This is a genomic window from Azospirillum sp. (assembly GCF_035628975.1).
Lineage (GTDB): Bacteria > Pseudomonadota > Alphaproteobacteria > Azospirillales > Azospirillaceae > Azospirillum.
The window spans coordinates 1-55,464 of the sequence record NZ_DASPIS010000064.1 but is presented as its reverse complement, the minus strand read 5'-3'; the positions used below and the strand labels follow the sequence as shown (position 1 = coordinate 55,464).

Here is a 55,464-nt window from a genome sequence, read left to right as displayed (position 1 = left end):
TTACAGCCAGCCGCGGCGGCGGAAGTACCAGAGCGGGACCACGGCCGACAGCACCATCAGCAGGATGGCCATGGGATAGCCGAAACTCCACTCCAGTTCCGGCATATGCTTGAAATTCATGCCGTAGGCGGACGCGATCAGCGTCGGCGGCATCAGCGCCACCGAGACGACCGAGAAAATCTTGATGATGGCGTTCTGCTCGATGTTGATCAGGCCGAGCGTGGCGTCGAGCAGGAAATTCGCCTCGTGCGCCAGGAAGCCGGCATGCTCCGTCAGCGACCGCAAGTCGCGCGTCATCGTCTTCAGCGCGGTCTTCTGTTCCTTGTTCAGCCGGCCGCCGCTGACCGAGGTCATGAACACCACCAGCCTGTCGAGGCCGGCCAGGCTGTCGCGCACCTTGTGGGTCAGGTCGCCGGCACGGCCAATGCCGCGCAGCACGTCCTGCAGCTCGTCCGGCTTCTTGGCCGCCTTGCCGAAACCGCCGCCGTCCAGCGAATCGTCGAAGACACGGGCGGACAACTCGTCGATGCGGCCGCCGACCAGCTCCAGCACGTCGGCCACCCGGTCGATCACCGCGTCGAGCAGGCCGAACAGCGCGCTCTCCCCCGTCGCCAGCAGTTCCGGCTGGCGGACGCAGCGGGCGGCGAAGGTGATGACCGGCAGCGGTTCTGTGTAGCGCAAGGTAATCAGGTGGCGCGGGGTCAGCACGAAGGTCAGCTCGCCCTGCTCCGGATGGGGCGAGGTCGCGCGCGAGATGATGGGAGAGGTCATGTAGATCCCCTCCCCCTCCACATAAAGCTGGCTGGAGGCCTCGATCTCCTTCATCTCCTCGCGCGTCGGGAGATCGAAGCCGGTCAGCGCGCCGACATGGGCACGCTCCGCTTCCGTCGGGCGCAGAAGGTCGATCCAGACTGCGCCGACCGGCAGATCCTCGCCGAGTTCGAGCGGCTGGCGCACCACCCGCCCGTCTTCGGCACGGGCATGGACGGTGATCAAAGGGCCGCCTCTTCCGGCACCGGCGCGCCGGCGGCGCGGCAGGCGGCGGCCAGCGTGTTCAGCATCAGGCAAGCGATGGTCATCGGGCCGACGCCGCCCGGCACCGGCGTAATGGCGCCCGCCACCTTTACCGCCTCGTCGAAGGCGACGTCGCCGACCAGCCGGGTCTTGCCGGGCTCTGCCGCCGCGACGCGGTTGATGCCGACGTCGATCACGGTGGCGCCGGGCTTGATCCAATCGCCGCGCACCATCTCCGGCCGGCCGACCGCCGCCACCAGGATATCGGCGCGGCGGCATTCCTCGGGCAGATCCGCCGTGCGGGAATGGGCCATGGTCACCGTGCAGTCGGCCTGCAGCAGCAGCTGCGCCATCGGCTTGCCGACGATGTTGGAGCGGCCCAGCACCAGGGCGCGCTTGCCCTTCAGGTCGCGGCCCAGCGTGTCGCGGATCAGCAGCAGGCTGCCCAGCGGCGTGCAGGGCACGATGGCGCCCGGCTGGCCGGTGGCGAGCAGGCCCGCGTTGACGACATGGAAGCCGTCGGCGTCCTTTTCCGGCACGATGCGGGCCAGCACCTTCTGGCTGTCGATGTGCTTGGGCAGCGGCAGCTGGACCAGAATGCCGTGCACGGCCGGATCGGCGTTCAGGCGGTCGATCAGGGCCAGCAGGTCGGATTCGGCCATGTCGGCCGGTTCGTGATGGTCGAAGCTGTTCATGCCCAGTTCGACCAGGGCCCGCTCCTTGGAGCGGACATAGACCTGGCTGGCCGGATCCTCGCCCACCAGCACGACGGCCAGACCGGGGGTGACGCCATGGCTGGCCTTCAGCGCCGCCACACCGTCCGCCACCCGCGCGCGCAGGCCGGCCGCAAAGGCCTTGCCGTCGATGATCTTCGCGTCCGCCATGCTACTCTCCACCCTCGGTGCCCACATCGTCGATCAGGGCCGACAGCCGCGGCAGCAATGCCGCCGGGTCGCCGGCCACATGCAGTATCTTGTTCCGGTCGGTGGCGCCGGCCACCACCGTCAGGCTGGTCTTGGGCAGTTTCCATGCCTTCGACAACAGTTTTATGACAGCCTCGTTGGCTTTGCCGTTTTCCGGCACCGCCGTGACCGCCAGCTTGAGAACCTTCCCGCCTCCGGCAGTCTCGGCCGTGCCGGTCACCGCGTTGCGCGACGCCTTGGGCGTCACCCGGAGTGCCACCCGCAGGCCGTCGGCCACCGCCTCGAGCGGAGAGGACGCCGCCACGGTCAGAAGCGCGGCCAGTACTGGGCCATCAGGTTCTGGATGAAGGAGATCGCCAGCAGAACCACGATCGGCGACAGATCCAGCCCGCCCATGTTGGGCAGGACGCGGCGGATCGGGCGCAGCACCGGTTCGGTGATGCGATACAGGAAGTCGCCGATCACATAGACCGCGCGGTTGCGCGTGTTCACCACATTGAAGGCCACCAGCCAGCTGAGGATCGCCGACAGGATGAGGACCCAGAAGAACAGGTCCAGAATGGTGTTGATGAGCATATACAGCGCGATCATGCCGGCCCAGCTCCATAGCAGTTCTTTGGGATGGCCGCACGCAACGCGTTGCGAAGCGGGCGCCAGCCTTTTCCGGGCACCCTAAGCATAAGCGGAGAGACCTGTCCAGTACGGCGGCCCGCCGATAGGCCGGGTGGCCTGCGGCGCATAGACCGGTACGCCGCCGACGCAGGGGGCGGGGCGGGCCTTTGCGCCGGCGCTTCATTTTTTCTGAATCAAGCGCTTGACAGCACCCCCCGTCATGGACAATATCCGCGCCACGCCGGGGCAACGAAGACGCCACGGTGTGAGTGTGGGGCCGTAGCTCAGCTGGGAGAGCGACGCGTTCGCAATGCGTAGGTCGGGAGTTCGATCCTCCTCGGCTCCACCATTTTCCTCTTCTCTGGAAGGGTGAGACAAGTTGACTGGTTGTCAGCGGGCGTTGCCGGGAACGGCATCTGGCCCGCTTTTTTGTTTTTCCGATTGCGTCCGCCCCGACAATGTTCCCGACGGCAAGCCGACTTCCCCGCGCTTCCCACAAGCTTCCCCACCGGGGCTTCGGCCCATGCCTTAGTGCGTGTGAACGTGATGGGCATCAGGGTAATGGGGGTGCCGGTGCCGCAAACGTCCGTGGCGGTGCCGGTGGCTGTGCGGCTCGGTCACCGGGCCGTCGTGACCATGCTGGTGGTGCTCGTCATGGACATGCGGGTGATCGTGTTCGATCTCCTCATGGACATGCTCATGGTCGTGGTCCTCGGTCAGGTGCAGCCAGACGCCTATTCCCATCAGGACCGCCGCAACGACCAACCCGACCGTCAGCGGCTCCCCGAACATCGCCAGGGAGGCGATGCCTCCAACGAAGGGGGCCGTGGAGAAATACGCTCCCGTCCGGGCGGCGCCGATGTACCGCAGGGCGAACACGAACAGGACGAGGCTGACGCCGTAGCCCAGCAGCCCGACCAGCATGGCCGCGACCATCGTCGGCACGGCGGGCATGCCGTCGCCCAGCGCCAGGGCGATCCCGACATTGACGCCCCCGGCGACCAGCCCCTTGATGGCGGCGATGTCCATGGGGTCGGCCAGCGAGACCTTTCGGGTCAGGTTGTTGTCCACCGCCCACATCAGACAGGCGGCGGCAACCGCGGCCGCTCCCCATCCGCCGGTCCAACCGTTTTCGATATCCACCGGTCCGCCCCAGGACAGCACGACCGCCCCCGCGACGATGGCGATCATGCCGGCGACGAGCCGCCGGTCGAAGCCTTCCTGGAAGACGAACCACGCCAGGAGAGCGGTGAACACCCCTTCCAGATTGAGCAGAAGCGAGGCGCTCGATGCCGGCGTGGCCGCCAGGCCGGACATCAGCAGCACCGGTGCGGCGATCCCCCCGGCCAAGACGGCGCCCAGCAGCCAGAACCACTCGGTGCCGCGGATGCTCCGTTCGCTCCACTCCGCCGAGACCACCAGCCCACGGACCAGCCGGACCAGCCCCAAACCGGTTCCGGAGCCAAGATACAGCAGGCCCGCCAGCATCCAGGGCGACAGGTCATGGACCAGCAGCTTCGCCAGCGGCGTGCTGACGCCGAAGAGCACGGCAGCCAGAATCGCGGTCGTCGAACCCGTTCGAACCATGGGAGCTGCACCCGTCCGGTGGCTGGAAAAACCCGCCACCCGACAATGACGGATCTCAGCCGTTCTCCGCCAGCACCGTCCCGGCCAGATAGAGCGAGCCGCAGATCAGGACGCGCGCCGGTCCCGGACGATTTGCCACGAGATCGGCCAGGGCGGACTCCACGCCATCGGAGGCCGCATGGTCGCGGATGCCGCAGAGTTTGGCGGTCTCGCAGGACTCCTCCGCGGTGAAGCTGGCTTCCTCGCCGGGAATCGCCACCGCGCGCAGGGAATGGGTGAAGGGAGCCAGCGGGCCCAGGAACTCGAACGGGTCCTTGCTGGACAGCATGCCGTAGATGACGAACAACGGCAGGGCAGGAGAGCCCTCCGATTGACCGTTGCCCGGCTGGCCGCGCGACCAGTCGACCGCCTGCCGGGCCAGCACCTCACCCGCCGAATCGTTGTGGCCGCCGTCCAGCCAAAGTTCCCAGCCCGGCGGCAGGCTTTCGGCCAGCGGGCCGCGGGTCAGGCGCTGCAGCCGGGCCGGCCACTCGACGGTGGCGAGCCCCTTGCGCACCGCCTCGTCGTCCACGGCCAGCGGCAGGTGGTCCAGACAGGCGATGGCGACACCGGCATTGGTGATCTGGTGGACACCGGCCAGCCCCGGCATCGGCAGGTCGAGCTGCCGTTTGGCGCTTTCGAAGCGGAAGCCATCCGGTCGCTCCTGCACCGACCAGCTCTGGATGGGGGCGGCGATGGCGTGGGCGCGCAGCTTCAGCGCCCTGAGCGCGTCGGCCTCCGGCTGCGGGGCCAGCACGACCGGAACGCCCGGCTTGAAGATGCCGGCCTTCTCGCTGCCGATCTCCAGCAGCGAGTCGCCCAGGAACTGGCGGTGGTCGTAGGAGATGCGGGTGATCGCCGTCACCGCCGGCTTCGCCACCACATTGGTGGCGTCCAGCCGCCCGCCCAGCCCGGTCTCCAGCAGGACCACGTCGGCCGGGACACGGGAGAAGGCGAGAAAGGCGGCGACCGTCGTCACCTCGAAGAAGGTGATCGGGTTGCCGGCATTGGCGATCTCGCACTCCTCCAGCAGGGCGGCCAGATGGTCGTCGTCGATCAGCCGCCCACCCTGATCCCCGCCCAGCCGGATGCGCTCGTGAAAGCGCACGAGGTGCGGCGAGGTGTAGACATGGACGCGGTAACCGGCCGCCTCCAGCATCGCGCGCAGGAAGGCGATCGTCGATCCCTTGCCGTTGGTGCCGGCGACATGGACCACCGGCGGCAGCTTCCGCTCCGGATGGTCCAGCGCCGCCAGCAGACGGTGCACCCTATCCAGCGACAGGTCGATGACCTTGGGATGAAGCCCCTTCAACCGGTCCAACACCGGGTCGGAACGGGTCGCGGCCGGCCGGGAGGGCGGATTGGCCAGCGGAAGGGAGGCGTCGGTCATGATCGTCTCTGGTCGGGGGCTGAGGGTTGGCGGTCAGTCGTCGCCGGCCTGGACCGGAGCCGCCGGCTGGGCAGCGGTCTGTTGAGAGGACGCCTGCTGCGTCGCGACCGGCTGGGCCGCAGTCGCCTGTGTGGCTGGCTGCGTGGCCGGCTGCGTCGCCGACTGGGGCATCTGGGCCGGCTCGCCGTCGGCCGCCTGGACGGCGGTCAGGTCGAGGTCCTCCACCACCGCGTCGATGCGCGGCGTCATCAGCAGTCCGATGGTGCGGACCAGCGTCGGGCGCAGGTCGCGGCGGTGGACGACCATGTCGACCATGCCGTGTTCCAGCAGGTATTCGGAGCGCTGGAAACCTTCCGGCAGGGTCTCGCGGATCGTGCTCTCGATCACTCGGGCGCCGGCGAAGCCGATCTGCGCGCCCTTCTCGGCGATGTGGATGTCGCCCAGCATGGCGAAGCTGGCGGTGACGCCGCCGGTGGTCGGGTCGGTCAGCACGACGATGTAGGGCAGGCCGGCTTCCTTGACCATCTCCACCGCGATGGTGGTGCGCGGCATCTGCATCAGCGACAGGATGCCTTCCTGCATGCGGGCGCCGCCCGAGGCCGGAACGACGATCAGCGGCGCGTTCTTCGCCACCGCCAGACGGGCGGCGGTCAGCAGCCCTTCGCCGACGGCGATACCCATCGACCCGCCCATGAAGCCGAAGTCGAAGGCGGCGACCACGGCGGCATGGCCGCCGATCCGCCCCTCGCCCACCACGATGGCGTCGGTGCGGCCGGTCTTCGTCTGGGCTTCCTTCAGGCGGTCGGTGTAGCGCTTCTGGTCGCGGAACTTCAGGGGATCGGCGACCGACTTCGGCAGCTCGACACCCTCATAGGCGCCGTCGTCGAACATCGACTCCAGCCGTTTGATGGGGTCCAGCCGCATGTGGAAGCCGCAATGCTGGCAGACGTGCAGGTTCTCTTCCAGATCACGGTGGAACAGCATCGACTCGCAGCTCGGGCACTTGTGCCAGAGGTTGTCGGGCACTTCCTTGCGGGCGTAGAGCGCGCGGATCTTGGGACGGACGTAGTTGGTAAGCCAGTTCATGGAACGCCTTTCAACGACATGGCGGTACGCCGAAGCCCGGCGCCGGCTGGACATCGGGTCCGTGCCGCACCGGGCTCTTCAGCCGTTCGTCGCCATGAGCGATCGTGTTGCAGGTGTCGTAAAGCTGTTTGCCGTCGTTGTAAACCGTCCGTCCCTCAGCCCCGCGCCGCGCGCACCCCGGCGGCCAGTTCGCGGACGAAGGCCAGCACGTCCTCGACCGTGCCCGGCTTGACACCGCCGGATGCGTCCAGACCATCGGCCAGACGGGTGACGATGGCAGAGCCGACCACGGCGGCGTCGGCGACGCGGGCGACCTCGGCGGCCTGGTCGGGCGTCTTGATGCCGAAGCCGACGGCGACCGGCAGGTCGGTGTGGCGCTTCAGCCGGGCGACCGCCGCGTCGATGGCGGTGTTCGACGCGCTGGCGGTGCCGGTGATGCCGGCGATCGACACGTAATAGACGAAGCCCGACGTGTTGCGCATCACGGCCGGCATGCGTGCCTCGTCGGTGGTCGGCGTCGTCAGGCGGACGAAGCTGATGCCGGCCTGCAGCGCCGGGATGCACAGCTCCTCGTCCTCTTCCGGCGGCAGGTCGACGACGATCAGGCCGTCCACCCCGGCAGCGCGCGCGTCGGCCAGGAAGGGCTCCACCCCATAGGCGTGGATCGGGTTGAAATAACCCATCAGGATGATCGGCGTGTCGGCATCCTGCTTGCGGAAGCCGCGGACCATCTCCAGCGTCTTGCGCACCGTCATCCCGGACTTCAGCGCGCGCAGCGAAGAGGCCTGGATCGCCGGGCCGTCGGCCATCGGATCGGTGAAGGGCATGCCCAGTTCGATCAGGTCGGCGCCGGCGGCCGGCAGGCCGTTCAGCACCGACTGCGACACGGCGGGATCGGGGTCGCCGGCGGTGATGAAGGTGACCAGACCGGCGCGTCCTTCCGCCTTCAGCGCGGCAAAACGGCGGGCGATGCGGCCATCGGCCCCAACATCGGCACTCTTCATGTCGGCACTCACAGTTCCACTCCCAGATGCTTGGCGACGGAGAAGATGTCCTTGTCGCCGCGGCCCGACAGGCACAGCACCATCAGGTGGTCCTTGGGCAGTTTCGGTGCGCGCTTGATGACCTCGGCAAGGCCGTGAGCGGATTCCAGCGCCGGGATGATGCCCTCGGTGCGGGCGCAGAGCTGGAAGGCGTCCAGCGCCTCCTGGTCGGTGGCATAGGCGTATTCGACGCGGCCGACGTCATGCAGCCAGCTGTGCTCCGGCCCGATGCCGGGATAGTCGAGGCCGGCGGAGATCGAGTGGCCTTCCAGGATCTGGCCGTCCTCGTCCTGCAGCAGGTAGGTGCGGTTGCCGTGCAGAACGCCGGGACGGCCGCCGTTGATCGAGGCGGCATGGTCGAGCGGCCCCTTCTCGATGCCGCGGCCGGCGGCTTCGACCCCGATCATCTGCACCGACGAGTCGTCCAGGAAGGGGTGGAACAGGCCGATGGCGTTCGACCCGCCGCCGACGCAGGCGACCAGGCTGTCGGGCAGCCGGCCTTCCAGCTCCTGCATCTGGGTGCGCACCTCGTCGCCGATCACCGACTGGAAATCGCGGACCATGGCGGGATAGGGGTGCGGGCCGGCGGCGGTGCCGATGATGTAGAAGGTGTCGGAGACGTTGGTGACCCAGTCGCGCAGCGCCTCGTTCATCGCGTCCTTCAGCGTGCCGCTGCCCGACGTCACGGGACGGACCTCGGCGCCCAGCAGCTTCATGCGGAAGACGTTGGGCTGCTGGCGGGCGATGTCGGTCTCGCCCATGTAGATGACGCAGGGCATGTTGTAGAGCGCGCAGACCGTCGCGGTCGCCACGCCGTGCTGGCCGGCGCCCGTCTCGGCGATGATGCGGGTCTTGCCCATGCGCCGGGCCAGCAGGATCTGGCCGATGCAGTTGTTGATCTTGTGCGCGCCGGTGTGGTTCAGCTCCTCGCGCTTGAAGTAGATCTTGGCCCCTCCCAGCTGCTCGGTCAGGCGCTCGGCGTAATAGAGCGGGTTGGGGCGGCCGACATACTGCTTCAGCTGCTGGCGCATCTCGCCTTCGAAGGCGGGATCGGCCCGCGCCTCGCGATAGGCCTTCTCGACCTCCAGGATCAGGGGCATCAGCGTCTCGGCGACGAAACGGCCGCCAAAGATTCCGAAATGCCCGCGCTCGTCGGGACCGGAGCGGTAGGTGTTCAGTTTGGTCATCGTCTGCGGCACTGCCTGAAGTCGAAGGAAAGCCGGGATAGGGCTCGGTCTTGCGGGCGGCATCGGGTCCGGACGCCGGCCAAGCGCGCCACCATACCGGTGGACCGCGCCGATTTGAAGCGTCGGGCCGCGGAAATCCGTGATTTCCACCCGTCCGCAAACATGGAGCGGGGCTTTGCATGGACAAGGCCGCGCCCTTACACTGGCACCTCCTTTATTGCGGAGCATGCTTCCGATGACGCAGCGGACGCCGCCGTCGCTTCTCCCCACGGATCTCCATCCGGTTCCCCGCCGGATTCTGGTGGTGGAGGACAGTCCGCTGAACCAGATGCTGGTCACCGCCATCCTTGCCCAGGCCGGCCACCGCGCCGACACCGCGAACAATGGGCTGGAAGCGGTGATGGCGGCGCAGGCCGGCGGCTATGACCTGATCCTGATGGACTTGTCGATGCCGGAGATGGATGGGCTGACCGCCACGCGGCTGCTGCGCGACCTGCCGGGGCCGGCCGGCCGGGTGCCGGTGGTCGCCATGACCGCCGACACCGAGGAGGCCGACCGCGTCCGCTGCCAGGACGCCGGCATGAACGACCATATCGCCAAGCCGGTGGACCGGGCGTTGCTGCTGGAGACGGTGGAGAAATGGCTGCGCCTGTCCCTGTGCTCCGAGCCGCCCGCCGACGGATCGGCCGGTTTCGGTCCCTGCGCAGCGGCAGCTCACGAAGCGGCGGGCGAAGTGCTGGACCGCGAGGTGCTGGCCCAGCTGGCCCAGGATCTGGATGCGGAGTTGCTGGCCGACGTGCTGCGGCAGTTCGTGGAGGAAACGCGGGAGCGGGTGGCGCGCATTGCGGAGGAGACCGACTGCGCCATCCTGACGCGCGAGGCGCACACGCTGAAAAGCACCGCCGGAACTTTCGGCGCCCGCACCCTGTGCAGCGCCGCCCGCGCGTTGGAGATGGCCTGCCGGGCCTCGCTTGGGGCGGAAGGAGCTCAAAGGCGGGGAGACGGGGCGGCGGACACGGTGGAGGGGCTGCGCGGCGAGATTCCCCGGCTGGCCGGGGATGCCATCGCGGCCTACCGCGCCGCCGGGTATCCGGTCTGACTCAGCGGGGACCCGTCACTCGACGACGCTGATGTTCACCGCGGAATCCTTGCCGTTGTTGCCGCGCTCTACCTCGAATTGAACGCGCTGGCCTTCCGACAGGGCATGCAGGCCGGAGCGCTGGACCGCGGTGATGTGCACGAACACGTCCTTCGAACCGGCCTCCGGCGCGATGAAGCCGTACCCCTTGGTGGTGTTGAACCATTTTACGGTGCCGTTGGTCATGAGCCTCCCCCTAGTCACTGCGAGACAAGTCTTTAGCAAAACGGATTGGTCCGGAATCGCCGGCATCGGCCGCGCCATGAGGTCTGCCGGGCAAGCGGAACCAAGACATTGTGCGGGGAGGCTAGCCGCATGCTGTGGTTGCGGGCAATTCCGTCTCACGGCATAGGACAAAGGATGACGAAATCCCGAGTGGAATTACGACCAAGGCGACGGGACTTTGTCGAAGGGTATTAGCCCATTTCTTGACGGCTTCCCGACTTCTTCAGGAAATCCCTGCCGAAATAAAGGGTTAGAGCTTCCCTTCGGCCTGCCAGGCCAGACGTTTGCGGTAGATCGTGGACGCGCTGATCTGCAGCAAGGCGGCGGCGCGCGGGATGTTGCCGTCGCAGGCGGCTATGGCATCCTCGATGGCGTCCTTCTCCACCTCCCATAGGGGCTTGATGGAGTCGGGGGAAGGGGGGACATGCGGGCGCGGCGCCGGGGCGGCACCGCCCGCCGCCAGGGCGGGTGCTGCGGCGGGAACCACGGGCTGCGGCGTGCCCAGCGGCGGCGGCAGCATCTCCGGCGTCACCGTGTCGCCGTCATGCAGGACCGCGACGATGCGCACGACATTCTGCAGCTGCCGGACATTGCCCGGCCAGTGGTAATGGCGCAGCGCCTGTTGCGCTTCGGGGGAGAAGCTGGTGAATCCCTTCTTCTCCTCCTTCGCGAATTCCGCCAGATAATGGCGGGCGATCCCCAGCACGTCGTCCTCGCGCTCGCGCAGCGGCGGCAGGTGGATGGGGATGACGTGCAGGCGGTAGTACAGATCCTCGCGGAACCGTCCCTCCTCCACCTCGCGCAGGGGGTCGCGGTTGGTGGCGCAGACGATGCGCAGGTCGACCTTCTCCAGCTTCGACCCGCCGACCGGGGTGAAGGTGCCGGTCTGGATGAAGCGCAGCAGCTTGGTCTGCAGGTCGGGCGCCAGTTCGCAGATCTCGTCCAGGAACAGGGTGCCGCCGTCGGCGCGCGACGCCGCGCCCTCGCGGTCGGACACCGCGCCGGTGAAGCTGCCCTTCACATGGCCGAAGATCTCGCTTTCCATGAGATCCTTCGGGATGGCGCCGCAGTTGATGGCGATGAAGGGCCTTGCCGCCCGCTGGCTCTGGCGGTGGATCGCCTCGGCGCAGACTTCCTTGCCGGTGCCCGACTCGCCGGTGATGAAGACGGTGGCGCGCGAGGAGGCGGCGCTGTCGACGATGCGGTAGACCGCCTGCATCGCCAGCGACGAACCGATGAAGCCGTGATAGCGGGCGCGGTTCAGGTCCTTCTCGAAGGTGTCGACCAGCTGGGCCAGCCGCAGACGCTCCATCGCGTTGCGGACCGTCACCACCAGCCGATCGGCGGAGAAGGGCTTCACCAGGAAATCATAGGCGCCGTAGCGCATCGCCTCCACCGCCGCCTTCACCGAGCCGTGGGCGGTGATGACGATGACCGCGCAGGGCAGGGCCTGGGCATCAATGCGTTTCAGCACCTCCATCCCGTTCATGTCCGGCAGCTGCAGGTCCAGCAGCACCACCTTGGGCGCGCCGTCGTTCAGCTGCGCCAGCGCGTCGGCCCCCGTCTCCACCGAGATGACGGTGTGGGATTCCTTCTTCAGGTATTCCGCATAGACACGGGCCAGCGACGGCGTGTCTTCGATCAGCAGGACGGGGATGGAACCGGGCGGCATGCTGTGGGCGACACGCAGAGGTAGGGGGGGGGCTGGTCCTATTGTCTAACAGATATTTCTGAAAATCCCACCCCCACGCGCATGCACGGGCCGGCGGGCGCATCGATATCCACACAGGGATATCCCTGCCGGACCGGATATGTCGCGGTGCCGCCGCTTGCCGGGGGAGGCGCGATGAACTATCAGCAGCGGGCATCGAGGTCTCGGAAGAGGGGGTTCGCCATGGCCGATCACGCCATTCTGGCCGGCAAGCGCGTGCTGCTGGTCATCGCCGGCGGCATTGCCGCCTACAAGAGCCTGGACCTGATCCGTCGCCTGCGCGAACGGGGCGTGACGGTGCGCGCGGTGCTGACCGAGGCCGGCGCCCGCTTCGTCACGCCGTTGTCGGTACAGGCGCTGACCGAGGACACCGTCTACCGGGACCTGTGGTCGCTGACCGACGAATCGGAGATGGGCCACATCCGCCTGTCGCGCGAGGCCGACCTGCTGGTGGTGGCGCCGGCCACCGCCAACCTGCTGGCACGCATGGCGGCCGGCATGGCCGACGATCTGGCCGCCACCGTCCTGCTGGCCACCGACAAGCCGGTGCTGGTCGCCCCCGCCATGAATGTGCGCATGTGGCAGCATGCCGCGACCCAGGCCAACATGGCGCTGCTGGAGAGCCGCGGCGTCCGGCGCGTCGGCCCGAACGAGGGCGTGATGGCCTGCAACGAATACGGCCCGGGCCGCATGGCCGAGCCGATGGAGATCATCGACGCCATCGCCACGATTTTCGCGGAGGACTCGCATCGCACTCTCGCCGGCCTCCCATTGACCGGCCGCCGCGCCATCGTGACCAGCGGCCCGACGCACGAGCCGATCGATCCGGTGCGCTACATCGCCAACCGCTCGTCGGGCAAGCAGGGGCACGCCATCGCCGCGGCCCTGGCGAAGCTGGGGGCGACGGTGACTCTGGTCAGCGGCCCGACCCGCCTGCCCGACCCCGCCGGCTGCAGCGTCGTCCATATCGAGACGGCGCGCGAGATGCTGGCGGCCTGCGAGGCGGCGCTGCCGGCCGACATCGCGGTCTGCGCCGCGGCGGTCGCCGACTGGCGCGTCGATGGCCCATCCGACCGCAAGCTGAAGAAGGACGGCGGCGGCCCGCCGGCGCTGGCCCTGGCCGAGAACCCCGACATCCTCGCCACCCTGTCCAGGCCCGGGGAGCGCCGCCCGGCGCTGGTGGTCGGCTTCGCGGCGGAGACCGGCGACGTGCTGGCCTACGCCACCGCCAAGCGCGCCCGCAAGGGCTGCGACTGGATCGTCGCCAACGACGTCTCCCCCGGCACCGGCACCTTCGGCGGCAGCGACAACACCGTCCACCTGATCCGCGCCGACGGCACCGAATCCTGGCCCACCATGCCCAAGGACGCCGTCGCCGCCCAGCTGGCAGAGGCGGTGGCGGGGTATTTCGCCGGGAAGTAGCGTCTACCCGGTGCCTCCACCCGACAGTCAAACTCAGGAAATCGCCATGTCCCCCACCGTCGCCTTCCTCCGCCTGCCCGGCAACGACGACCTGCCGCTGCCCTCCTACGCCACCGAGGGCGCCGCCGGCTTCGACCTGCGCGCCGCGGTGCGGGCGGATGAGCCCGCCGTGCTGGCTCCTGGCAAGCGGATGCTGGTGCAGACCGGCTTCGCTGTCGGACTGCCGGCGGGATGGGAGATGCAGATCCGGCCGCGTTCCGGTCTGGCGGTGAAGAACGGCGTGACGGTGCTGAACACGCCGGGCACCGTCGACTGCGACTATCGCGGGCCGGTCGGCGTCTGCCTGATCAATCTGGGGGAAGAGCCCTTCACCATCGCCCGCGGCGACCGCATCGCCCAGGCGGTGATCGCCCCGGCCCTCCAGGCGGCGCTGATCGAAGTCACGTCGCTGGACGAGACCGCGCGCGGCACCGGCGGCTTCGGGTCCACCGGCGTCGCCTGAGAACTCCATCCCCCTTCGTTTCTGTGGCATGATCGCCGCGCCGGAAGGGGTATGACGCAGCGGGCGAAGCACCCCCTCCGGCACTGGCGGCGGGCGAGGGGGTGGTCATGCGGAGTCCCCGGCGGAGCGTGGCGTTCCGCATCCTGGCAGGATTGACGGTCATCGGCGGGCTGGCCGCGGCGACCAGCGTCGTCGCCGTCTCGCTGTTTTCCCGCTTCCACCAGGGCTACGAGCAGATCGCCACGGCCAAGGTGCCGGGGCTGGTCGCCGCCGCACAGTTGGTGCAGCAGAGCGGCGCCGTGGCCGCCATCGCCCCCGCCCTGGTCGCCGCCCAGGACCAGACCGCGCGCGAGGCGGTGATGGCGCGGATGGGCGACCAGATCGTCCGGCTGGAACAGCTGATGGCCCGGCTGATCGCACACGGCGGGCAAGGGAGCGGCGGCCAAGGCAGCGGTTCCCAGGCGAATGGCAGCCAGGGAAATGGCGGCCAAGGAAACGGTGGTCAGGCCGATCTGGGCGAACTCGACCGCCGCAAGAACGAGCTGGTCGGCACGCTGCTGACCCTGAACGCCCAGGTCCGGCAGCAACTGGCCCTGACTGCGGAGACCAACGCCCGCGCCCAGGCACTGGCCGCCCTGACCGGCCGGCTCGGCGCCGCCGAGTCGCGGGAGGAGGAGGCGCCCTGGCCGATGGAGACGCGCTCCGGCCTTCCGGATGCCGAGGCGGCGGAGCGCAGCCGCGACGCGCTGGAACGCTGGCGCCGGGACCTGACCGCGGCGGCCACCACGCTGCTGGCCGCCCTCCGCGCCGACCGCGACGGCCAGCTGGACGGATTCCAGGCCGAGACCCGCATGGCGCTGGACAATGCCGCCGCGGCGCTGGCCCTGCTGCCGCCGGACCGCGCCGCCCGGCTGCAGCCGCTGCAGCGCGAGGTGGAGGAAGCGGCCTTCGGGCGATCTCCCCTGTTCACCCTGCGCGCGGCGGAGCTGTCGTTGCAGCGGGCGGTCAAGCGGTCGGCTGCACGCAATCAGGCGGTGTCGGACCAGCTGGTCGGCATCGTGTCCGACTATTTCCTGGCGGTGGAGCAGGACGTCGCCCGCCGCTCATCCGAATTCGAGCGGGTGATCCGCGACGGCGAGCGGGCGGTCATCGCCATGGCGCTGCTGTCCATCCTGGGCGCCGCCGCGATTTTCGCCTACATCCACCGCAACGTGGTGGCGCGGCTGCGCCGGCTGCGCAGCGCCATGCAGGCGGTGGAGACGGTCGAGCCGGCGGCGATGCCCGACCTCGACCTGCCCCCCGCCACCCCGTCCGGCAGCCGGGACGAGATCGGCGAGATGGCCCGCGCGCTGGCTTATTTCGTCACCACCATCCGCGCCCGCGAAAGCGCGCTGGCCGACGGCGAGCGGCGGCTGCGCACCATCCTGGAGCAGAGCCCGGTCGGCGTCTCCATCGGCCGCACCGACGGCACCGTCGCTTTCGCCAACGCCCGCGCCGCCGAACTGGCTGGCCGGCCGCTGGACGCGTTCGTCGGCAGCCGCCACGCGCTGGCCCTGCCGGGCGCCAGCATCAGCCGGGGCGGAGCGGGGCAGGGGCAGGAGGTGGAGGCGGAAGCCGGCGGCGTGGTGGTCCGCGACGCGGAGGTCGCGGTCGACCGGCCGGACGGCAGCCGGGTCTGGGCCCTGCAGACGCTCCAGCACACCAGCTTCGAGGGCGAGCCGGCGGTGCTGGCCTGGAGCTACGACATCACCGCGCGCAAGCAGGCGGAGGAGGCGCTGCGCGCCGCCAAGGAACAGGCGGAGATCGCCGCCCGGTCGAAGGCGGAGTTCCTCGCCACCATGAGCCACGAGATCCGCACCCCGATGAACGGCGTGCTCGGCATGCTGGAGCTGATGGCGCTGACCCCGCTGGACGAGGAGCAGCGCACGCTGGTCTCCACCATGCGGGAGAGCGGGGCCGCACTGCTGCGGATCATCGACGACATCTTGGACCTGTCGAAGATCGAGGCCGGGAAGCTGGACCTGGAGGAACTCGACCTGCGCCCGGCCGAACTGGTGGAGGGGGTGGCCGACCTTCTGGCGCCCCAGGCCCATCAGAAGGGGCTGGCCCTGATCTGCGACATCGACCGGTCGGTGCCGGCGCGGCTGCGCGGCGATTCGGGCCGGCTGCGCCAGATCCTGTTCAACCTGACCGGCAATGCCATCAAATTCACCGACCGCGGCCGCGTGGTGCTGCGCGTCCATGCCGCCGGGTCCACGCGTCAGGATCATGTCAGCCTGCATGTGGCGGTGGAGGACACCGGCATCGGCATCGGGCCGGAGGGGCAGGCCCGCCTGTTCCAGCCCTTCAGTCAGGCCGACAGTTCCACCACCCGGCGCTTCGGCGGCACCGGGCTGGGGCTGGCGATCTGCACCCGCTTGATCGAACGGATGGGCGGACGGATCGGTCTTGAGTCGGTCCCCGGCCGAGGGTCGACCTTCTGGTTCATGGTGGACCTGCCGCAGGGGGAGGATCCCGTCTTGCCCGCCCCGGCGCCGTTGGCCGGACTGGCCGTGCTGGTCGCCGACGAGGATGACGTGCAGCGCGACGTGCTGGCCCGCTACCTGGAGCAGGGTGGGGCGACGGTGACCGCCGCCGCCACGGTGGCCGATGCGGCGTCCCGACTGGGGCGCGGCGGGGTGGGGCTGCTGGTCACCAGCGGGGCGATGGCCGGACGGCTGGAACCGCTTGCCGGCGCCTGCGGACCCGGACTGCCGCGGCTGCTGCTGGACGACGGACGGGGGAACGGGCCCGCGGTCGCTTCGCCCCACGGCGGGCCGGGCGGGCTGGCGCAGCCGGTCCACCGCGCCGCCCTGATCCGCGCCGCCGCCCTCCTGACCGGCCGCGCCGCACCCGACGCGGACCGGGCCGGCGCCGTCGATACCGAAATGGAGCGGTCCGCCCCGCCGTCCGCAATCCCGGCCGGCACGGGAGAGCGGGACAGTCAGCCGGCCCACGGCCCGGTCCTGGTGGCGGAGGACCATCCGACCAACCAACAGGTCGTTCTGCGCCAGTTGCGCCGCCTGGGCTGCGCGGTGGATCTGGCGGCCGATGGAGAACAGGCGCTGGCGGCATGGCGCACCGGCCGCCACCGGCTGGTCATCACGGACTGCCACATGCCGGTGATGGACGGCTACGAGCTTGCCCGCCGCATTCGGGCGGAGGAGGACGGGACCGGCCGGCGCACCGCCATCGTCGCCATGACCGCCAATGCGCTGTCCGGCGAGATGGAGCGCTGTCTGGCCGCCGGCATGGACGATTACCTCGCCAAGCCGGTGACGCTCGCCCAGCTGTCGCAGGTGCTGGCCCGGCGGCTCGACGCCCTTCCCCGCCCGCCGGAGGCGAAGGTGCCGCCGGGACCGCAATCCTCCCGCCCGCCCGACGACTCGGCCCTGCCGGTGCTCGACCTCGACCACCTGCGCGAGACCTTCGGCGGAGGCCGGGAGGACGGCATCGATGGCGGCACGCTGGACATGATGGACTTCTTCATCGAAACGACGCGGCCCACCCTGGACCGGGTGCGGCAGGCGCTCGACGCCGGGGAAATGGAGGAGGCGCGGGCGGCCGCCCATTCCGCCGCCGGGGCGGCACGCACCGCAGGTGCGCGGGTGCTGGCCGCCGCCTGCACCGCGCTGGAGCGCGCCATCGTGAACGCGCAGTTGGAAGAGGTGGAGCGCCACGCCCACGCGATGGCTGCAGCCTTCCCGGAGGCCGAAAAAGCGATTCACGAGCTCCGTCACACGAAAGAGACGGTGCCCCAGCCGGAAGAGAGCATGGCGTGACCGGACGTGTTGGGGCGAAATCTACCTGGACGGGAAGGGCAACCCGAAAAGGCGCACGGTGGACGCGAGTTGCTTGTCGGTGGGGTATGGCTGAACTACTCTGGATATCTTGATTCATTTCGACTGATTCAGCCGGGCCGTCGACAAGCCCGGCGATCCGGGGGTGGAAAGCGTGGTCGGTTTCGCTGGCTTCTTTTGGAACAAGGAAACCCGGCGCGAGGCCGAACATGCAGCCGCAGACCGCGACCGCTGGCGGGCGATGCTCGCCGCCTCTCCCTATCCCTGGTGCGCCTGGACCGAATCGGGCGGGTGCGCCTTGTCGGACGAGGCGGCGGCCCTGCTGGGCATCTCCAAGGCCGACGCGCTGGCGGATGCGGTGTCGTCGCCCGACTTCGCTGCCGCCCTTGCCCGCCTGCGCCGCGACGGCGAGCCTTTCCGGTGCGAAGGGCTGGCGCCCGACGGCCGGCGGCTGGTGCTGACCGGCCGGCGCGGCTGTGCCGGCGACAGCTGCTGCGACGTGGTGTGGATCGAGGACGTTACCGTCGCCCGCGACGCCGCGCAGGTCGCCACCCGCCGTCACGAGAAGGAAACCGGGGACGCCCGCTCCCGCCTTGCCGAGCTGCAGGCGATGGCAGACGCCCTGCCGATCCCGGTGTGGATGCGCGACCGCTCCTTACGGCTGTCCTGGTGCAACCGCGCCTATGCCCGCGCCGTCGACAGCGATCCGGACAACGTGGTGACGGAAGGACGGGAACTGACCGCCACCGGCCCGGCCCTGGCCGAACGGGCGCGCAGCGGCGGCTTCGCCCAGTCCGACCGCGCACCCGTGGTGATCGGCACCGAACGCCGTTTGCTGGAGGTGACGGAAGCGCCGCTGCCGCTGACCGACGGCGGCGGCACGCTGGTGGTCGGCTATGCCCTGGACCTGACCCCGCTGGAGGAACTGCGCGGCGAACTGGACCGCCACCTGACCGCCCATGCGGAGGTGCTGGAACGGCTCGGCACCGCCATCGCCATCTTCGGCCCCGACACCCGCCTGACCTTCTTCAACCAGGCCTATGCCCGGCTGTGGGACCTGGACGAGGCATGGCTGCGCACCGAACCCACCAACGCCGAGTTGCTGGAGGAGCTGCGCGCCCGCCGCCGCCTGCCGGAATATGCCGACTACCAGACCTTCAAGCGCGAGCGCCTGACCCGCTACACCCATCTGGTGGAACCGCTGGAGGAGATGCTGCACCTGCCCGACGGCACCACGCTGCGCCATCTGGCCGCGCCGCATCCGCAGGGCGGGCTGATCACCATCCTGGAGGACGTGACCAACACGCTGGCGCTGGAATCCTCCTACAACACGCTGATGGCCGTGCAGCAGGAGACGCTGGACAATCTGGCGGAGGGCATCGCGGTGTTCGGCGGCGACGGCCGGCTGAAGCTGTCCAACCCGGCCTTTGCCCGCATCTGGGATCTGGCGGATGGCGACCTGCACGGCGAACCGCACATCGCCGACGTCTTCGAACGCATGCGCCCGCTGCTGGAGATTGCGCCGCCGGACAAGGCCGGCGAGGCCGCCGCATCCGGCTGGGAAGCCCTGAAGGAGGAACTGATCGGCGCCACGCTGGAACGCAGCGTCCGCTCCGGCCGGGTGGAGCGCAGCGACGGGTCGGTGGTGGAGTTCTCCACCCTGCCGCTGCCCGACGGGGCGGTGCTGAACAGCTATCTGGACGTCACCGACGGTGCCCGGCTGGAGACGGCGCTGCGCGCCTCCAACGCCGCGCTGGAGGCCGCCGACCAGCTGAAGAGCGAGTTCATCGCCAACGTCTCCCACCATCTGCGCACGCCGCTGAACGGCATCATCGGCTTCGCCGAGGTGCTGGCGAACCAGTATTTCGGCGAACTCAACGCCCGGCAGATGGAGTATGTGCGCAGCATGCTGACGGCCGGGGAACGGCTGCTGGAACTGATCGACGACGTGGTCGACCTGACCAGCCTGGGGGCCGGCGTGACCACGCTGGAACGCGAGGCGGTCAGCCTGCCCGACCTGCTCGACTCGGTGGCCAGCCTCACCCGCGAATGGGCGAGGCGCGAAGGGCTGCGCATGGAGGTCGTGGCGCCGGAGGCGCTGGGCGAGATCGAGGGCGACGGCAAGCGGCTGAAGCAGGCGCTGTTCACCCTGGTGGTCGGCGCCATCCGCAACCCGCCGGCCGACCGCCGCATCCGGCTGGCCGGCGAACGGCTGAACGGCAGCATCACCCTGTCGGTCAGCGGCGCCGCTCCGCCGGACGCCGATCCGCAGGGTGCGGCCGCACTCGGCGTCTCGCTGGCGCGCAACGTGATGGAGCTGCATGGCGGCCGGCTGGAGCTGGACGAATCCGGCGGCACCGGCGTCTACCGTAGCGCCCATGTCCGCTGCATCATGCCGGTGCGCGCGCCCGCCAACGGCGTCAAGGCCGGGTGACCGGGACCCAAGACGCATCCCCGGCGTTATCCTTGTCCATCCGATCCCGTGCAGTGCGGAGCCGCCGACGATGCCCAAGCCCCTGACCCTGTCCATCCCCCATTCGCTCGGCCGGGCGGAGGCCAAGCGCCGGCTGGTCGACGGCATGGGCGAGGCGCGGGCCCGTCTCAGCGCCGTGGCGGCCAGCGTCGACGACAGCTGGACCGACGACCGCCTGAACTTCCGCGTCGTGGCCCTGGCCCAGACCATCGCCGGCCACATCGACGTGCTGGACGACAGCGTCGAGATGGAGGTTCAGCTGCCCTGGGCGCTGGCCCTGCTGGCCGACAAGATCAAGAACAAGGTGTCCCGCCAGGGCACGCTGATGCTGGAGAAGAAGTAAGGATCGGGGGAGGTGCGGGCTCCGATTGCCCCCACCCCGACCCTCCCCCGCTTCGCAGGAGAGGGAGTAAGTGCTTGATCTGGAAGGCGGCGGCAGTCCCTCCCCTGCGAAGCGGGGGAGGTTAGGAGGGGGCAATCGAAGCCCGCACCCCAACCCCATCCTTACCTCTACTACCCCTCAGACGGCTCCTCCACCCTGCGGCGGGCGAGCGGGTGGTGGTCGTGCATGACCTTCTTCAGCCGCTCCGTCACCACATGGGTGTAGATCTGCGTCGTCGCGATGTCGGCATGGCCCAGCATCTTCTGGACTGACCGCAAATCGGCGCCATGATCCAGCAGATGGGTGGCGAAGGCATGGCGCAGGACGTGCGGGCTGACCTTCTCCGGGTCGATGCCGGAATCAATGGCCAGCTGTTTCAGCAGCTGGGCAAAGCGCTGGCGCGTCAGGTGCCCTTCGGCGGAGCTGCGTGACGGGAACAGGAAGGGGCTGTGCCCGGCCTCGGCACCGGCGGCCGGCGGAATGAAATGGCCGCGCAAGGGGATGTAGGCGGCCAGCGCCGCCAGTGCCGGGTCGGACAACGGCACCATCCGCTCCTTGCCCCCCTTGCCGCGCACCAGCAGGCCGCGGCCGTCGCGCATGATGGCGGTCATCGGCAGGCCGACCAGTTCCGACACGCGCAGGCCGGTGGCATAGAGCACCTCCAGCAAAGCCACCAGCCGCAACCCTTCCGGCTCGCCGCGCGCCTCGGCGGTGGACAGCATGGCGCCGACCTCCGCCTCCGTCAGGATCTTGGGCAGCGGGCGGCCCTGCTTGGGGCTGTCGAGCGGCGAGGCGGGATCGTCGACCCGCCGGCCTTCCGACAGCAGGAACCGGTAGAACTGCCGCATCGCCGACAGCCGCCGCGCCACCGTGCGCGGGGCGCCGTCCTTGCTCTGCACCGCCAGATAGGCCCGCAGATCCTCGGTGCCGGCCGCTTCCAGCGCCACGCTGCGCTGGGCGAGCCAGCGTCCCAGATCGGCGAGGTCGCGCTCATAAGCCAGCCGCGTGTTCACCGCCGCCCCGCGCTCCGCCGTCAGCATGTCGAGGAAGGCGTCCAGATGCGGGGAGGTGGCGAGCGGGCGCGGCTTGCACGGCCGGCCGCGACGCTTGGCGGGACTCTTGGTGGCGGTCATCGTCGTGGCAGGCTTTCGGTGCATGAGGTCATTGCGCCCCCCGTTCGTAAAGGGCGGAATCGGGAGCGGCGGGTCCGGCGATGGCCGCCATCGCTTCGCGGGCGAGGGCGCGGGCGTCCGGCTCCAGTCCGACAGCCTTCAGGTTGGCCGCCACCCGCGCGGTGACCACCGGCGGCAGGCCGGCCGGCCCGGCTTCTCCCAGCAGGAGCAGGGCGGCGACCACCGTCTCGCCGACCCGCCCGCCGGCGGCGGCATCGCCCAGCCGCTGCCACAGCGCCGGATCGACCCCGGCATCGCTGCCGCTGGGCGGTCCGGCGCCGTCGGTGGCCTGCATCCAGGCCTCGTCCGGTACCATCACGCCCGTCGCCTGCAGAAGGGCCAGCTGCCCGGCGATGCGGCTGCGGGCCTGCGTATCGGCACCGCGCAAAGCCTCCTCCAGCCAGGCGGTCAGCGCGCGCGGATCCTCGGCGCCGCGCCCTGTCGCCACGACCGCCAGCGGCCACAGCCAGGCGGTGTCGGCGCTCCGCCCGCTGCGCAGGGCCAGATCATGCCAGCGCCGCGCCTGATCGAGGCGCCCTTGCGCGTAATAGAGCCGTGCCGCCGCCGGGGCCAGGGTCGCGGCGTCCCCGCCGGGCGACACGGTGTCGAGCAGCCCGGCCGCGGCGCCGCCGACCGGCCCGGCGCGCAGGCGCGGGTCGACCAGCTCCACGGCCAGGGACGCCAGAGCGACGCGGCGCTGCCCGTCCATCGCCGCCGCCATCGCCTGATGGACCAGGGCGCGGGTGCGGGCGCCACGGTCGCGCCGGGCGATGTCCCTCACCCGCAGCAGCTCATCGCCTGACGGCGGCACCTGGACATAGAGGTCGAGCAGTTGGCGGGCGTCGAGGAACAGGGAGGCCGCCGCCCGTTCCCCGGCAGCGGTGCGGGTGGCGGGATCGGTGGACGGGTTGGTGGCGATGGCGGCCAGAGCCGGCGGATTGTCCAGCGGAAGCCGGTCGGGCGGAATCCCGATCCGCGCCGTCCGCATGGCGGCCAGCGTCAGCGCCGGCCCGTCGGGATCGCCCTGCAGGATCAGCGAGCGGGCAGGGGGCGGCGCGGCGCCGGCCAGGGCGTCGGCCACCATCAGGAACGGGTCGGACCGCCGGCCGCCGCCGCTGCGCAGGCTCGCCAGCGCCTCGTCCGTGCCGGCGCGGTTGCCGACACGGGCGTGGCAGAACAGCGCCAGCCTGGTCCAGTAGGCGGAGGCGAAGCTCTTGCCGCGGGCAAGCGCGCGGGTGCAGTCCAGGCCGCCGCGCACCAGTTCCGCATCGGTCAGCGCCTTCGCCGCCGCCTCGTCCGCCGCCAGCGCCGCGGGCAGCAGCGCCGCGAGATCGGCCGCTCCGGCGGGATCGCCGATCCGCGCCAGCTTCTCGATGCGGAGCGCGCCGAAGCGGCGGGGCGGCGGCACCTCCCCTTCGGCCACGGCCGGCGACCCGGCGCTCAGCAGCAGCCGGCGTTCCAGCGCCTTGACGGCGGGGGAGGGGGTGTCGACCGGAAGGGCGGCGATCAGCGGCAGAAGCTCCACCCGGCCGATGCCGCGCCAGGGGTCGGCACCCAGCCCCTGCAGCCCGCTCAGCGTGCCCGCCCCGTCCGGATCGGGCGCACCCAGCGCCTCGCGCGCGACCGGCGCCGGCCGCGCCACCACGGGGGACACGGGCGGCGGCGGGACGACCGCGGGCGGGTAGGCCGGAACGACGGCGGGCGCAGCCGCAGGTGTTGCGGCAGGGGGCGGAGAGGGAGACTGGGAGGAAGCAGGCGCCTGCATCCCGGCGTCAGGCGTCAGCCGGATCGGCGGACCGACGACCTGCGCCGCGGCGGACGCCATCCAGCCGCTTGCCGTCCAGCCGGCCGCCAGCAATCCGGCCAGCAGCAGGGTGGCCGAAAACGGGGAGCCCGAATGCGGAACGGCCCCGGCCGATGGTCGGGGTTCAGCGCGGGAAGCGCTCATCCGGCAGAACCTTCTCCACCGTCTTCGATGGAGCCGGCAGGTCCCACGAGGCGAGGAAAACCATGCCACCGGCGATCACCAGCAACAGCAGGACGATGAGGATCGAGAGAAACCGGCTCATGGCACCAAGGACGCGTTGTGTCGGAAAACAGCGGATCGGAGCGGAGCTACCATGCCCGGCAGTCGCAGGGCTTGGGACAAGCAATGGCTTTTCTGCTAAAGCATCCGCACCCCGGCCGCGGCGGACCCGGCGACCGGGAGCACCGCCGACGGAGACACCGTTCGGCGGCGGCGCAGTGTAGCCACAGGTTGGACCGCCGCGCAACCCGCCCACCTGGCTTTTCAGGCCGGCTTTCCGGACGGGCTTTCCGGGCCAGCTTTCCGGGAGGGCGCCTGGGAGCGCGCTTGTGCCGGCCAGCTTTCGGCGGGTATGAGTGTTGTCTGTTTCAGCGGTATGACGGCTGTCCCGCTGGATCGGGCGGACAGCGGAGTTGCGGGTACGGGTGGCGGATCAGATGGATGTGACGGGATTGCACAAGGCGATGACGGCCCTGCTTCCGGAGACGGGGGGCGGAGCGGCGGAGGACAAGGCACCGCTGCTGCCGCGCACCGTGGTGCTGGTCGGGCTGATGGGCGCCGGCAAGAGCGCCATCGGGCGCAGGCTGGCGACACGGCTCCACCTGCCCTTCCGCGACGCCGACACCGAGATCGAGGCCGCAGCCGGCTGCACCATCGCCGAGATCTTCGCCCGCGACGGCGAACCGGTCTTCCGCTCCGTCGAGCGCCGCATCATCACCCGCCTGCTGAAGGACGAGCCGGTGCACATCCTGGCGACCGGCGGCGGCGCCTTCATGGACCCGGACACACGCGCCGCCATCCGGCAGTACGGCCTTTCGGTCTGGCTGCGCGCCGAACTGGACGTCCTGGTCGCCCGCACCGCGCGGCGCACCCACCGCCCCATCCTGAACCAGGGCGACCCGCGCGCCATCCTGGGCCGGCTGATGGAACAGCGCTATCCCGTCTATGCCGAGGCCGACCTGACCGTGGTCAGCGACGAACGCCCGCCCGACGTGACGGTCGAACTGGTGATCGACGCGCTGGAGGCCCATTTCGGCGTCCAGCTCCCCCACCGCCAGCCGCGCGGCGGCCGGACCGCCAAGGCCGACGCCCCCAAGGCCGATGCCCCCTGACGCCGGTCCAAACCCTTTCCTGAAACTCCAGCTTCGCGGACTGCCCCGATGACCTCCGTCTCCGCCACCACCCCGGCCGCACTCGACACCGTCCGCCTGGAGCTGGGCGCCCGCAGCTACGATATCCTGGTCGGCGACGGCGTGCTGGCCGATGCGGGCGAGCGCATCGCCGCCGTCACCCGCGGCCGGGCGCCCATCGTGGTGACCGACGCCAACGTGGCGCCGCTGCATCTGGACACGCTGAACGCCGCGATGCTGGCGCCCGGGATCGCGCCGCAGCCGGCCATCGTCCTGCCGGCCGGCGAGAAGACCAAGGACTTCGGCCATTTCCAGCAGCTGATGGACGACATCCTGGGCCGCGGGATCGAGCGGTCGACCGTCCTGCTGGCGCTGGGCGGCGGGGTGATCGGCGACATCACCGGCTTCGCCGCCGCGTCGGCCCTGCGCGGCATCGACTTCATCCAGGTGCCGACGACGCTGCTGTCCCAGGTCGACAGCTCGGTCGGCGGCAAGACCGGCATCAACAGCCGCCACGGCAAGAACCTGATCGGCGCCTTCCATCAGCCGCGGCTGGTCATCGCCGACACCGCCACGCTCGACACCCTGCCGCGGCGCGAGGTGCTGGCCGGCTATGCCGAGGTTGTGAAGTACGGCCTGATCCGCCAGCCCGACTTCTTCGCCTGGCTGGAGCGGAACGGCCGGCGGGTCGTCGACGGCGACAGCGACGCCCGGCGCCATGCCGTGACGGTCAGCTGCCGCGCCAAGGCCGACATCGTCGGCGTGGACGAGCGCGAGAGCGGCGACCGGGCATTGCTGAACCTGGGTCACACCTTCGGCCATGCGCTGGAGGCGGCGACCGGCTTCGGCCAGACCCTGCTGCATGGCGAGGCGGTTGCGATCGGCATGGTGCTCGCCTTCGACCTGTCGGTCCGGCTGGGGCTGTGCCCGGCGGAGGATGCGCGCCGCGCCCGCGCCCATCTGGCCGAAGTCGGGCTGCCGGTGCGCCCGGCCGACATCCCCGGCGTCGCCTGGGACGTGGACGGGCTGGTGCGGTCGATGGCCAAGGACAAGAAGGTGCAGGACGGACGCATCACCTTCATCCTGGCCGACCGCATCGGCAACGCCTTCACCCGCCGCGACGTCGATGCCGCCGCCGTCCGCTCCGTTCTGGAAGAGGCGGTGACCCCGGCCTGATCCCGGCGCCTCTTATTGGTGAATTTACGGATAGTCAGTCTTCCGCACAATAGCGGCGCTCGCCGTTGCCCGCCCATACTCCCGGCCAAGGCCGCGGCCGTCCCGTCGCGGCGGACAAGGGAGGATGGGCGATGAAGGCGATTCTTGGCATGTCGGCATTGGGTGCGGTGATGCTGGCGGCGACCGCGCCGGCCATGGCGCTGGAAGTGCGCGAGCAGGCGACGATCAAGGCGCCGATCGAGCAGGTGTGGAAACAGATCGCGCCCTTCTGCGCCATCGCCGACTGGCATCCGGCCGTGGAGGGCTGCACCCTGCGCAAGACCGGCGGCACGCAGGAGCGCGACCTCGCCCTGAAGGGCGGCGGCGCCATCCAGGAACGGCTGATGGCCGTCTCCGCCGCCAAGCACCGCCTGCGCTATACGCTGCTGAGCGGACCGCTGCCGGTGAAGAACTACAGTTCCACCATCCGGCTCAGCGCGGTGGACGCCCGCACCACCCGCATCACCTGGTCCTCCAGCTTCGAGGCCAGCGGCGCCCCCGATGCGGAGGCGCGCAAGACCATCGCCGGAATCTACACCAGTGGCTTCGAAGGCCTGCGCAAGCGGTTTGATTCCGCGCAGTAAAACCGGCGGAAGCGAAAACCAATCCGGAAACATGTATAGTTTTTAACAATCAGTTCTATTGACTATCAGAGCATCAAGCTGACAGGATCGGCATTACCGCGTTGCGAAATCGCGGTCGAGTGCATCGTTCGTCCACAAAACCTGCAATCACGAGGGAGATGGGACACATGCCGACACGCCGACTGATGCCGGACGTCATCAAGAACCAGGAGCTGTCCTGCCTGCCGTCGGGCGCCACCGTCCGCGATGCCGCCACCCTGATGGCAGCGAAGCGCATCGCTGCGGTGCTGGTCACCGAAGGGCGGACGCTGAAAGGCATCGTCACCGAACGCGACATGACCGTACGCGTGGTGGCCGCCGGCCTCGACCCCGACACCACGCCGCTGTCGGCCGTGATGACCGAGGATCCCGACACGCTGGAACCCTCGGCCACGGCACTCTCCGCGCTCGACCTGATGGAACAGCGCCGTTACCGCCACCTGCCCATCGCAGTCGATGGCGAGGTGGTCGGCATGGTGTCGATCCGCGACCTGTTCGCCGTCGTCCGCGCCCAACTGGAGGACGAGCTGCGCAGCCGCGAAGCCTACATGTTCGGCTCCGGCTATTCGGCGGAGGCCAGGCTCGGCTGAACGCAACGGTGACCGCAAGACTGACCTATAGGTAACGCTGCGTTGCGGCGGGGTCGGGTTGACCGGGCGCCCGGCCCCGCCGATAGTCGAGGGTGAGCCATCCTACCTGCTGAACTGGAAAGCCCGATGTCCGCGCCCTCGCTGTCCGCCCCCGCCGCGCGCGAGCCGATCCACACCCGCCGCGTCACCTGCCAGGGCTTCCGGCGCGCCGACGGGCTGTGGGACATCGAAGGGCACCTCACCGACGTCAAGAGCTATGGGTTCCATACCGAGGAGCGCGGGCATCTGGACCCGGGAACGCCGATTCACCAGATGTGGATGCGCCTGACCGTCGACGACAAGCTGACCGTCCAGGCGGTGGAGGCGGTCACCCAGGACAGCCCCTACAATGCCTGCGGCAGCATCACGCCGCAGTTCCAGAAGTTGGTCGGCCTGCGCATCGGTCCGGGCTGGACCCGTGCGGTCAAGGACCAGCTGGGCGGGCCGAAGGGCTGCACCCATCTGGTGGAGTTGCTGGGGCCGCTGGCGACCACCGCCTTCCAGACCGTTTACCCGATCCTGGCCCGCGAGGCGGCCGAACGGGCGAAGGCGGCCGGCAAGCCGACCCACGACGACGGCAAACGGCCGGTCCTGCTGAACATGTGCCACATCTTCGACAGCAACGGCGAAGTGGTGCGCAAGCATTGGCCCGCCCACTATACCGGGGATCAAAGCGAAGACTCGGCCCGCGAGGAAGCGGCGGAATAGGCATCGCCGCCACCGCAAACAATTGAGGGGCAGGCGGGCTGCCGCCGGTGGACCGGCCGCCGCGCCCCCTTATGCCTCCAGGTGGGTGGCCGGCAACGCGGATTGGCCGCCGGGGGTGGGAAAGTTGCCGCCCGCCGCGACCGCGGACTGGCCGCCGTCGGCGTCATCGACAACCGGCAGCTCGAAGGGCGTGCCAATGAACGGATCGCTGCCGCCGTGGCCGGCGCGCACGTGACCATCCTCCGTGCAAGCCCGCCGGTAGTAGGATGCGATGAAGACACGCACCGCGGAGGTCAGGGTGACGTCCGCCTCCTCCGGATTGATGCCGCGGCGGCGAGCTTGCTCCTCGATCCGTTCCTTGATCTGCGTGCAGAGACGATTGACGGTCAGTCCTTCCCGACGGCCGATATCCTCCAGAGCATCCCACATCGACGGTTCCAGCCGCATGCTCGTGCGATGACCGCCGATCATGATGTTCTGGCTTCTCAACGGTTCCACCCCCGCCTGTGGGGGGTTCACCCGCTTTTTCTTCGGCCCACGCTTCGCCATCCGCAGCCCCTTCCACGAAGCCGCCGGCGGACATGCGAAGTTTGTGTCCACCACGGCGCGATAAATGGTTGCATATATCGCACTTTACTAAACGCAGCGGGAATTGCAACCACGCACGCGCCTTCCATTCTTACAACATTTCCTAAAATCGACTCGTAGTTGCATTCATATGTATGCTATTTCAGCCCCTCAACCACGCGTTACTTGCGAGGCGGGAAACGTGTGTTGACGCGGAGGGAGGGGGGGCGACCCGGCGGTCAGGCTCCGGCTTCGCCGGGCGCGTGGGTGGTCAGGCCCAGCGCGTGCACCCGCTCGCGCAGTTCGTCGGCCAGCAGGGCATAGACCATGCGCTGGCGCTCCACCCGCGACTTGCCGGCGAAGGCGGCGGAGACGACGGTTACGTGGAAATGGGTCTCGCCCGCGGCGTCCGCACCGGCATGGCCGGCGTGCCGGGCGGAGTCGTCGACCACCTCCAGACGATCAGGCGCCAGTCCGGCGGTCAGCTTTTCGCGGATGCGGGTGGCGTATTCCATGGCGGGGTCCCGGTTTCTCTCGCATGAGCGGTGGAAGGGCGGCGACCGGAGGAGCGGCTCCCCCCGGCGATCCGCACCGGAAAGGAGAGGGCGCGATTCATCGTCTGTCAAGCGCCGCGACCCGCGCGTTGCGGATGACGGAAGCCCGATTCGGCATGCTTGCCAGAGGCATCGGCTCTTCCCATACTTGCCCGATGACCAGGAACCGCGCCCGCTCCAGTTACGACAGCTACGCCGCCCCGCGTGCGGCCACCCGTGTGTGCGACCACCCCGAGTGCGTCGCCGCGGGCGAATACCGTGCGCCGAAAAGCCGCAGCAGTCTCAACGAGTACTGGTGGTTCTGCCTGGACCATGTCCGGGAGTACAACCGCGCCTGGGACTATTACGCCGGCATGTCCACCGACCAGATCGAGGCGGAGGTGCGGCGCGACACCACCTGGCAGCGGCCGAGCTGGCCGCTCGGCAAATGGGCCACGCAGGAACGCTTCATCCGCGAGCGCGTGGTCAACGGCTTCAGCTTCGAATTCGGCCAGGACGCCGGCAAGACGAAGAACGAGGAAAAGGCGCACCGGCGGAGCCACGCCCGGACCGAAGAGGAAAAGGCGCTTGCCGTCCTGGAACTGACCCCGCCCGTGGACTTCACGCGCATCAAGGCACGCTATCGGGAGCTTGCGAAAAAGCACCATCCCGATGCCAACGGCGGCGACAAGGCTGCGGAAGAACGCCTGAAAGAAATCAATCAGGCCTACAATACGCTGAAAGCCTGTTATGCTGCCTGAACCTCCGTTGGCGGGCCGGGTCATCCCCGCGGCCGCTGGACAACCGACACTCGCTGGAACGTAAGAAACCACCCATGGCTTCCCAAGGAGCGACCCAGGCCAGCTCGGCCCTGTTCGACCACAAGCCCGACACTACCGTCTCGGTGCGCGAGGTCTTCGGAATCGACAGCGACATGCAGGTGCCGGCCTTCAGCCAGCGCTCGGAGCATGTGCCCGACCTCGACAGCGCCTACCGGTTCGACCGGGACACGACGCTGGCCATCCTCGCCGGCTTCGCCTACAACCGCCGCGTCATGGTCCAGGGCTATCACGGCACCGGCAAGTCGACCCACATCGAACAGGTGGCGTCGCGGCTGAACTGGCCCTGCATCCGCGTCAACCTGGACAGCCACATCAGCCGCATCGACCTGATGGGCAAGGACGCCATCGTCCTGCGCGACGGCGTGCAGGTCACCGAATATCGCGAGGGCATCCTGCCCTGGGCCCTGCAGCATGCCTGCGCCCTGGTGTTCGACGAATACGACGCCGGCCGTCCCGACGTGATGTTCGTGATCCAGCGCGTGCTGGAGGTGGAAGGCAAGCTGACGCTGCTCGACCAGAACCGCGTCATCCGCCCGCACCCGGCCTTCCGCCTGTTCGCCACCGCGAACACCGTCGGCCTGGGCGACACCACCGGCCTGTACCATGGCACGCAGCAGATCAACCAGGGCCAGATGGACCGCTGGAACATCGTGGCGACCCTGAACTACCTGCCGGTCGACGCCGAGATGAAGATCGTCCAGGCCAAGGTCGCGTCCTACGACGACGCCAAGGGCCGCGACACGGTGGCGTCGATGGTGCGTCTGGCCGACCTGACCCGCGCCGGCTTCATCAACGGCGACATCTCCACCGTCATGAGCCCGCGCACGGTCATCACCTGGGCCGAGAACGCGCGCATCTTCAACGACGTCGCCTTCGCCTTCCGCATCACCTTCCTCAACAAGTGCGACGAGGTGGAGCGGCCGACGGTGGCCGAATACTACCAGCGCTGCTTCGGCGTCGAGCTGCCGGAGACGGGAGTCCAGGCGAACCTCGTGTGAGGGGTCTGCCGGTAGACCGGGCGGAGGAGAGCGATGGGATACGCATGGATGGAACCGGACGGGAAACTCACGCTTCCGCAAAGCGTGCGTGACCGGCTTCGGCTCGGTTCTGGCCTATCCTTGCGCGTCGAGGTGAGCACCGACGACCATGGCCTCGCCCTTTCACCGGCTGATCCGCCTCTCGAACCCTACATGTGGGAAGCTCTTGAGGATATCGGCCGTCGGGAAGGCCTAACCGTCAACGGCATCTGCACGCAGATCAAGGAACGGATCGAGGAGCAGGCGCGCCGCAAGGGCATCAACCCGGAGGAGGTGGACGTCACCCTGACCTCCGCGGTGCGCGTCTTCATCGCATCCTATTACCGCCGAGCCTGCGAGGGAGGGGCGGGAACCGTCGCCGATCCGTTTGCCGGCACGCCGCTCGCCTTGCCCGAGGTTGCGGCAACCGCGACCTCTCCCGGCCCTGAATACCGGATCGAGGATCTGTTTGGCATCGTTGGCCGATCCAAGCGGGCGGTGTCGATTGAGGAGATGGACAAGGCCATCCAGGATGCCGCCGCCGAGAGATTCCGGCAGACATGATCGGACTGGACACGAACACGTTGGTCCGCCTGATTGTCGACGATGACCAGGAACAGGCCGCCCGCGCCCGCAGCGCCGTCAGCCGCGTGGTGGCGGACGGCAAGCGGCTGTTCGTGAACAGGATCGTCCTGGCGGAGGTCGTCTGGGTGATGGAGCGGGCCTACAAGCTCCCACGGGCGGAGATCTGCTCGGTTCTCGACCGCCTTCTGAACACCGTGGACCTGATCGTCGAAGACCGTGAGGTGGCGCTTGAAGCCCTGGAACGTTACCGTGCGGGCCCGGCCGGTTTCGCCGACGGGCTGATCGCCGTGGGCAATCGGGTTTCCGGCTGCGCCTGCACACTCACGTTCGACCGGAAGGCCGTGCGCCTGCCAGAATTCCAACATCCGGCTTGATGATATGACCACCCAGAACGACTCCCCCGTCGAGGCCTTCAAGCGGTCCACCACCGCCACGGTGCGCGCCATGTCCCGGCGGGCGGAGGTGCAGGTGGGCTTTTCGTCCGATCCGCCGGGGCTGTCGGGACAGCGGGTGCGGGTGCCGCTGCCGGCGCGCGACCTGAACCCGGTCGAGGTCGCCAAGCTGCGCGGGGCGGCCGATGCCGTGGCGCTGCGGCTGCGCTATCACGACGCCACGGTGCACGCCCACCGCATGCCGCTGGGCGATGCCGCGCGTCAGGCCTACGATGCACTGGAGCAGGCGCGCTGCGAGGCGCTGGGCAGCCGCGACATGGCCGGCGTCGCCCACAATCTCGAAGCGGCGCTGGACGACCGCTACACCCGCCAGGGTCTCGACCGCGTCGAGGATCGCGGGCAGGTGCCGCTGGCCGAGGCGCTGCGGCTGATGGCGCGCGAGGCGATGACCGGAGCGCCGCCGCCGCCCGCCGCCGCCCATGCGGTCGATCTCTGGCGCCCCTGGATCGAGGAGCGGCTGGGCCGCGACATGAAGGGGCTGGCGAGTTATGCCGGCGACCAGGAAGCCTACGCCAAGGCCGTGCGCCGGCTGCTCGCCGACCTCGACATGGAAGTCGGTCAGGAAGCCGACCAGGAAGAGGAGGAGGACCAGCAGACCCAGTCCTCCGAGGATGAGAATTCGCCCGAAAGCGGCCAGACCCGCGGCCAGGACGAGGACCAGTCCGAGTCCGAATCGATGGCCTCGTCCGAGATGCAGGACTCCTCGGAGGCCGGCGACAGCGCCGAGGAAGGCGCCGGCGAGGAAGGCGACATGGAGATGGGCGAGGGCGAGGGGGCGGAGGAGCCCGCCGGCCCCGGCCAGCCCTGGCGCAACGACCACAACCGCCGCAACGAGCCCGACCCCAACGCCTACAAGGCCTTCACCACCCAGTATGACGAGGTGGTCGACGCCGCCGACCTCTGCGATCCGGCGGAGCTGGAGCGGCTGCGCCATCTGCTGGACCAGCAGCTGCAGCATCTGCAGGGCGTGATCTCCAAGCTGGCGAACCGGCTGCAGCGCCGGCTGATGGCCAAGCAGCAGCGCTCGTGGAACTTCGACCTGGAGGAGGGCATCCTCGACGCCGCCCGGCTGGCCCGCGTCGTCGCCAACCCGGTGCTGCCGCTCTCCTTCAAGGCGGAGAAGGAGATGGACTTCCGCGACACGGTGGTGTCGCTGCTGATCGACAATTCCGGCTCGATGCGCGGGCGGCCGATCTCCATCGCCGCGATGAGCGCCGACATCCTCGCCCGCACGCTGGAGCGCTGCGCGGTGAAGGTGGAGGTGCTGGGCTTCACCACCCGCGCCTGGAAAGGCGGGCAGGCGCGCGAGGCCTGGGTCGCCGCCGGCAAGCCGCCGCATCCCGGCCGCCTGAACGACCTGCGCCATATCGTCTACAAGGCCGCAGACATGCCGTGGCGCCGCGCCCGCAAGAATCTGGGCCTGATGCTGCGCGAAGGCATCCTGAAGGAGAACATCGACGGCGAGGCGCTGCAGTGGGCGCACAACCGCCTGCTGGGCCGGCCGGAGCAGCGCCGCATCCTGATGGTGATCTCCGACGGTGCGCCGGTGGACGACTCCACCCTGTCGGTGAATGCCGGCAACTATCTGGAACGCCATCTGCGCCAAACCATCGAGCAGATCGAGACCCGCTCGCCGGTGGAACTGGTGGCGATCGGCATCGGCCACGACGTGACCCGCTACTACCGCCGCGCCGTCACCATCGTCGATGCGGAGCAGCTGGGCGGCACGATGATGAACAAGCTGGCCGAACTGTTCGACGAGGACGACCGCCGCGGCGGCCGGCGCGGCTGGCGTTGACGTAAGGATGGAGGGGAGGGCGTTTCCGGAGTTATCAATTACTTAGCTGGAAACACCAGCCCTGTTCAGGGCGTATCCTTACCTGCGAATGCCGGCTTGCTGCCCTCTTTGTCCTCAGGGGACAACGAGGGCGCCGCTGGTACGCCTGCCGCCGCCTTCGCGGCGTCCTTCCTTTCATCCTCCGGCACAAGGCGCCAGAGTTCGGTCATGCCGGTGCGGCCACGCAGGGAGCGGCCACCCTGGCGAACCAGCGGAACGGCGTCCTTGCCCTTGGCGGCGGTGACGCCGCTGGTCAGCACGATCACCTCGGCATCGCCCTGGAGGCCGCCCGACAGTTCCTCGATGCGGGCCGCGACGTTCACCGTGTCGCCGACGATGGTGTAGTTGATCCGGCTGTCGGAACCGATGTTGCCCACCACCACCGGGCCGCTGTGCAGGCCGACCCGGACATGGATCGGCGCCTGCCCGGCGGCGACGCGGCGGCGGTTGTCGGCGCGGATCGCGTGGTGGATGGCCAGCGAGGCGCGCAGCGCGCGGACGGCATGGTCCTCCTGCGCCTCCGGCGCGCCCCAGAAGGCCATCAGGGAATCGCCGATGAACTTGTCCACCGTGCCGCCTTCCGCCTCGATGCAGGCGGCGAGCAGGGTGAAATGCTCGTTCAGCAGGGCGGCGGTGTCGGCGGCGGCCATATGCTCGGCCATGCGCGAGAAGCCGCGGATGTCGGTGAACATCACCGTCACCTCGCGCTGCACGGAATCGAGCCCGCCCTCCGTCTCGCGCTGGCGCATCAGGCGCAGGACCAGCGCCTTCGGCACATAGGTCTCGAACCAACGCAACCCGGCGATCATGGCGTTGAAGGCGGCGGCGGCGCGCGCCATCTCGCGCAGGCGGGAATCCGGCAGATCGGGGATGGCGCGGAATTCGAAGGCGCGGACACGGTCGGCGGCCTCCGCCAGCCGCGCCACCTGCCGGCTGATCCGCCGCCCCACCAGCAGCGCCACCCCGACCGACACCAGCAGGATGGCGAGCCCCACGGCGCCGGTGATGTAGAGCCGGCGGATCTCGACGCCCATCTCGCCGTCGCGATAGCCGATGCCGATGATCCAGTCCTGTTGGCCGTATCCCGCCATGCTGCGGGTCAGGAACATGTAGTCGCTGCCCAGCACGCGCACGCCGCGCGCCTCCACCCGCTTCTTCAGCGACTGGACCGGGACGCCGCTGGTCCACAGCGCCGCCAGCGCCGGGTCATCCACCTGATCGATCCGCGGCAGCGGCGGTCCGTCGAGCTTGCCGGAAAAATCGAAGCTGCGGCCAACCAGCGCCGGATGGGCCAGCACATGGCCGTGGTCGTACAGCACGAAGGCGTTCAGCCCCTGCTCCACATACAGCACCGACAGGAAGCGCGACAGGTCGCCCAGCGAGACGCCGACCGCGACCTGCCCCAGATAGCGGCCGTCGCGCCGCACCGGCTGGTACAGGGTGAGGAAGCTGTTCTGCGCCTCCTTCAGCCAGCGCGGATCGGCCCAAGTGGCGGCACTGCGGTTGGGGCCGTCGAGGATTTCCGGCGGAATGTCGCTCTCGCCCTGCATGTCGAAGGGCTCGGCCACCAGCCCGCCGTTCAACCGACCGACGCGCACCCCGGTCAGGTCCGGCCGGATGAAGGCCAGTCCCGTCACGTCCGGCGCGCCGGCTAGCGCACCGCGCAGCGTGTCGGTCATCGCCGTGCCGTCGTTCGCCTGCAGGTCGCCGCGTTCGACCAGCCCGGCGACGAAGCGTGCCATCTCCCGCGCGGGGTCGAGCTGGTGGCGCACCCGCACCTCCACCCCCGCCAGCGCCAGATCGGCCTTGTCGTTCAGCAGGGCGAAGGTGTTGGTGCTGGCGCTGACCAGCCCCAGGACCAGCACGCTGGCGACTGCCGCCAGCATCAGCGACCCGAACCCGGCGACCAGCACCGCGGCGATCGGCAGCCGCAGCCGTCGCCGTCCGGCCGGTTCCGGGGCCAGCTTCGCCCGCGCCCTGCTGCCCGCCTGCCCGGCCGGCTTCACAGCCGGCGCCGGAGCGGGCAGAGGCAACTGTACGCGTGCTGAGGGGCTGTCGGGCATGCGCCGCAGCCTACCCGCCCGTACGTTCCGGAGCAACCCGCCGGGCTGTATCCTTACGCGGATTTCATGCGGCCAAGCTGATGTTTGCGGGCACCCTTGTCCGCTTCTATTCGCCCTTACTCGCCGACGATCACCTTCACCCGCTGTCCCGGCTGCAACGGCGTGCCGGGGGGCAGGTCGTTGATGATCCGGAACAATTCCTCGGCATAGGGCTCCTGCGGCATGCGGCGGACGAAGCCGGCAACGCTGTCGCCGGGCTGCACCGTCGCCACCTGGACGCGGCGCGGACGGTAGCGGGCGGCCTCCTGCGCGGTCAACTGATGGAAGCTGTTGGCCGTCGCCTGGAAATCGGCATCGAAACGAGTCAGCGATCCTGAGGGCGCCAGGAAGGTGAAGCGGTACATCCGCCCGTCCGGCATGCGGATCGCAACCAGCCGGATGTCCGCGCTCTCGCCCTCCGCCTCGCCGCGGGTGGTGGCGGTGGCGGCCGGCATGCCGCCGATGGTGATGCGCTGGAGGTTGGACAGGTTGGCCCCTTTTCCCCACACCCCGGTCAGGAAGGACGCCGGATCGGAGACGCCGGCCGCCGATCCGCCGTCGAAGGCCATGGCGGCGCCGTTCTGTCCCTTGGCGATCACCTGTTCCGCGCCGTTCAGCAGGGAATAGCCCTTCGGCACGGTGAAGGCGATGCCGAGCTGCGGGTGGGCGAAGTTGCGGTCGCGGACATAGCCGTTCTCCGGGCTGTCGCCATAGATCATGCCGTCGACCGCCGCCAGGTAAGGATCGCGCGGACGGGCGCCGCCCTGCGGGATGGCGCGGGCAAGCTCGGCGGCGCGGCGAACGCGCTCCTCGGTCGCCGGGTGGCTGGCGAAGAAGTCGAAGCCGCCCTCGCCCTTGTTGCCGGCGCGCAGGCCGCCATACTGGCTGTCGCGGCGCAGGGTCTCCAGGAAAGTCGCCATGGCGAACGGATCGTAGCCGGCGAGCCGCAGCGTCTCGACGCCGAGCTGGTCGGCCTCCAGCTCCTGCTCGCGCGAATAGCTGGCGACCACGGCGGTGCCGCCCAGCCCGGCCAGCTGTGCCAGCGTGTCGTTGCCGAACACCAGCCCGACCCCGGCGGCGAGGATGCCGGCGATGGTCTGCCGGGTCTGGCGCTGCGCCGAATGGCGGGCGGTGACGTGGCCGATCTCGTGCGCCAGTACGCCGGCCACCTCCGCCTCGTCCTTCGCCAGCGCCAGCAGGCCGCGGGTGACGTAGACATAGCCGCCGGGCACGGCGAAGGCGTTGACCACGTCGCTGTCCAGAACGGTGAAGGTCCAGGGTTCGCGAGCCCGCGCCGTGGTGGAGGCCAGCTTGCGGCCCAACTGCTCGACATAACCCTGCAGCCGCGCGTCCTTCACCGCCCCGCCGAACTGGGCCAGAATCTTGGGATGCTCCTGCGCGCCCAGCGCCGACTCGTCGCCACCGGACAGGACATTGTCCAGCAGCCCGGCCGTTGCCGGGGCGGGAGCAATCAGGGCGGGCGCCGTCACGGCCAGACAGAGGGCTGCCAGCAGGGCACGGAACGGCTTGCGGATGGGGTCGTGGATCGGCATACCGGTCAAAACCCCGCCCGGCGGCGGTTGTTCCGCAAAGACGGCGATCTCCATGCGACTTGTCCTGCTCCCGCTTGTGGGCCTGCCGGTTCTGCTGCTGACTTGGCTGTTGCTGGCCGGTTCCGCGTCGGCGGAGCCGTTGCGCGTCACCGCCGTGCTGGACGGGGACACGCTGGAACTGGAGGACGGCCGCCGCGTCCGGCTGGCGGGGATCGAAGCCGCCAAGCCGCCGCGCCACGCCAACCCGACCGACGGCCGCGTCTGGCCGCTGGCGGAGGCGGCGACCAGGGCGCTGTCCGAGCTGGCGCTCGGCCGCCGCGTCGCCCTGCATGGCCCGGCGCCGGTCGACCGCCATGGCCGGCTGCTCGCCCATCTGGTGCGGGAGGACGGCTTGTGGCTGCAATCGGCCCTGGTCGTCCGCGGGCTGGCCCGCGTCCACACCCGGCCCGACGCCCGCGCCTATGCCGCCGAACTGCTGGCCGGCGAGGATGCCGCGCGCACTGCCGGGCGGGGCCTGTGGCGCAGCCGGGTCTATGCGGTGCGCGACGCCGCCGATCCCGACGACCTCGCCCGCGACCGCGACGGCTTCCAACTGGTGGAAGGGGTGGTGCTGGCCATCTCCAAGAGCGGCGGCGAGGCCTGGCTGGATTTCGGCACCGACTGGCGGAGCGACGTCACCGTCCACATCGGCCGCGCCGCGATGCGCGAGGTCACCCGCGCCGGCATCGACCCGCTGTCCTTCGAAGGGCGGCGTGTGCGCGTGCGCGGCTGGATCACCCTGCGCAACGGCCCGATGATCGAGATCACCCACCCCGAGCAGATCGAGAAGCTGGAGCGGGAGGTGGTGAGCGCCCCTCCGGTGTCGCCGACGCCGGAGGGGGAGGAGGATGATTGGGAGGAGGAGTGAGGTGCTGTTGCCCCCTCCCTAACCCTCCCCCTCTTCGAGGGAGAGGGGACTGCCGCTGCTCCGCAAACTACTCCCTCTACCGCGATCGGACCGGCCTTTGGCCGGCCGAGGGCGGGGGAGGGAAGGGGCCCGTGCGCCAGCATGGGAAGGGAGGGGGCAGGGCGCCCCCACCCCTCACACCGTTGCGTTGAAGTCGTCCAGCAGCGTGGCGATCCGCCCGCTGTCGCTCTGGTCCATGATGACGCGGGCGCGGCGGCTCGCCTCCATCAGGTCGAGCGAACGGATGCGCTTCTTCACCGCCGGGACCGCCAGCGGCGCCATCGACAGCTCGCGCACGCCGAGCCCGAGCAGAAGCGCGGTGTAGCGCGGATCGCCGGCGATCTCGCCGCAGACCGACACCGTGATGCGGGCACGCAAGGCCGCCTCGATGGTGAACTGGATCAGCCGCAGAACCGCCGGATGCAGCGGGTCGTACAGCGTGGCGACCTGTTCGTCGGCCCGGTCGATCGCCAGCGTGTACTGGGTCAGGTCGTTGGTGCCGATGGCGAAGAAGTCGGCGGCATAGGCCAGCGCGTCGGCCGACAACGCCGCCCCCGGCACCTCCACCATCACCCCCACCGGCGGCAGCGGGTCGGCGATGGCGATGCCGCGGCGCCGCAGGCGGCGGGCGACCTGCCCCATCATCTCCCGTACCTTCTGCACCTCCGCCACCGATGCGATCATCGGCAGCAGGATGCGCAGCGGCCCGTGCGCCCCGGCACGCAGCATGGCGGCGAGCTGGGTTTCCAGCAGCTTCGGTTCGCGCAGGCCCAGCCGGATGGCGCGCAGGCCGAGCGCCGGGTTGGCCGGCTCGCCATAGCGGCCCGCCATCCAGCCGGCCAGCTTCTCGCCGCCCAGATCCATGGTGCGGGCGGTGACGGTGCGGCCGCCCATCCCCTCGATCATGGTGCGCAGCACGCCGTACTGCTCATCCTCGTCGGGCAGATGGTCGCGGTTCATGAACATGAACTCGGTCCGCAGCAGGCCGATGCCCTGGGCGCCGTGCTCCAGCGCCTGATCCAGGTCGCGGGGCAGTTCCAGGTTCGCCATCAGCGTGACCGCGGTGCCGTCGCGGGTGACGGCCGGCAGCTTGCGCAAGCTCTTCAGTCCCTGGCGCTCGCGTTCGCGCGCGGCGCGGCGCTCGCCATAGTCCGCCAGCACCTCGGCCGGCGGATCGATCAGCACGCGGCCCTGCAGGCCGTCGACGATCACCGTCACGCCGTTGCGCACACCCGCCAGCAGGCCGGGCGCGCCGAGCACCGCCGGCAGGCCGAGCGAGCGGGCGAGGATCGCCGTGTGCCCTTCCGCCCCGCCCAGCACGGTGGCGAAGCCGCCGACGACGGCGGGGTCGAGCAGGGCGGTGTCGGCAGGGGTCAGCTCCTCCGCCAGGATGATGCTGCCGGGGGGCAGGTTGCTGAAGGCCCGGTATTCCTGCTTCATCAGGTTGCGGGTCAGCCGCCGGCCGACCTCGCGGATGTCGTCGATGCGGCCGGCCAGATAAGCGTCGTCCATGCCGGCGAAGGTCGCGGCGATGGCGGTGATTTCCGCCTGGATGGCGGCCTCGGCATTGACGCGGTCCTGCTTGATGCGATGCTCCACCCCGCGGGTTAGGCGCGAGTTGGTGACCATCGACAGGTGGGCGTCCAGCAGGAAACCGATTTCCTCCGACGCCGAATCGGGCAGGACCAGCGCCTTGCTCTTCAGCTTCTTGATCTGGCGCCGCGCCTTGGCCGCCGCCTCGTTGAAGCGGGCGACCTCCGCCTCGACGGCGTCGGGCGCGACGGTGTATTCGGGAATGGCGACGGCGCCGCTTTCCACCACATGGGCCGGGCCGATGGCGATGCCGGGGGATACGCCCAGGCCGCGCAGGGCGCGTGCCGAACCGTTCCACGATTCGGACGAGGGGACGCCGCCGAAACCGCCGCCCGAGCCGCCGCGATCGGGACCGGCCACCGGGCCGTTGGCCGCGCCGGTGGAGGGCAGGTCACTCTTCATCGAACTTGCGGTTGATCAGGTCCAGGAGGGCGTCCATCGCCGCGTCTGCGTCCGTGCCGGTCGCGCGCAGTTCCACCGTGGTTCCGGGGCCGGCGGCCAGCATCATCAGCCCCATGATCGACTCGCCGGACACGACGGACTCGCCGCGGCGCACCGCGATTTCGGCGTCGAAGGTGGCGACCAGCTTCACGAATTTGGCCGAGGCGCGCGCGTGCAGGCCGCGCTGGTTGGTGATGGTGGCGGTGCGGCGGATTTCGCCGTCGGCGGGCGCCGTTTCGTCGGGGGGGCTCATCGCGGGCGGTTTCAGTCCGACAGGAGGGTGGAGGCGACGTTGATGTATTTCTGCCCGGCGTCGCGGGCGGCGATCACCGACTTGTCGAGCGGTTCGGTCTTCCGCACGCTGGCCAGCTTGATCAGCATCGGCAGATTGACGCCGGCGATCACCTCCACCTTCGCCTTGTCCATGATGGAGATGGCGAGGTTGGACGGCGTGCCGCCGAACATGTCGGTCAGCACCACGACACCCGACCCGTCGTCGACCTCCGCCACCGAGTTCAGGATGTCCTGGCGGCGCTGTTCCATGTCGTCGTCCGGGCCGATGCACACGGCACGCACCTGCTGCTGTTCGCCCACCACGTGGAACAGCGCGGCGATGAACTCCTCGGCCAGCCGTCCGTGGGTGACAAGAACCATACCGATCATGGGACATCCTTCAAGGTTGGGTCCTCCCCGGAGACCTGCGCGAGAACCGCTGCCGCACGGCAACCGCCCGCATCGCATCTGGATCGTTGGTTGGACGTATGGTCGTCAAGGCGCAATTTGCATCATCCCATGTTGCCGGTCTGGCTGCCGGCCGGGGTGCCGGTCTGGCCGGCGGTGCGCAGCCCCAGCCGGTCGAGTTCGCGGTGGCTCAGACTGACCCGCAGCCTCTGCTCCTTCAGCCAGGCGGCCAGCCGTTCGGCGATGAAGACCGACCGGTGCTTGCCGCCGGTGCAGCCGATGGCGATGGTCAGATAGCTCTTTCCTTCCTGGTTGTAGCGGGGCAGCAGCGGGCGCAGCAGCTCCGTCAGGTTCCGGAAGAAGGCGGGGAAGTCGGGGTCGCTTTCCACCCGTGCCGCGACGGCCGGGTTCAGGCCGGTGAGCGGCCGAAGCTCCGGGTCGTAATGCGGGTTGGTCAGGAACCGCACGTCGAAGACCAGATCGGCTTCGCGCGGAAGACCCTGGCGGAAGGAGAAGGAGGTCACGAACACCTGCAGGGCTGCCTGGGCGTCACGCCGGAAATGCCCCGACAGAATGCGCCGCAAATCGTGAATGGACAGTTGCGTCGTGTCGATCGTGACGTCGGCTTCCTCCTTCAGCGGGAACAGCAGGGCGCGTTCGCGCTGGATGCCGTCGGGGACCGTCCGGTCCTCCGCCAGCGGATGGCGGCGACGCGTCTCGGTGAAGCGGCGCTGCAGCACCTCGTCGCCGCAATCGAGGAAGACCAGACTGACGTCCAGGTCGTCGCGGCCGCGCAACTCCGCCAGTTCGTCCAGGAAGTTCTGCGCGGAAAAGTCGCGGGTCCGGCTGTCGATCACCAGCGCCAGCGGCCGGCGCTTCGGGTCGGCCTGCTGGATCAGGGCGGGAACCAGCGACAGGCGCAGATTGTCGACCGCCTCGTATCCCAGATCCTCCAGCGCCTTCAGCGCCACCGACATGCCGGCGCCCGACAGGCCGGTGACCAGCACGACGCGGCCGCGGGCCGTCGCAGGGTTGGCCGGCGCGCTGGTGGCGGGATCGGACGGCACGTCGGAAAGGCTCATGGCGCGACCGGGCTGGGCTGGGTCAGGCTGGGCTGGGTCAGGCTGGGTTGGGCCGGACCGGGCTGCGCCGACAGGCCGGCGGGCACCCGCTCCAGCCGTCCGTCACGCAGGCAGGCGGCGGCAAGACGGATCTTGGCGGGGGTGGAGGCGTCGAAGGCGTGCAGGCCCAGCCGGGGAAGGGCGATGCCCATCAGCATCTCGGTCTCCGCCTGCGGCAGGCGTTCCACCTCGTCGCGCGGCACCAGATCGACGACGAGCCCGACATCGGCCGACGCGACGGACGGAACCGGCAGGATGCCGACGCCCCGCACCTCCAGCAGCCCGGCCAGCGCCGGCGGGGCCGAAGCGGTCAGCCGTCCGGAGGCGGCGCGCAGCGCCACCCGGTCATCCGAGACCAGCCGGGCGCCACCGTCGATCAGTCGCAAGGCCAAATCCGATTTTCCGCGTCCGGACTCCCCGCGCAGCAGCACGCCGATCTCGGAGAGCAAGACGCAGGTGCCGTGAATCGTCACCATAGTCTGGCGAAGGTGAGACGTGGCGCGGGTTCTGTCAATGGAAACGGAACGGTGGCCCGACTGGTCAGGCGGGGAAACCTGACCGGGATCCCCCATCCGCTTCGGACCGTTCTTTCGGTGCGGATCACACCCTGCCGGAACACGGGAGGAGACGCCGGATGAAGAGCCGCGATCGCAGGATCGCCCCGCGTCCCGGCTCCACCCGCCCGGCTTCCGCATACGGAGCCGCTCAGTTGCCGGCGACCCCACGGGGGGTGCGGCGGATGGCCTCCAGTTCCAGGGCAAGGGCGTCGCGTCGGCGGATCATCTCGTCCAGATCCTCCAGCTCCGCCGCTTCCTGGCAGGCGTCGCGAAAGTCCTTTTCCCGCTGCAGCCGGACCAGCAGGACCTTGTAATTGTCGGCGATGCTGGCGAGATGGCGTTGCGCGCCCTGCAGTGCTTCCGCCAGCTGGTTCCGCTCCCGTGCGCCGTCCCGCATCAGCCGGGCCAATTCCCCCTGCTGCCGTCCGGCATCGCGGATCAGGCGGGCCAGCCGGTAGCGGCGGAGGTCGACGACCTCGGCCTCTCCCGGGACGGATCCACGGCAACGGGAACCCATTGGGGACAACCTGTTCGCGAGCGACTCGGGCGGAGCGGACTCAGGCACGGCAACCCCACATGTTTGTTCCGGGGGATGGCCACCCCTCGATCACCATATGGAGCGGAGGAAACAACCGGGCCGATAGGGACCGGCCGCCGCATCAGCCGGCAAGCGAGAACGACCACCGCCATGATCGGTCGATAAACCGGGCTTGTCCACCCGATAGTGCCGCAGATGTATGTATTTTAGTCGAAGGTCTCATAACAAAGGCAGGGTAACGGTGAAGTCGGCGCCGTCGACCGCTCCCTCCGATACCTGACGGTTTCGCGCGGATATCGCACCGTTGTGAGCGCTGACTATCTGCTTTGCTATCGAAAGTCCGAGACCGGAATGAGTCCCGAACTTCTCGCCCGCCGGACGTTCGGTGTAGAAGCGGTCGAAGATCGCCTCTTCCTTCCCGTCGGGGATGCCGGGCCCCTGGTCCGACACCACCACGGTCACGGTGCGTCCGGTGCGCCGGGCGGACAGCCGCACGACGCCGCCCGGCGGCGAGAAGGACAGGGCGTTGTCGATCAGGTTCTGGAACACCTGCGTCAACCGCCCCTCCAGCCCCGGCACCACCAGCCGCTCGCCCGCGGGAATGTCGATCACGACGCGGGGCGGCATGGGCCGGCCATCCTCCGCGCCGCCTTCTCCAGGCGCTTCGCCACCACCGGCCGCCACCGTCTCGTCCACGGTTTCGGCAACCGTCTGGCGCAGCTCGGCCAGCATGGTCAGCAGAAGGCCGATGTCGACCGGTTCCGGCTCCGCCCGCGACAGCTCGGCGTCGAGGCGCGAAGCGTTGGAGATGTCGCTGATCAGCCGGTCCAGCCGCTGCACGTCGTCGGCGATGATCGCCATCAGCCGGTCGCGGTGGCGCGGATCGCTGACGCGGCCGGCGGTTTCCACCGCGCTGCGCAGCGACGTCAGCGGGTTCTTGATCTCGTGGGCGACGTCGGCGGCGAAACGTTCGATGGCGTCCATCCGCGTCCACAGCGCGTCGGTCATCTCGCGCAGCACGCCGGACAGCTCGCCGATCTCGTCGCCGCGGCGGGTCAGGTCGGGGATCCCGGCATGGCGGCCGTGGCTGGTGCGCAGCCGGTCGGCGGCCTGGGCCAGCCGGCGGATCGGCCGGGCGATGGTGCCGGCAAGATAGAAGGACAAGGCGACCGTCACCAGCAGCGCCACGCCGAACACCCGCAGGATGTCGAAACGGACGGAGCGGATGGCCCGGTCGATCTCGCCGCCGTTGCGCGCCAGCAGCACCGCACCCAGCACCTCGCGGTAGCGCTGCACCGGCACCGCCACCGTCAGCAGCAGTTCCGGGTCGCCGCCCTCGCCGTCGACGCGCCAGACGGTGGCCGCCGCCTCGCCGCCGAGCGCCCGCTCCACGTCGGGGTTCGGCCGGCCGGGCGCTTCGCGGTAGGCCGGCAACCCCTCGCGGCTGGGCACCACGTCGATCAGCCGGGTGTAGAGGTCGTTGATCGCGCGGCTGACCGGATCGCCGGCGGGCGGAGTGGGCAGCTCGCGGATCTCGATGCGCCCCTGCGAGCCGACCAGCACACGGCTGTCGGACAGCATGTGCCCGTCGATGTCGTACAGGCGGGTGCGGGTCGCCGTCGCCTCCGCCAGGCGGCGGACCATCGGCCGGGCCAGTTCGGGGGCCAGTTCGAACCGCTCGCCCCCCTCGTCGGTGGTGGATGCGCCGGTGGGGGAGGGAGCGGTCAGGATGCGGTTCACCGCGCCCTCGCCCAGCGCGGAGGCGAAGATGCGCGCCTCGGTGGTCAGCGCCTCGGTCTCCGCCTGGATCAGCCGGTCCTGGTAGCGGCCGAGATAGAGCAGGCCCGCCGCCAGCACCAGCAGCGCCAGCACGTTCACCGCCAGGATGCGCAGGGTCAGCGGCGACACGCCGCGCCGCTGCACCGGCCTCTCCTTGGGCCGCACTCCGCCCGTCGCGGACACCGGTCTACTCCTTGTACCGGTAGCCGACGCCATAGAGCGTTTCGATCTGGGAGAAGTCGGCGTCGACCGCCTTGAACTTCTTGCGCAGCCGCTTGATGTGGCTGTCGATGGTGCGGTCGTCGACGTAGACATGCTCGCCATAGGCCGCGTCCATCAGCTGGTCGCGGTTCTTCACATGGCCCGGCCGCTGGGCCAGCGCCCGGACCAGCAGGAACTCGGTCACCGTCAGGTCGATCGGCTGGCCCTTCCAGCTGCAGGCATGGCGGGCGCCGTCGAGCAGAAGCGGCCCGCGGGTGATCATCTGGCCGGGATCGGCGTCGGCGGTCTCCCCGCGCAGCGCCTCGCGCCGCAGCAGAGCCCGGATGCGCTCGATCAGCAGGCGTTGCGAGAAGGGCTTCTTGATGTAGTCGTCCGCCCCCATGCGCAGGCCCATCAGCTCGTCCAGCTCGTCGTCCTTGCTGGTCAGGAAGATGACGGGGATGTGGCTGGTCTGACGCAGACGTTGCAGCAACTCCATGCCGTCCATGCGCGGCATCTTGATGTCGAGCACGGCGAGGTCGGGCGGGCGCTGGGTCAGGCCGCGCAGCGCCTCGGCGCCGTCGGTATAGGTGCGCACGTCGAAACCTTCGGCCTCCAGGGCGATGGAGACGGAAGCCAGGATGTTGCGATCGTCATCCACCAGGGCGACGGTGTGGGCCATGGTCGTAACAGCTTCCCAATCGGTCAGAACGGAACGGTCGAGCGGGGCGGGACCTGAAATGTTAGCGGAAACATCAGGCATAGGCCGGGTGGTCATCCCAATACTTTATGCCAGAGTCCAGGTACCAGCGGCAGTTTTCTCTTTTCCCGCAGCATTTGTATGGTCCAATATGGCGGCAATGCGGCGCCGAACAACGGTGCCGCGCGGGAGAACGCACTCGTTTTGGAATGAGTTTTCTGAACGCCCTTTCGGCGTCCTCTCCGGCCGGCACCGCTCCGGATGTGAGGGAGGGCGCGATGCCTCCCGGCGACCGCCCGGGCGGCACGGCTCCGGCCACCAGTGCCCGGCGCCTGATGCGCGCCTGCGACCGCGCCGCGCTGGCCACCGCCCAACGGCCCGACGGCACCGGCAGCGCCGAGGCCGGCGGCGCGGACACGGGCGGCTGGCCCTACCCCTCGCTGGTGCTGGTGGCGTTCGACCATGACGGCAGCCCGCTGCTTCTGCTTTCCACACTGGCCGACCACACCCGCAATCTGCTGGCCGACAGCCGGGTCGGACTGCTGTTCGACGGCACCGCCGGGTTGGCGCAGCCGCTGACCGGTGCGCGCCTGTCGGTCCTGGGCCGCGCGGAGCGGTCGGACGACCCTGCCCACCGGGCGCGTTACTTGCGCCGCCATCCCGATGCCGATTTCTATGCCGGCTTCGCCGATTTCGCCATCTACCGCGTGACGGTGGAGCGCGCTCATCTGGTCGCCGGCTTCGGCCGCATCCACTGGCTGTCCGCCGCCGAGCTGGACCTGCCCACCTCCGCTCCCGCACTGGCGGCGGGGGAGACGGAATTGCTCGACCGCCTGAACGGCGAGGGGTACGGCCCCCGGCTGGCTCCCTCCACGGATGGGGACGGCACCGGGCAAGGGGCAAGCTGGAGCTTGACCGGGGTGGACCCGGAGGGATGCGATCTGCGACGCGGGGGGTACGTCGCCCGCGTCGATTTTGAGCAGAGAATCCACGACCCGGAATCGGCTAGACTGATGCTGGATGCACTGATCCGGCCGCAGGACGGGACCGGACCGCCAGGACATGCGACAACCGGCAAAGGGGGCGCCTGACGGACCCCGAAGCCCAAGAAGGGACGCCCGACCAACAGGGACGCCCGGATAAAGGGCCATTGAAAAGAGCCCGACCACAACAGCCAAAGAAGCCGAAGGCGGAACAAGCCAAAAGGCGCGATCACAGACCGAGAGAGACGAGAAGCCAACCGTCAGCCCGAACGACCAGCCGAGAGGTCGCTTCGACACGACCGGGCGCCGCACCAATAACAAGAAGGCGGCGCTCGGGCATGCGCAACCAGGAGAACACTTCAGTGGACCATAACGGATCGACCCGTTTCCCGTCCGGGCCAATGGCCCCCAGACCTGTCGCCTCAGGGCCGCCCTTTGCACCGTTTCGTCGCCGCGCCTGCGCGGTGCCGCTGATCCCGGCGGGCCTCCGGCCCTGCCGCCCGTTCGGACCGGCACACCGCTGATCCGGCGGACGCTTTCCATCTGACACGACAACGGACAAAGACGGCCGGACCGGCCGCGGGATCCCGGTGGGGGATGCCCGGCGCGGCGGTACCGGCCCAGCCTTCGAGAGGACGATATGACTGGCAATATGCGGACGCGGAACAAGAAGCTCCTGGCCTGGGTCGAGGAGATCGCGCTGAAATGCAAACCGGAACGCGTTCACTGGTGCGACGGGTCGCAGGAGGAATATGACCGTCTCTGCAACGAGATGGTGGAGGCCGGCACCTTCATCCGCCTGAACGAGGCCAAGCGCCAGAACTCCTTCCTCTGCCGCTCCGATCCGGGCGACGTCGCCCGTGTCGAGGACAGCACCTACATCTGCTCGCGCTCGCGCGAGGAAGCCGGTCCGACCAACAACTGGATGGACCCGGAGGAGATGAAGGCCAAGCTGGACGGCCTGTTCGAGGGCTGCATGCGCGGCCGCACCATGTATGTGGTGCCGTTCAGCATGGGGCCGCTGGGCTCCGACATCTCGCACATCGGCGTGCAGATTTCCGACAGCCCCTATGTCGCCGTCAACATGCGCCTGATGACCCGCATGGGCCAGAAGGTGCTGGACATCCTGGGCGACGGCGACTTCGTCCCCTGCCTGCACTCCATCGGCGCGCCGCTGGAGCCGGGCCAGCAGGACGTGGCGTGGCCCTGCAACGCCGACAACAAGTACATCGTCCACTTCCCGGAGGAGCACCGCATCGTCTCCTACGGCTCCGGCTATGGCGGCAACGCGCTGCTGGGCAAGAAGTGCTTCGCACTGCGCATCGCGTCCTCCATGGGCCGCGAGCAGGGCTGGCTGGCCGAGCACATGCTGATCCTGGGCGTGGAAAGCCCGACCGGCGAGAAGACCTATGTCGGCGCCGCCTTCCCGTCGGCCTGCGGCAAGACCAACTTCGCCATGCTGGTCCCGCCGAAGGAGTTCGAGGGCTGGAAGGTCCGCACCATCGGTGACGACATCGCCTGGATCAAGCCGCAGCCCGACGGCACGCTGCGCGCCATCAACCCGGAGGCCGGCTTCTTCGGTGTCGCCCCCGGCACCAGCGTGAAGTCGAACCCGAACGCGCTGAAGACGCTGGACCACAACGTCATCTTCACCAACGTCGCGCTGACCGACGACGGCGACGTCTGGTGGGAAGGCCTGACCGACGAGGCGCCGGCGCACCTGATCGACTGGCAGGGCAAGGACTGGACCCCGGGCTGCGGCCGCGTCGCCGCCCACCCGAACAGCCGCTTCACCGCCCCGGCGGCGCAGTGCCCGTCGATCGACCCGGCCTGGGAGGATCCGGCCGGCGTTCCGATCAGCGCCTTCATCTTCGGCGGCCGCCTGTCGAAGACCTTCCCGCTGGTGTTCGAGGCCTACAACTGGCGCGAAGGCGTCTATTGGGCCGCGACCATGGGCTCGGAAGCCACCGCCGCCGCCGTCGGCCAGGCCGCCATCCGCCGCGACCCGTTCGCCATGCTGCCCTTCTGCGGCTACAACATGGCCGATTACTGGAACCACTGGCTGTCGATGGAAGGCAAGGTGGAAAGCCTGCCGCGCATCTACCGCGTCAACTGGTTCCGCAAGGACGAGAACGGCAAGTTCGTCTGGCCGGGCTTCGGCGACAACATGCGCGTGCTGAAGTGGATCGTCGACCGCGTCCGCGGCCGCGCCACCGACGTGGCGGAATCGCCCTTCGGCTACTCCCCGCGCTACCAGGATCTGAACTGGTCCGGCCTGAACTTCCCGGCCGACAAGTTCGCCAAGATCATGGACATCGACCGCAAGGAGGCCGAGGCCGAGGCGAAGGACCAGGAGGAACTGTTCAACCGCTTCGGCGACCGCCTGCCCAGCGAGATCGAGCAGCAGCGGATCGCCCTGCTGAAGCGGCTGGAGAACAGCCCGGAGGTCTGGCGCATCGGCTGACCGGCCGAAACGCCGCACAGGTAAGGATGGGGGCTGCCGCAAGGCGGCCCCTTTTCCTTATGCGGCGGATAAGGATGAACCGCCTGTCATCTTGGCTCCGCCGAGGCGGCAGCCGGTCGTGCCTCATGCCGCGGCAAGTCTCCAGCCGTTGCAATGGCTCCCGCTCTTTGCCGGATCTTCCGATCTTTCAGCGATTTAACCGGCTTGTCGCAATGGTCGGGCATAAAGTCGGTCACCCCGGTCCGCGCATTCGAGGGAGGGCGACATCATGACCGATCATCAGCTTCCACCGGAGGACGGCGACGAGTCGGCAGTGCCGAACCTTACCGCCGCGGAGCAGGAGGATGCCGCCTTGCTGGCGTCCAGGCGCCAGCCCTGCGCCATCAGCGGAAAGCGCCGGCCCAAGCGCGACCTGATCGCACTGGACGCGCTGCGCCCCAACCTCGCCGACCGCATCCGGCAGGACCACCCGCATCTGGAGCCGGACTCGCAGATCAGCCGACAGGAACTGGCGCGCTACCGCTCGCTCTATGTGGCGGAGCTGCTGCAGGCCGAACATGGCGAGCTGAGCGAACTGGACCGCGAGGTCGCCGAAAGCCTCGCCCGCCACGAGACGCTGGCCGAGAACCCGGAGGAGGAATACGACGACCGCCGCACGCTGGGCGAACGCCTGTCGGACGGATTGGCCAGCTTCGGCGGCAGCTGGGCCTTCCTGATCTCCTTCGCCGTCTTCCTGGGCGTGTGGATGATCATCAACATCCTCGAAGGCGATCCGAAGGCCTTCGATCCCTACCCCTTCATCCTGCTGAACCTGCTGCTGTCCTGCCTGGCCGCCATCCAGGCCCCGGTCATCATGATGAGCCAGAAGCGGCAGGAGGCGAAGGACAGGCTGCGCTCCGAGAACGACTACCGGGTCAACCTGAAGGCCGAGCTGGAAATCCGGCACCTGCACGAGAAGATGGATTACCTGATCCAGCGCCAATGGCAGCGCCTGACCGAAATCCAGCAGCTGCAGCTGGAGATCATGCAGGAAAAGCGCCTGCGCAAGTGATCGCTTGCCGACAGGACGGCAGTCGCGTCAGCGCTTGCGCTTGCCGTCCAGTTCCAGCATGCCGCGCAGTGCCGCGATGGTCTTGCTGAGCGGCGTCGGATCGACCGCCTTGGGAGCGGCCTGCTTGGCAGCCGGTTCCGCGGGCTCTGCCTCTTCCGCCGGAGGAGCGGGCGGCTCGATGCGGGACGGCGGGCGCGGCTTGCCGGCGCGCGGCTTCGGCGGCGGGGCGGGTGCCGGAGGAGGCTCGGGCGTCACCTCCTCCTCGATCAGGCCGCGCAAGGCCTTCATCGCCTCTTCGATCTCGCGTTCCTGGGCAGAGCGGCGCCCCGCCGGCGCCGGATCCCGGTCGGGATCGGGGTCCATCTCCGGATCGGGCGCCGGATCGGCATCGAAGCGGGAAAGCGGATCGTCCCGGCTCGCGTCCTCATCCTCCCAACTGGCCGCCGTGCCGGGGTTCCTGTCGGCGTTCCTGCCGGGGTTCCCGTCGGGGCCTCTGCCGATGCCCCTTTCCCTCGCGGCAGGTGACTTCCGCGGCGGGGGCGGAGCGTCGTCGTCCGTGTCGTTGGCCGCGTCCTCGATCATCGACCGCAGAGCGGCGAGGGTGCGGTCAAAGCCTTCCTCATCCTCCGGCGGCGGGGGCGGTCGCTGGGCACGGCGTTCGGCCCGGTGCTGGTCGAAATCGAGCGGTTCATCGGCCGGCGGCGGTGCGGCGGGCTTCGAAGACTTGACCGCCGGCCGGACGGCCGGTCGGGCAGCCGGCTTTTCCGGGTCGCGGATCGCGAAGGACAGGATCTCCTCGTCCGATGGCTCCTCATCCTCATCGAAGCCGTCCGCCGCGTCGCGGTCGTCGTCGTCGTCGTCGTTGTCGTCCTGCCAGCGGTCGGAGTCAGGATCGGCCCAATCCTCATCGAAATCCCTGCGCACCAGGACCTTATGGGAGAAGACCGGCGGCCGATCCTCTTTCGCTTGCCCGTCGAGGTCCGGTTCGGATTCCGGCTGCTCGAAACGGCGGGCAGGCGCCGGCTTGCGGTCGTCCGGTTCGTCGTCCTCGCTCCAGTGGGCCTGGGCCAGCAGGCGATGCATCGCCGCCAGTGTCTCATCCCCGCCCTCGTCGGGATCGGAGTTCAGCGCCGTGTTGCGGGCGATCTCTTCCCCCGCGGAGGCCGGCGGTGCCGGATCGTCCCATTCCGCATCGACCGGTTCGCCGCCATCCAACTCGCCGTCGCGGTCGGGCTCATCGTCGCCCGGCCTGATCGCACCCAGCCGTGCCGCCATGTCCGCCAGCGAAACCGGCTCCCACAGCGGAGCGGCGCCGTCATCCCCCGGACCATCGGCCACCAGATCGGACAGCGGCAGCTCCGACAGCGGCTTGCCGCGCATCGGGGCAGTGGGAGGCGGTGGGGGAGGCGGTGGGGGAGGCGGTGGGGGGGGAGGCGGAGACGAGGTCTGCGCTCCCACCACCGGACCGCCGCCGCGCAACGAGGCGAGCAGGCCGTTCAGCGCCGCCAGCGGGGCGTCGAAGGACGGCTCCTCGTTCGCGGCCTCGAATGAAGCGGCCGGCGGTGCCGCCAGGATCGGCCGGCTCTCGATGTCGCGGGAATCGCAGCGCGAGCAGCGGTAATGCGGTGCGATCGACAGCACCGGATAGTTCGGGCCGAAGCGCCGTTCCAGCATGGCACGGGGAAGCACGCCGCCATGCCCGCAGGCGCGGCAGCGCAGTTGCACGTCGGCGTCGATGTCGCGGAGGAACAGCATGCGGGCCATGCCGCGCAGTATAGCGGCGGGCCTGCGGCTTTCCCATCCCATTCGGGAGACGTGGCTTGCGCAACGCACCGCTTGCCGCGATGCAGCGGCCTTGGCACAGTCGCGCCATGACGCAAGCGACCCGCGACGATCAGGTTCCATCCCCCTGCATCCGGCTCTGCACGCTGGACGAGCGGGAGGTCTGCGTCGGCTGTTACCGGACGCTGAACGACATCATCGTCTGGAGGGATCTCGATCCCGCCGGGCGCCTCGCGGTGCTGGACGCGGCGGACCGGCGTCGTGCGGCGGCGGCGGGGACCGGGATATCGGGGCAGGCGCCTGCTGTGGCGCCCGGCCGGGTCACATCGCGCTGGTGACGGTCAGCCCCTGTTCGGACAGGCTGTCGAAGACATCCTTGAACTTCCGCAGATAGCGGGAGCGGTAGGCGTCGAAATCGGCGGCGATGGCCGCCTCGGCATTCTTGGACTTCTTGAATTCGGCCACGCGGTGGGCGTTCTCGGCGTGGTAGAGGGCGAAAGCGCCCTTGGTGACCAGATCGTTGCCGGACTGGTCTGCTTTCTGTTTGTCGCTGTTCATCAATCCATGTCCAGGTGGAGCCGACATCCGGCCACCATAAGCCGGATGATCGGCGGGGCAGTTGGTCCGGCCAGCGGGCTGGACCACGGACGGAAAGCCTACGCCCGCTCCGGCGCCCCCGCAATGCTGCGACGCACCATCATGCCACCACCCCGCGCAACGCCGCCATGCGGTCACGGTCGACGCGGATGCGGTCCAGATGCTGGGCGATGACGGCGGTGATGGGCAGGGGAAGCTCCTTCGCCATGGCTTCGTCGAAGCGGCGCAGGCATTCGGTTTCGCCGCGTTCGACCTCCGCGATGATGGCGGCGCAGTCGTGGCCCATCACGGCGGATTTCAGTTCCAGGAAGAAGCGGTGGGCACCGCCCATCATGGTGCCGCCCATGTCGGGCGCCCCGCCCTGTTCGGCGACCAGCCTCTGGATCTCGCGGACGATGGCGCCGCGCTGGGCGGCCAGATCGTTGAACAGGGCCTTCAGATCCTCGTCCTCGGCGGTTTCGGCGGCCTGCCGGTAACCTTCGTGACTGTCCTCGACGATGCGGATCAGGTCGTTGAGCGTATCGACGATCTGGTCTTTTTCCATGACGGCAGGTCCTCCCAAACATCCCCTTCGTTGCCACAACCCTGCCGTAGGGCTGAATGTTCCCGCGCCGCACCGGGAGCAATCGGGGGTGCACCGGTGGGGTGCGCTGACGGATTTAGGCAGCCGCCCCGGAAACGGCGGGCACGGCGGACCGGCGGCCGAACAGCCCCCGGAAGGTCCCGGCGCGCCACAGGGCGAGGCCATGCCCGGTCAGCGCCATCGCGTCCGACACCAGTCCGAAGACCGACCCGGCCAGCAGATTGTGACCCGACCCGACCAGCGTCGCGCCGACGAAGAACAGCCGCATCCGCCCGACCGCGCCCTGCCAGCGGCCGAGCGTCGCCAGCAGGAAGCCGGTTGCCGACAGCGCCGACATCGGCCCCTGCCAGGTCAGCGCCGCCACCGCCAGGGCCGCCGGCACGGTCAGCGCATAGAGCAGCCCCAGCACCCGTCCCGGTTGCAGCCGGCAGCGCACGGCCATCTGCACCAGCCCCAGCGCGCACATCAGCATGCCGGTCCAGGCCCCCAGCAACAGGAAGTGAAGCAGAAAAAGCGTGGACGCCATCGCCTGCGCCAACAGGATCGCCCGCCGGTCGCCGAGCAGCGTCGACAGGGTTCCGGCCAGCAGTCCGGCAATGCCGGTCGCCGCAATGGGAGAAATGGCGGTAAGGGTGGGAAGATAATCCAGTAGAAATGCCGTCATGGAGTGCCTTCGCATGAAGAACATGCCGCAATGCAGCGAAGGCAGCGGACGCTAGTCTCCGACGGTTAACTGGTTATGAACGGCAGTGTGACCGGAAACAGACCAAAAGATGACCGCTCCATGGCCCCAGACAATTGGCGGAGGCAATCATGTGAAGCACGCCGAACTCTGTAGTGACTATTGTGTATTCTCTGCACAGCCGTTCGACAACAAAGAGTTTCGAGCCGCCTTCCCCACGGAAGAGCAACGATTTCGGGTTGGAACCTGTCCATCCTTGTTGTTGGCAATGCAGCGCAACGACGGCATTCTCGCTCCGCCACGACCGCGTTGTTATCGACGCCTATCGACGCGGTACGGCCGTGATCGGGGGATCATCGCAAATCAGGGGAAAGACCATGGCGCAGTACGGACGGCATCCCGCGTCGCTGGGATGGGAACCGAAGCCGAAATCGGCCAAGACCGGCGCCACGCGCGCCCAATCCGGGCGTACGACGCGCAACGGTCCGCTGTGCTGCGCCTGCGGGCGGCCGATCCGCACGGGCGATCCGCATTGGGCCGGTCATGGCGACCAGCGCCCCTGGCATTACGCATGCGCCGAGCGGGCGGGCCTCACATGGTCATGGGCCTCCCGCCCGGCCATGTCCCCTCTTCCCGCCGCGGAGATGGATTGACCGCGGCTTTCCGGTCCTCTGTGCTCACCGGAACTGCGGCGCCGCCCGATCCGGCAAGGGCCTCCTCGCGCCCCCGACGATAGGCGTCGCGCTCCGCCTCCAGGATGGTTTCCGCCAGCCGCCGTTCGAACTCGCGCTCCACCAGGGCGGAGAACAGGTCGATGCGGAAGCGCGCTTGCAGGGACCGGCTGAGGCGGCGTGCTCGTTCGATCGGCTGCATGGGCGTTCCCCTTCTGGCAAACGGACGACACCGCCCAGCCTCAGGGATCGCCGCCAGCCCGGCAATCACGCCATCGGCGAACCGCCAACGCAAAAGAGAGCGCCCATCCGTACCCACCGGCACAGACCGTTCAGCCATCACGATCAAATTTTCAAAAGGGAATTTTCGAACCGCAACCGGTGCGGCGTTTGGAGCGGGTGAAGGGAATCGAACCCTCGTCGTAAGCTTGGGAATGATTCCTGTTCTCCACTGTGCCACCCCGTGGTCCCGGAACCCCTTCTGGATCAATTGCTTCCGTCACGTGGCTGCATGATGCCGTCGGTCACGGT

52 protein-coding genes and 1 tRNA gene are annotated in these 55,464 nt (G+C 69.4%); 22 read left to right on the top strand and 31 right to left on the bottom strand.

The window, feature by feature from the left end; genetic code table 11:
• The 4 genes from VD964_RS14795 to VD964_RS14780 are packed head-to-tail and all read right to left on the bottom strand — an operon-like array spanning position 1 to position 2,528.
• Positions 1-996: a magnesium transporter CorA family protein gene (locus tag VD964_RS14795; protein WP_324869323.1), complete on the bottom strand. Its 996-nt coding sequence runs from the start codon at positions 994-996 to the stop codon at positions 1-3.
• Entirely contained in the window at positions 993-1,898 is a 906-nt protein-coding gene (gene folD / locus VD964_RS14790; RefSeq protein ID WP_324869322.1) for a bifunctional methylenetetrahydrofolate dehydrogenase/methenyltetrahydrofolate cyclohydrolase FolD, read from the bottom strand. The genes VD964_RS14795 and folD overlap by 4 nt, the downstream gene beginning before the upstream one ends.
• 1 nt (position 1,899) lies before the next feature.
• Positions 1,900-2,241 (bottom strand): DUF167 family protein, encoded by a 342-nt coding sequence (locus VD964_RS14785; RefSeq protein WP_310111093.1) that lies wholly within the window; start codon positions 2,239-2,241, stop codon positions 1,900-1,902.
• Positions 2,242-2,243: 2 nt separating this feature from the next.
• Positions 2,244-2,528: a YggT family protein gene (locus tag VD964_RS14780; protein WP_149223829.1), complete on the bottom strand. Its 285-nt coding sequence runs from the start codon at positions 2,526-2,528 to the stop codon at positions 2,244-2,246.
• A gap of 294 nt (positions 2,529-2,822) precedes the next feature.
• Here VD964_RS14780 and VD964_RS14775 point away from each other — a divergent pair.
• Positions 2,823-2,898, top strand: a tRNA-Ala gene (locus tag VD964_RS14775).
• Between the two features lie 179 nt (positions 2,899-3,077).
• Here VD964_RS14775 and VD964_RS14770 read toward each other — a convergent pair.
• From VD964_RS14770 to trpB, 5 genes are all read right to left on the bottom strand, one after another.
• Positions 3,078-4,136 (bottom strand): DMT family transporter, encoded by a 1,059-nt coding sequence (locus VD964_RS14770; protein WP_324869320.1) that lies wholly within the window; start codon positions 4,134-4,136, stop codon positions 3,078-3,080.
• 55 nt (positions 4,137-4,191) lie between these two features.
• The gene (locus VD964_RS14765; RefSeq protein ID WP_324869319.1) at positions 4,192-5,565 is read right to left on the bottom strand and encodes a folylpolyglutamate synthase/dihydrofolate synthase family protein; all 1,374 of its coding nucleotides are present in this window, start codon (positions 5,563-5,565) and stop codon (positions 4,192-4,194) included.
• 33 nt (positions 5,566-5,598) lie between these two features.
• Complete coding sequence (gene accD / locus VD964_RS14760; protein WP_324869318.1) at positions 5,599-6,651, bottom strand: acetyl-CoA carboxylase, carboxyltransferase subunit beta; 1,053 nt, start codon at positions 6,649-6,651, stop codon at positions 5,599-5,601.
• Positions 6,652-6,806: 155 nt separating this feature from the next.
• Complete coding sequence (trpA, locus tag VD964_RS14755; RefSeq protein ID WP_324869317.1) at positions 6,807-7,655, bottom strand: tryptophan synthase subunit alpha; 849 nt, start codon at positions 7,653-7,655, stop codon at positions 6,807-6,809.
• Positions 7,656-7,663: 8 nt separating this feature from the next.
• The gene (gene trpB / locus VD964_RS14750; protein WP_324869316.1) at positions 7,664-8,881 is read right to left on the bottom strand and encodes a tryptophan synthase subunit beta; all 1,218 of its coding nucleotides are present in this window, start codon (positions 8,879-8,881) and stop codon (positions 7,664-7,666) included.
• 235 nt (positions 8,882-9,116) lie between these two features.
• Here trpB and VD964_RS14745 point away from each other — a divergent pair, with 235 nt between their 5' ends.
• Complete coding sequence (locus tag VD964_RS14745; RefSeq protein ID WP_324869315.1) at positions 9,117-9,980, top strand: response regulator; 864 nt, start codon at positions 9,117-9,119, stop codon at positions 9,978-9,980.
• Positions 9,981-9,995: 15 nt separating this feature from the next.
• Here VD964_RS14745 and VD964_RS14740 read toward each other — a convergent pair whose 3' ends face one another.
• Positions 9,996-10,205, bottom strand: coding sequence for a cold-shock protein (locus VD964_RS14740; protein WP_109152670.1), 210 nt, complete (start codon positions 10,203-10,205; stop codon positions 9,996-9,998).
• Positions 10,206-10,494: 289 nt separating this feature from the next.
• Positions 10,495-11,916 (bottom strand): sigma-54 dependent transcriptional regulator, encoded by a 1,422-nt coding sequence (locus VD964_RS14735; protein ID WP_324869314.1) that lies wholly within the window; start codon positions 11,914-11,916, stop codon positions 10,495-10,497.
• A 222-nt stretch (positions 11,917-12,138) separates the two neighbouring features.
• Here VD964_RS14735 and coaBC point away from each other — a divergent pair, with 222 nt between their 5' ends.
• From coaBC to VD964_RS14710, 5 genes are all read left to right on the top strand, one after another.
• Complete coding sequence (gene coaBC, locus VD964_RS14730) at positions 12,139-13,377, top strand: bifunctional phosphopantothenoylcysteine decarboxylase/phosphopantothenate--cysteine ligase CoaBC (RefSeq protein WP_324869313.1); 1,239 nt, start codon at positions 12,139-12,141, stop codon at positions 13,375-13,377.
• Positions 13,378-13,423: 46 nt separating this feature from the next.
• Positions 13,424-13,879 (top strand): dUTP diphosphatase, encoded by a 456-nt coding sequence (dut, locus tag VD964_RS14725; protein WP_324869312.1) that lies wholly within the window; start codon positions 13,424-13,426, stop codon positions 13,877-13,879.
• A 128-nt stretch (positions 13,880-14,007) separates the two neighbouring features.
• Positions 14,008-17,700, top strand: a complete 3,693-nt coding sequence (locus tag VD964_RS14720) for a hybrid sensor histidine kinase/response regulator (protein ID WP_324869311.1) — start codon at positions 14,008-14,010, stop codon at positions 17,698-17,700.
• Between the two features lie 172 nt (positions 17,701-17,872).
• Positions 17,873-20,152 carry a PAS-domain containing protein gene (locus tag VD964_RS14715; RefSeq protein WP_324869310.1) on the top strand — a complete coding sequence of 760 codons (2,280 nt, stop codon included), beginning with the start codon at positions 17,873-17,875 and terminating at the stop codon, positions 20,150-20,152.
• Between the two features lie 70 nt (positions 20,153-20,222).
• Positions 20,223-20,534, top strand: a complete 312-nt coding sequence (locus VD964_RS14710; protein WP_310111048.1) for a polyhydroxyalkanoic acid system family protein — start codon at positions 20,223-20,225, stop codon at positions 20,532-20,534.
• Positions 20,535-20,704: 170 nt separating this feature from the next.
• On the opposite strand, the gene VD964_RS14705 is transcribed toward VD964_RS14710, so the two are convergent.
• From VD964_RS14705 to VD964_RS14695, 3 genes are read right to left on the bottom strand one after another with little or no spacing between them, the layout of a single operon-like run.
• Positions 20,705-21,706, bottom strand: coding sequence for a site-specific tyrosine recombinase XerD (locus tag VD964_RS14705; RefSeq protein ID WP_324869309.1), 1,002 nt, complete (start codon positions 21,704-21,706; stop codon positions 20,705-20,707).
• Between the two features lie 28 nt (positions 21,707-21,734).
• Positions 21,735-23,693, bottom strand: coding sequence for a hypothetical protein (locus VD964_RS14700; protein WP_324869308.1), 1,959 nt, complete (start codon positions 23,691-23,693; stop codon positions 21,735-21,737).
• Positions 23,674-23,814, bottom strand: a complete 141-nt coding sequence (locus VD964_RS14695) for a hypothetical protein (RefSeq protein ID WP_167331734.1) — start codon at positions 23,812-23,814, stop codon at positions 23,674-23,676. Before VD964_RS14695 ends, VD964_RS14700 begins: the two co-directional genes overlap by 20 nt.
• Positions 23,815-24,235: 421 nt before the next feature.
• Between VD964_RS14695 and VD964_RS14690 the strand changes: the two genes are divergently transcribed.
• The 5 genes from VD964_RS14690 to VD964_RS14670 all read left to right on the top strand — a co-directional run bounded on the left by VD964_RS14690 (position 24,236) and on the right by VD964_RS14670 (position 28,076).
• On the top strand, positions 24,236-24,883 hold the full coding sequence (locus VD964_RS14690) for a shikimate kinase (RefSeq protein WP_324869307.1): 648 nt from the start codon (positions 24,236-24,238) through the stop codon (positions 24,881-24,883).
• A 48-nt stretch (positions 24,884-24,931) separates the two neighbouring features.
• Entirely contained in the window at positions 24,932-26,077 is a 1,146-nt protein-coding gene (gene aroB, locus VD964_RS14685) for a 3-dehydroquinate synthase (protein WP_324869306.1), read from the top strand.
• 131 nt (positions 26,078-26,208) lie between these two features.
• Entirely contained in the window at positions 26,209-26,700 is a 492-nt protein-coding gene (locus VD964_RS14680; RefSeq protein WP_324869305.1) for an SRPBCC family protein, read from the top strand.
• Between the two features lie 167 nt (positions 26,701-26,867).
• Positions 26,868-27,329: a CBS domain-containing protein gene (locus VD964_RS14675; RefSeq protein ID WP_324869304.1), complete on the top strand. Its 462-nt coding sequence runs from the start codon at positions 26,868-26,870 to the stop codon at positions 27,327-27,329.
• 126 nt (positions 27,330-27,455) lie between these two features.
• The gene (locus VD964_RS14670; RefSeq protein ID WP_324869303.1) at positions 27,456-28,076 is read left to right on the top strand and encodes a DUF2889 domain-containing protein; all 621 of its coding nucleotides are present in this window, start codon (positions 27,456-27,458) and stop codon (positions 28,074-28,076) included.
• A gap of 69 nt (positions 28,077-28,145) precedes the next feature.
• On the opposite strand, the gene VD964_RS14665 is transcribed toward VD964_RS14670, so the two are convergent.
• Both VD964_RS14665 and VD964_RS14660 read right to left on the bottom strand, forming a co-directional pair.
• Positions 28,146-28,625, bottom strand: coding sequence for a ribbon-helix-helix domain-containing protein (locus tag VD964_RS14665; RefSeq protein WP_324869302.1), 480 nt, complete (start codon positions 28,623-28,625; stop codon positions 28,146-28,148).
• Between the two features lie 257 nt (positions 28,626-28,882).
• Positions 28,883-29,158, bottom strand: a complete 276-nt coding sequence (locus VD964_RS14660; protein ID WP_085087049.1) for a BolA family protein — start codon at positions 29,156-29,158, stop codon at positions 28,883-28,885.
• A 23-nt stretch (positions 29,159-29,181) separates the two neighbouring features.
• Here VD964_RS14660 and VD964_RS14655 point away from each other — a divergent pair, with 23 nt between their 5' ends.
• The 5 genes from VD964_RS14655 (at position 29,182) to cobT (ending at position 33,869) form a co-directional block, all read left to right on the top strand.
• Complete coding sequence (locus VD964_RS14655) at positions 29,182-29,937, top strand: J domain-containing protein (protein ID WP_324869301.1); 756 nt, start codon at positions 29,182-29,184, stop codon at positions 29,935-29,937.
• A gap of 74 nt (positions 29,938-30,011) precedes the next feature.
• Positions 30,012-31,016 (top strand): cobaltochelatase subunit CobS, encoded by a 1,005-nt coding sequence (cobS, locus tag VD964_RS14650; RefSeq protein WP_310111015.1) that lies wholly within the window; start codon positions 30,012-30,014, stop codon positions 31,014-31,016.
• Positions 31,017-31,064: 48 nt separating this feature from the next.
• On the top strand, positions 31,065-31,598 hold the full coding sequence (locus VD964_RS14645; RefSeq protein ID WP_324869300.1) for a ribbon-helix-helix domain-containing protein: 534 nt from the start codon (positions 31,065-31,067) through the stop codon (positions 31,596-31,598).
• Positions 31,595-31,993: a type II toxin-antitoxin system VapC family toxin gene (locus VD964_RS14640; protein WP_324869299.1), complete on the top strand. Its 399-nt coding sequence runs from the start codon at positions 31,595-31,597 to the stop codon at positions 31,991-31,993. The genes VD964_RS14645 and VD964_RS14640 overlap by 4 nt, the downstream gene beginning before the upstream one ends.
• Before the next feature lie 4 nt (positions 31,994-31,997).
• Positions 31,998-33,869 carry a cobaltochelatase subunit CobT gene (gene cobT, locus VD964_RS14635; RefSeq protein WP_324869298.1) on the top strand — a complete coding sequence of 624 codons (1,872 nt, stop codon included), beginning with the start codon at positions 31,998-32,000 and terminating at the stop codon, positions 33,867-33,869.
• Positions 33,870-33,934: 65 nt separating this feature from the next.
• On the opposite strand, the gene VD964_RS14630 is transcribed toward cobT, so the two are convergent.
• Together VD964_RS14630 and VD964_RS14625 are read right to left on the bottom strand one after the other, a co-directional pair.
• Positions 33,935-35,971 (bottom strand): adenylate/guanylate cyclase domain-containing protein, encoded by a 2,037-nt coding sequence (locus VD964_RS14630; RefSeq protein WP_324869297.1) that lies wholly within the window; start codon positions 35,969-35,971, stop codon positions 33,935-33,937.
• Positions 35,972-36,087: 116 nt separating this feature from the next.
• Positions 36,088-37,617: a M48 family metalloprotease gene (locus VD964_RS14625; RefSeq protein ID WP_324869296.1), complete on the bottom strand. Its 1,530-nt coding sequence runs from the start codon at positions 37,615-37,617 to the stop codon at positions 36,088-36,090.
• Between VD964_RS14625 and VD964_RS14620 the strand changes: the two genes are divergently transcribed.
• Positions 37,616-38,470, top strand: coding sequence for a thermonuclease family protein (locus VD964_RS14620; RefSeq protein WP_324869295.1), 855 nt, complete (start codon positions 37,616-37,618; stop codon positions 38,468-38,470). The two genes, VD964_RS14625 and VD964_RS14620, sit on opposite strands and share 2 nt — an antisense overlap.
• 174 nt (positions 38,471-38,644) lie before the next feature.
• Here VD964_RS14620 and ptsP read toward each other — a convergent pair whose 3' ends face one another.
• The 8 genes from ptsP to VD964_RS14580 all read right to left on the bottom strand — a co-directional run bounded on the left by ptsP (position 38,645) and on the right by VD964_RS14580 (position 46,102).
• A complete protein-coding gene (ptsP, locus tag VD964_RS14615; RefSeq protein WP_324869294.1) occupies positions 38,645-40,504 on the bottom strand; it encodes a phosphoenolpyruvate--protein phosphotransferase in 1,860 nt (619 codons plus the stop codon).
• Complete coding sequence (locus tag VD964_RS14610; protein WP_310110998.1) at positions 40,494-40,796, bottom strand: HPr family phosphocarrier protein; 303 nt, start codon at positions 40,794-40,796, stop codon at positions 40,494-40,496. Before VD964_RS14610 ends, ptsP begins: the two co-directional genes overlap by 11 nt.
• An 11-nt stretch (positions 40,797-40,807) precedes the next feature.
• A complete protein-coding gene (locus tag VD964_RS14605; protein WP_042690507.1) occupies positions 40,808-41,206 on the bottom strand; it encodes a PTS sugar transporter subunit IIA in 399 nt (132 codons plus the stop codon).
• 122 nt (positions 41,207-41,328) lie between these two features.
• Positions 41,329-42,306 (bottom strand): RNase adapter RapZ, encoded by a 978-nt coding sequence (rapZ, locus tag VD964_RS14600; protein WP_324869293.1) that lies wholly within the window; start codon positions 42,304-42,306, stop codon positions 41,329-41,331.
• Positions 42,303-42,821: an HPr kinase/phosphatase C-terminal domain-containing protein gene (locus VD964_RS14595; RefSeq protein ID WP_324869292.1), complete on the bottom strand. Its 519-nt coding sequence runs from the start codon at positions 42,819-42,821 to the stop codon at positions 42,303-42,305. The genes rapZ and VD964_RS14595 overlap by 4 nt, the downstream gene beginning before the upstream one ends.
• Positions 42,822-43,050: 229 nt before the next feature.
• On the bottom strand, positions 43,051-43,419 hold the full coding sequence (locus tag VD964_RS14590) for a hypothetical protein (protein WP_324869291.1): 369 nt from the start codon (positions 43,417-43,419) through the stop codon (positions 43,051-43,053).
• Between the two features lie 240 nt (positions 43,420-43,659).
• The gene (locus tag VD964_RS14585; protein ID WP_414637152.1) at positions 43,660-45,435 is read right to left on the bottom strand and encodes a stimulus-sensing domain-containing protein; all 1,776 of its coding nucleotides are present in this window, start codon (positions 45,433-45,435) and stop codon (positions 43,660-43,662) included.
• Positions 45,407-46,102: a response regulator transcription factor gene (locus tag VD964_RS14580; protein WP_324869289.1), complete on the bottom strand. Its 696-nt coding sequence runs from the start codon at positions 46,100-46,102 to the stop codon at positions 45,407-45,409. Before VD964_RS14580 ends, VD964_RS14585 begins: the two co-directional genes overlap by 29 nt.
• A 296-nt stretch (positions 46,103-46,398) precedes the next feature.
• Between VD964_RS14580 and VD964_RS14575 the strand changes: the two genes are divergently transcribed.
• The 3 genes from VD964_RS14575 to VD964_RS14565 all read left to right on the top strand — a co-directional run bounded on the left by VD964_RS14575 (position 46,399) and on the right by VD964_RS14565 (position 50,618).
• Positions 46,399-47,211 (top strand): HugZ family protein, encoded by an 813-nt coding sequence (locus VD964_RS14575; protein WP_324869288.1) that lies wholly within the window; start codon positions 46,399-46,401, stop codon positions 47,209-47,211.
• A gap of 532 nt (positions 47,212-47,743) precedes the next feature.
• A complete protein-coding gene (locus VD964_RS14570; protein WP_324869287.1) occupies positions 47,744-49,567 on the top strand; it encodes a phosphoenolpyruvate carboxykinase (GTP) in 1,824 nt (607 codons plus the stop codon).
• Between the two features lie 268 nt (positions 49,568-49,835).
• Complete coding sequence (locus VD964_RS14565; RefSeq protein ID WP_324869286.1) at positions 49,836-50,618, top strand: DUF1003 domain-containing protein; 783 nt, start codon at positions 49,836-49,838, stop codon at positions 50,616-50,618.
• A 27-nt stretch (positions 50,619-50,645) separates the two neighbouring features.
• On the opposite strand, the gene VD964_RS14560 is transcribed toward VD964_RS14565, so the two are convergent.
• Entirely contained in the window at positions 50,646-52,373 is a 1,728-nt protein-coding gene (locus tag VD964_RS14560) for a hypothetical protein (protein WP_324869285.1), read from the bottom strand.
• 116 nt (positions 52,374-52,489) lie between these two features.
• Between VD964_RS14560 and VD964_RS14555 the strand changes: the two genes are divergently transcribed.
• Positions 52,490-52,738, top strand: coding sequence for a DUF1289 domain-containing protein (locus tag VD964_RS14555; protein WP_324869284.1), 249 nt, complete (start codon positions 52,490-52,492; stop codon positions 52,736-52,738).
• Here VD964_RS14555 and VD964_RS14550 read toward each other — a convergent pair.
• From VD964_RS14550 to VD964_RS14535, 4 genes are all read right to left on the bottom strand, one after another.
• Complete coding sequence (locus tag VD964_RS14550; protein WP_324869283.1) at positions 52,722-52,958, bottom strand: hypothetical protein; 237 nt, start codon at positions 52,956-52,958, stop codon at positions 52,722-52,724. The two genes, VD964_RS14555 and VD964_RS14550, sit on opposite strands and share 17 nt — an antisense overlap.
• A gap of 139 nt (positions 52,959-53,097) precedes the next feature.
• Positions 53,098-53,541: a PA2169 family four-helix-bundle protein gene (locus tag VD964_RS14545; RefSeq protein WP_324869282.1), complete on the bottom strand. Its 444-nt coding sequence runs from the start codon at positions 53,539-53,541 to the stop codon at positions 53,098-53,100.
• 115 nt (positions 53,542-53,656) lie between these two features.
• Positions 53,657-54,244, bottom strand: coding sequence for a YgjV family protein (locus VD964_RS14540; RefSeq protein ID WP_324869281.1), 588 nt, complete (start codon positions 54,242-54,244; stop codon positions 53,657-53,659).
• Positions 54,245-54,853: 609 nt separating this feature from the next.
• Positions 54,854-55,135, bottom strand: coding sequence for a hypothetical protein (locus tag VD964_RS14535; protein WP_324869280.1), 282 nt, complete (start codon positions 55,133-55,135; stop codon positions 54,854-54,856).
• Positions 55,136-55,464: the final 329 nt, after the last annotated feature.

Coding starts and splice junctions, on each gene's coding strand:
- folD (WP_324869322.1), bottom strand. CDS start 1,898: ATGGCGGACGCGAAGATCATCGACGGCAAGGCCTTTGCGGCCGGCCTG.
- VD964_RS14780 (WP_149223829.1), bottom strand. CDS start 2,528: ATGATCGCGCTGTATATGCTCATCAACACCATTCTGGACCTGTTCTTC.
- VD964_RS14770 (WP_324869320.1), bottom strand. CDS start 4,136: ATGGTTCGAACGGGTTCGACGACCGCGATTCTGGCTGCCGTGCTCTTC.
- VD964_RS14765 (WP_324869319.1), bottom strand. CDS start 5,565: ATGACCGACGCCTCCCTTCCGCTGGCCAATCCGCCCTCCCGGCCGGCC.
- accD (WP_324869318.1), bottom strand. CDS start 6,651: ATGAACTGGCTTACCAACTACGTCCGTCCCAAGATCCGCGCGCTCTAC.
- trpA (WP_324869317.1), bottom strand. CDS start 7,655: ATGAAGAGTGCCGATGTTGGGGCCGATGGCCGCATCGCCCGCCGTTTT.
- trpB (WP_324869316.1), bottom strand. CDS start 8,881: ATGACCAAACTGAACACCTACCGCTCCGGTCCCGACGAGCGCGGGCAT.
- VD964_RS14745 (WP_324869315.1), top strand. CDS start 9,117: ATGACGCAGCGGACGCCGCCGTCGCTTCTCCCCACGGATCTCCATCCG.
- VD964_RS14740 (WP_109152670.1), bottom strand. CDS start 10,205: ATGACCAACGGCACCGTAAAATGGTTCAACACCACCAAGGGGTACGGC.
- VD964_RS14735 (WP_324869314.1), bottom strand. CDS start 11,916: ATGCCGCCCGGTTCCATCCCCGTCCTGCTGATCGAAGACACGCCGTCG.
- coaBC (WP_324869313.1), top strand. CDS start 12,139: ATGGCCGATCACGCCATTCTGGCCGGCAAGCGCGTGCTGCTGGTCATC.
- dut (WP_324869312.1), top strand. CDS start 13,424: ATGTCCCCCACCGTCGCCTTCCTCCGCCTGCCCGGCAACGACGACCTG.
- VD964_RS14710 (WP_310111048.1), top strand. CDS start 20,223: ATGCCCAAGCCCCTGACCCTGTCCATCCCCCATTCGCTCGGCCGGGCG.
- VD964_RS14705 (WP_324869309.1), bottom strand. CDS start 21,706: ATGACCGCCACCAAGAGTCCCGCCAAGCGTCGCGGCCGGCCGTGCAAG.
- VD964_RS14700 (WP_324869308.1), bottom strand. CDS start 23,693: ATGAGCGCTTCCCGCGCTGAACCCCGACCATCGGCCGGGGCCGTTCCG.
- VD964_RS14695 (WP_167331734.1), bottom strand. CDS start 23,814: ATGAGCCGGTTTCTCTCGATCCTCATCGTCCTGCTGTTGCTGGTGATC.
- VD964_RS14690 (WP_324869307.1), top strand. CDS start 24,236: ATGACGGCCCTGCTTCCGGAGACGGGGGGCGGAGCGGCGGAGGACAAG.
- aroB (WP_324869306.1), top strand. CDS start 24,932: ATGACCTCCGTCTCCGCCACCACCCCGGCCGCACTCGACACCGTCCGC.
- VD964_RS14680 (WP_324869305.1), top strand. CDS start 26,209: ATGAAGGCGATTCTTGGCATGTCGGCATTGGGTGCGGTGATGCTGGCG.
- VD964_RS14675 (WP_324869304.1), top strand. CDS start 26,868: ATGCCGACACGCCGACTGATGCCGGACGTCATCAAGAACCAGGAGCTG.
- VD964_RS14670 (WP_324869303.1), top strand. CDS start 27,456: ATGTCCGCGCCCTCGCTGTCCGCCCCCGCCGCGCGCGAGCCGATCCAC.
- VD964_RS14665 (WP_324869302.1), bottom strand. CDS start 28,625: ATGGCGAAGCGTGGGCCGAAGAAAAAGCGGGTGAACCCCCCACAGGCG.
- VD964_RS14660 (WP_085087049.1), bottom strand. CDS start 29,158: ATGGAATACGCCACCCGCATCCGCGAAAAGCTGACCGCCGGACTGGCG.
- VD964_RS14655 (WP_324869301.1), top strand. CDS start 29,182: ATGAGCGGTGGAAGGGCGGCGACCGGAGGAGCGGCTCCCCCCGGCGAT.
- cobS (WP_310111015.1), top strand. CDS start 30,012: ATGGCTTCCCAAGGAGCGACCCAGGCCAGCTCGGCCCTGTTCGACCAC.
- VD964_RS14645 (WP_324869300.1), top strand. CDS start 31,065: ATGGAACCGGACGGGAAACTCACGCTTCCGCAAAGCGTGCGTGACCGG.
- VD964_RS14640 (WP_324869299.1), top strand. CDS start 31,595: ATGATCGGACTGGACACGAACACGTTGGTCCGCCTGATTGTCGACGAT.
- cobT (WP_324869298.1), top strand. CDS start 31,998: ATGACCACCCAGAACGACTCCCCCGTCGAGGCCTTCAAGCGGTCCACC.
- VD964_RS14630 (WP_324869297.1), bottom strand. CDS start 35,971: ATGCCCGACAGCCCCTCAGCACGCGTACAGTTGCCTCTGCCCGCTCCG.
- VD964_RS14620 (WP_324869295.1), top strand. CDS start 37,616: ATGCGACTTGTCCTGCTCCCGCTTGTGGGCCTGCCGGTTCTGCTGCTG.
- VD964_RS14625 (WP_324869296.1), bottom strand. CDS start 37,617: ATGGAGATCGCCGTCTTTGCGGAACAACCGCCGCCGGGCGGGGTTTTG.
- ptsP (WP_324869294.1), bottom strand. CDS start 40,504: ATGAAGAGTGACCTGCCCTCCACCGGCGCGGCCAACGGCCCGGTGGCC.
- VD964_RS14610 (WP_310110998.1), bottom strand. CDS start 40,796: ATGAGCCCCCCCGACGAAACGGCGCCCGCCGACGGCGAAATCCGCCGC.
- VD964_RS14605 (WP_042690507.1), bottom strand. CDS start 41,206: ATGATCGGTATGGTTCTTGTCACCCACGGACGGCTGGCCGAGGAGTTC.
- rapZ (WP_324869293.1), bottom strand. CDS start 42,306: ATGAGCCTTTCCGACGTGCCGTCCGATCCCGCCACCAGCGCGCCGGCC.
- VD964_RS14595 (WP_324869292.1), bottom strand. CDS start 42,821: ATGGTGACGATTCACGGCACCTGCGTCTTGCTCTCCGAGATCGGCGTG.
- VD964_RS14590 (WP_324869291.1), bottom strand. CDS start 43,419: ATGGGTTCCCGTTGCCGTGGATCCGTCCCGGGAGAGGCCGAGGTCGTC.
- VD964_RS14585 (WP_414637152.1), bottom strand. CDS start 45,435: ATGGCGTCGGCTACCGGTACAAGGAGTAGACCGGTGTCCGCGACGGGC.
- VD964_RS14580 (WP_324869289.1), bottom strand. CDS start 46,102: ATGGCCCACACCGTCGCCCTGGTGGATGACGATCGCAACATCCTGGCT.
- VD964_RS14575 (WP_324869288.1), top strand. CDS start 46,399: ATGCCTCCCGGCGACCGCCCGGGCGGCACGGCTCCGGCCACCAGTGCC.
- VD964_RS14570 (WP_324869287.1), top strand. CDS start 47,744: ATGACTGGCAATATGCGGACGCGGAACAAGAAGCTCCTGGCCTGGGTC.
- VD964_RS14565 (WP_324869286.1), top strand. CDS start 49,836: ATGACCGATCATCAGCTTCCACCGGAGGACGGCGACGAGTCGGCAGTG.
- VD964_RS14560 (WP_324869285.1), bottom strand. CDS start 52,373: ATGCTGTTCCTCCGCGACATCGACGCCGACGTGCAACTGCGCTGCCGC.
- VD964_RS14555 (WP_324869284.1), top strand. CDS start 52,490: ATGACGCAAGCGACCCGCGACGATCAGGTTCCATCCCCCTGCATCCGG.
- VD964_RS14550 (WP_324869283.1), bottom strand. CDS start 52,958: ATGAACAGCGACAAACAGAAAGCAGACCAGTCCGGCAACGATCTGGTC.
- VD964_RS14545 (WP_324869282.1), bottom strand. CDS start 53,541: ATGGAAAAAGACCAGATCGTCGATACGCTCAACGACCTGATCCGCATC.
- VD964_RS14540 (WP_324869281.1), bottom strand. CDS start 54,244: ATGACGGCATTTCTACTGGATTATCTTCCCACCCTTACCGCCATTTCT.
- VD964_RS14535 (WP_324869280.1), bottom strand. CDS start 55,135: ATGCAGCCGATCGAACGAGCACGCCGCCTCAGCCGGTCCCTGCAAGCG.